Origin of the sequence: Caballeronia hypogeia (genome assembly GCF_001544875.2) — a bacterium.
In the GTDB taxonomy this organism is placed as follows: Bacteria; Pseudomonadota; Gammaproteobacteria; order Burkholderiales; family Burkholderiaceae; genus Caballeronia; species Caballeronia hypogeia.
Window position 1 is genome coordinate 1 of the sequence record NZ_FCOA02000038.1, and the last position, 56833, is coordinate 56833.

General features: G+C 63.7%; 55 protein-coding genes and 2 pseudogenes (1 of these 57 cut by a window edge). 26 read left to right on the forward strand and 31 right to left on the reverse strand.

The window, feature by feature from the left end; all coding sequences use genetic code 11:
* Positions 1-9: 9 nt before the first annotated feature.
* The 6 genes from AWB79_RS40250 (at position 10) to AWB79_RS33280 (ending at position 3805) form a co-directional block, all read left to right on the forward strand.
* Entirely contained in the window at positions 10-267 is a 258-nt protein-coding gene (locus tag AWB79_RS40250) for a PAAR domain-containing protein (protein ID WP_232471098.1), read from the forward strand.
* Between the two features lie 192 nt (positions 268-459).
* Positions 460-792: a cupin domain-containing protein gene (locus AWB79_RS33260; protein WP_061171756.1), complete on the forward strand. Its 333-nt coding sequence runs from the start codon at positions 460-462 to the stop codon at positions 790-792.
* Between the two features lie 138 nt (positions 793-930).
* The gene (locus AWB79_RS33265; protein ID WP_061171706.1) at positions 931-1701 is read left to right on the forward strand and encodes an NAD(P)-binding domain-containing protein; all 771 of its coding nucleotides are present in this window, start codon (positions 931-933) and stop codon (positions 1699-1701) included.
* 229 nt (positions 1702-1930) lie between these two features.
* The gene (locus AWB79_RS33270; RefSeq protein ID WP_061171707.1) at positions 1931-2971 is read left to right on the forward strand and encodes a zinc-dependent alcohol dehydrogenase family protein; all 1041 of its coding nucleotides are present in this window, start codon (positions 1931-1933) and stop codon (positions 2969-2971) included.
* 33 nt (positions 2972-3004) lie between these two features.
* On the forward strand, positions 3005-3445 hold the full coding sequence (locus AWB79_RS33275) for a universal stress protein (RefSeq protein WP_061171708.1): 441 nt from the start codon (positions 3005-3007) through the stop codon (positions 3443-3445).
* A 60-nt stretch (positions 3446-3505) separates the two neighbouring features.
* Positions 3506-3805, forward strand: a complete 300-nt coding sequence (locus tag AWB79_RS33280) for a Rossmann-fold NAD(P)-binding domain-containing protein (protein ID WP_061171709.1) — start codon at positions 3506-3508, stop codon at positions 3803-3805.
* A 33-nt stretch (positions 3806-3838) separates the two neighbouring features.
* Here the strand turns inward: AWB79_RS33280 and fnr are convergent, their stop codons facing one another.
* The 4 genes from fnr to AWB79_RS33300 all read right to left on the reverse strand — a co-directional run bounded on the left by fnr (position 3839) and on the right by AWB79_RS33300 (position 7382).
* The gene (fnr, locus tag AWB79_RS33285; protein ID WP_061171710.1) at positions 3839-4627 is read right to left on the reverse strand and encodes a fumarate/nitrate reduction transcriptional regulator Fnr; all 789 of its coding nucleotides are present in this window, start codon (positions 4625-4627) and stop codon (positions 3839-3841) included.
* A gap of 191 nt (positions 4628-4818) precedes the next feature.
* On the reverse strand, positions 4819-5472 hold the full coding sequence (locus AWB79_RS33290) for a response regulator (protein WP_061171711.1): 654 nt from the start codon (positions 5470-5472) through the stop codon (positions 4819-4821).
* Positions 5469-6806: a PAS domain-containing sensor histidine kinase gene (locus tag AWB79_RS33295; protein ID WP_082862546.1), complete on the reverse strand. Its 1338-nt coding sequence runs from the start codon at positions 6804-6806 to the stop codon at positions 5469-5471. The genes AWB79_RS33290 and AWB79_RS33295 overlap by 4 nt, the downstream gene beginning before the upstream one ends.
* 78 nt (positions 6807-6884) lie before the next feature.
* Complete coding sequence (locus AWB79_RS33300; protein ID WP_061171712.1) at positions 6885-7382, reverse strand: universal stress protein; 498 nt, start codon at positions 7380-7382, stop codon at positions 6885-6887.
* A gap of 236 nt (positions 7383-7618) precedes the next feature.
* Here AWB79_RS33300 and AWB79_RS33305 point away from each other — a divergent pair, with 236 nt between their 5' ends.
* Positions 7619-7858 (forward strand): hypothetical protein, encoded by a 240-nt coding sequence (locus tag AWB79_RS33305; RefSeq protein WP_061171713.1) that lies wholly within the window; start codon positions 7619-7621, stop codon positions 7856-7858.
* Between the two features lie 31 nt (positions 7859-7889).
* On the opposite strand, the gene AWB79_RS33310 is transcribed toward AWB79_RS33305, so the two are convergent.
* Positions 7890-8999, reverse strand: a complete 1110-nt coding sequence (locus tag AWB79_RS33310; protein WP_061171714.1) for a PAS domain-containing sensor histidine kinase — start codon at positions 8997-8999, stop codon at positions 7890-7892.
* A gap of 291 nt (positions 9000-9290) precedes the next feature.
* Between AWB79_RS33310 and AWB79_RS33315 the strand changes: the two genes are divergently transcribed.
* The gene (locus tag AWB79_RS33315) at positions 9291-9989 is read left to right on the forward strand and encodes a CBS domain-containing protein (protein WP_061171758.1); all 699 of its coding nucleotides are present in this window, start codon (positions 9291-9293) and stop codon (positions 9987-9989) included.
* Between the two features lie 25 nt (positions 9990-10014).
* Here the strand turns inward: AWB79_RS33315 and AWB79_RS33320 are convergent, their stop codons facing one another.
* The 4 genes from AWB79_RS33320 to AWB79_RS33325 all read right to left on the reverse strand — a co-directional run bounded on the left by AWB79_RS33320 (position 10015) and on the right by AWB79_RS33325 (position 12283).
* Positions 10015-10608: a hemerythrin domain-containing protein gene (locus AWB79_RS33320; RefSeq protein ID WP_061171759.1), complete on the reverse strand. Its 594-nt coding sequence runs from the start codon at positions 10606-10608 to the stop codon at positions 10015-10017.
* A gap of 226 nt (positions 10609-10834) precedes the next feature.
* The gene (locus tag AWB79_RS39830; protein WP_157695901.1) at positions 10835-11080 is read right to left on the reverse strand and encodes a hypothetical protein; all 246 of its coding nucleotides are present in this window, start codon (positions 11078-11080) and stop codon (positions 10835-10837) included.
* A 21-nt stretch (positions 11081-11101) separates the two neighbouring features.
* Positions 11102-11308, reverse strand: a complete 207-nt coding sequence (locus AWB79_RS38630) for a hypothetical protein (RefSeq protein WP_074169467.1) — start codon at positions 11306-11308, stop codon at positions 11102-11104.
* Positions 11309-11320: 12 nt separating this feature from the next.
* Positions 11321-12283 (reverse strand): Vgb family protein, encoded by a 963-nt coding sequence (locus AWB79_RS33325; protein ID WP_374728582.1) that lies wholly within the window; start codon positions 12281-12283, stop codon positions 11321-11323.
* A 405-nt stretch (positions 12284-12688) separates the two neighbouring features.
* Here AWB79_RS33325 and AWB79_RS33330 point away from each other — a divergent pair, with 405 nt between their 5' ends.
* Positions 12689-12949 carry an SDR family oxidoreductase gene (locus tag AWB79_RS33330; RefSeq protein WP_061171715.1) on the forward strand — a complete coding sequence of 87 codons (261 nt, stop codon included), beginning with the start codon at positions 12689-12691 and terminating at the stop codon, positions 12947-12949.
* A gap of 41 nt (positions 12950-12990) precedes the next feature.
* Here AWB79_RS33330 and AWB79_RS33335 read toward each other — a convergent pair whose 3' ends face one another.
* Positions 12991-13251, reverse strand: a complete 261-nt coding sequence (locus tag AWB79_RS33335; protein ID WP_157695902.1) for a hypothetical protein — start codon at positions 13249-13251, stop codon at positions 12991-12993.
* A 263-nt stretch (positions 13252-13514) separates the two neighbouring features.
* Here AWB79_RS33335 and AWB79_RS33340 point away from each other — a divergent pair, with 263 nt between their 5' ends.
* Both AWB79_RS33340 and AWB79_RS33345 read left to right on the forward strand, forming a co-directional pair.
* Positions 13515-17678, forward strand: coding sequence for a CheR family methyltransferase (locus AWB79_RS33340; RefSeq protein WP_061171717.1), 4164 nt, complete (start codon positions 13515-13517; stop codon positions 17676-17678).
* Between the two features lie 324 nt (positions 17679-18002).
* A complete protein-coding gene (locus AWB79_RS33345; RefSeq protein ID WP_061171718.1) occupies positions 18003-18296 on the forward strand; it encodes a GYD domain-containing protein in 294 nt (97 codons plus the stop codon).
* Between the two features lie 10 nt (positions 18297-18306).
* On the opposite strand, the gene AWB79_RS33350 is transcribed toward AWB79_RS33345, so the two are convergent.
* The 3 genes from AWB79_RS33350 to AWB79_RS33360 form a co-directional block, all read right to left on the reverse strand.
* On the reverse strand, positions 18307-18885 hold the full coding sequence (locus tag AWB79_RS33350; RefSeq protein WP_061171719.1) for a hypothetical protein: 579 nt from the start codon (positions 18883-18885) through the stop codon (positions 18307-18309).
* A 39-nt stretch (positions 18886-18924) separates the two neighbouring features.
* Complete coding sequence (locus tag AWB79_RS33355) at positions 18925-20091, reverse strand: glycosyltransferase family 4 protein (RefSeq protein ID WP_232471096.1); 1167 nt, start codon at positions 20089-20091, stop codon at positions 18925-18927.
* Between the two features lie 346 nt (positions 20092-20437).
* The gene (locus tag AWB79_RS33360) at positions 20438-21646 is read right to left on the reverse strand and encodes a hypothetical protein (protein ID WP_198399153.1); all 1209 of its coding nucleotides are present in this window, start codon (positions 21644-21646) and stop codon (positions 20438-20440) included.
* Positions 21647-22392: 746 nt separating this feature from the next.
* On the opposite strand from AWB79_RS33360, the gene AWB79_RS33365 reads away from it, so the two are divergent.
* A complete protein-coding gene (locus AWB79_RS33365; RefSeq protein WP_061171721.1) occupies positions 22393-23253 on the forward strand; it encodes an ATP-grasp fold amidoligase family protein in 861 nt (286 codons plus the stop codon).
* Between the two features lie 40 nt (positions 23254-23293).
* Here the strand turns inward: AWB79_RS33365 and AWB79_RS33370 are convergent, their stop codons facing one another.
* The 3 genes from AWB79_RS33370 to AWB79_RS33380 form a co-directional block, all read right to left on the reverse strand.
* Positions 23294-24778: an aldehyde dehydrogenase family protein gene (locus AWB79_RS33370; RefSeq protein ID WP_061171722.1), complete on the reverse strand. Its 1485-nt coding sequence runs from the start codon at positions 24776-24778 to the stop codon at positions 23294-23296.
* A gap of 18 nt (positions 24779-24796) precedes the next feature.
* The gene (speB, locus tag AWB79_RS33375) at positions 24797-25747 is read right to left on the reverse strand and encodes an agmatinase (RefSeq protein ID WP_061171723.1); all 951 of its coding nucleotides are present in this window, start codon (positions 25745-25747) and stop codon (positions 24797-24799) included.
* Between the two features lie 113 nt (positions 25748-25860).
* Positions 25861-26706 carry a helix-turn-helix transcriptional regulator gene (locus AWB79_RS33380; RefSeq protein ID WP_061171724.1) on the reverse strand — a complete coding sequence of 282 codons (846 nt, stop codon included), beginning with the start codon at positions 26704-26706 and terminating at the stop codon, positions 25861-25863.
* Between the two features lie 201 nt (positions 26707-26907).
* Here AWB79_RS33380 and AWB79_RS33385 point away from each other — a divergent pair, with 201 nt between their 5' ends.
* The 6 genes from AWB79_RS33385 (at position 26908) to AWB79_RS33410 (ending at position 33591) form a co-directional block, all read left to right on the forward strand.
* Positions 26908-27255, forward strand: a complete 348-nt coding sequence (locus tag AWB79_RS33385; RefSeq protein WP_061171725.1) for a cupin domain-containing protein — start codon at positions 26908-26910, stop codon at positions 27253-27255.
* Between the two features lie 34 nt (positions 27256-27289).
* On the forward strand, positions 27290-28762 hold the full coding sequence (locus AWB79_RS33390) for an NAD(P)/FAD-dependent oxidoreductase (RefSeq protein ID WP_061171726.1): 1473 nt from the start codon (positions 27290-27292) through the stop codon (positions 28760-28762).
* 10 nt (positions 28763-28772) lie between these two features.
* Positions 28773-29726: a LysR family transcriptional regulator gene (locus AWB79_RS33395; protein ID WP_061171727.1), complete on the forward strand. Its 954-nt coding sequence runs from the start codon at positions 28773-28775 to the stop codon at positions 29724-29726.
* Between the two features lie 51 nt (positions 29727-29777).
* A complete protein-coding gene (locus AWB79_RS33400) occupies positions 29778-31340 on the forward strand; it encodes a purine-cytosine permease family protein (protein ID WP_061171728.1) in 1563 nt (520 codons plus the stop codon).
* A gap of 17 nt (positions 31341-31357) precedes the next feature.
* Positions 31358-32494 (forward strand): porin, encoded by a 1137-nt coding sequence (locus tag AWB79_RS33405; RefSeq protein WP_061171729.1) that lies wholly within the window; start codon positions 31358-31360, stop codon positions 32492-32494.
* Positions 32495-32562: 68 nt separating this feature from the next.
* Positions 32563-33591: a sensor domain-containing diguanylate cyclase gene (locus AWB79_RS33410; RefSeq protein WP_061171762.1), complete on the forward strand. Its 1029-nt coding sequence runs from the start codon at positions 32563-32565 to the stop codon at positions 33589-33591.
* A gap of 190 nt (positions 33592-33781) precedes the next feature.
* On the opposite strand, the gene AWB79_RS33415 is transcribed toward AWB79_RS33410, so the two are convergent.
* The 11 genes from AWB79_RS33415 to AWB79_RS33465 form a co-directional block, all read right to left on the reverse strand.
* Positions 33782-34924 (reverse strand): BamA/TamA family outer membrane protein, encoded by a 1143-nt coding sequence (locus AWB79_RS33415; RefSeq protein ID WP_061171730.1) that lies wholly within the window; start codon positions 34922-34924, stop codon positions 33782-33784.
* 261 nt (positions 34925-35185) lie between these two features.
* Positions 35186-36631, reverse strand: coding sequence for a DUF1254 domain-containing protein (locus AWB79_RS33420; RefSeq protein WP_061171731.1), 1446 nt, complete (start codon positions 36629-36631; stop codon positions 35186-35188).
* A 526-nt stretch (positions 36632-37157) separates the two neighbouring features.
* A complete protein-coding gene (locus AWB79_RS33425; RefSeq protein ID WP_061171732.1) occupies positions 37158-38192 on the reverse strand; it encodes a LacI family DNA-binding transcriptional regulator in 1035 nt (344 codons plus the stop codon).
* The gene (locus AWB79_RS33430; protein WP_061171733.1) at positions 38189-39301 is read right to left on the reverse strand and encodes a glycerol dehydrogenase; all 1113 of its coding nucleotides are present in this window, start codon (positions 39299-39301) and stop codon (positions 38189-38191) included. Before AWB79_RS33430 ends, AWB79_RS33425 begins: the two co-directional genes overlap by 4 nt.
* A complete protein-coding gene (locus tag AWB79_RS33435) occupies positions 39298-40059 on the reverse strand; it encodes an SDR family oxidoreductase (RefSeq protein WP_061171734.1) in 762 nt (253 codons plus the stop codon). Before AWB79_RS33435 ends, AWB79_RS33430 begins: the two co-directional genes overlap by 4 nt.
* A gap of 1 nt (position 40060) precedes the next feature.
* The gene (locus AWB79_RS33440; protein WP_269768028.1) at positions 40061-41071 is read right to left on the reverse strand and encodes an NAD(P)H-quinone oxidoreductase; all 1011 of its coding nucleotides are present in this window, start codon (positions 41069-41071) and stop codon (positions 40061-40063) included.
* A gap of 5 nt (positions 41072-41076) precedes the next feature.
* The gene (locus tag AWB79_RS33445) at positions 41077-41625 is read right to left on the reverse strand and encodes a 2,4'-dihydroxyacetophenone dioxygenase family protein (protein ID WP_198399151.1); all 549 of its coding nucleotides are present in this window, start codon (positions 41623-41625) and stop codon (positions 41077-41079) included.
* Between the two features lie 43 nt (positions 41626-41668).
* Entirely contained in the window at positions 41669-42373 is a 705-nt protein-coding gene (locus AWB79_RS33450; RefSeq protein WP_061171736.1) for an ABC transporter ATP-binding protein, read from the reverse strand.
* Positions 42357-44141: a branched-chain amino acid ABC transporter ATP-binding protein/permease gene (locus AWB79_RS33455; RefSeq protein WP_061171737.1), complete on the reverse strand. Its 1785-nt coding sequence runs from the start codon at positions 44139-44141 to the stop codon at positions 42357-42359. The genes AWB79_RS33450 and AWB79_RS33455 overlap by 17 nt, the downstream gene beginning before the upstream one ends.
* 18 nt (positions 44142-44159) lie before the next feature.
* Positions 44160-45032, reverse strand: coding sequence for a branched-chain amino acid ABC transporter permease (locus AWB79_RS33460; protein WP_061171738.1), 873 nt, complete (start codon positions 45030-45032; stop codon positions 44160-44162).
* 100 nt (positions 45033-45132) lie between these two features.
* Entirely contained in the window at positions 45133-46350 is a 1218-nt protein-coding gene (locus tag AWB79_RS33465; protein ID WP_061171739.1) for an ABC transporter substrate-binding protein, read from the reverse strand.
* A 316-nt stretch (positions 46351-46666) separates the two neighbouring features.
* On the opposite strand from AWB79_RS33465, the pseudogene AWB79_RS33470 reads away from it, so the two are divergent.
* A pseudogene (locus AWB79_RS33470) lies at positions 46667-47263 on the forward strand (aldehyde dehydrogenase family protein); the annotation flags it as partial.
* 225 nt (positions 47264-47488) lie between these two features.
* Here AWB79_RS33470 and AWB79_RS33475 read toward each other — a convergent pair.
* Both AWB79_RS33475 and AWB79_RS39840 read right to left on the reverse strand, forming a co-directional pair.
* Positions 47489-49378: a serine hydrolase domain-containing protein gene (locus tag AWB79_RS33475; RefSeq protein ID WP_061171740.1), complete on the reverse strand. Its 1890-nt coding sequence runs from the start codon at positions 49376-49378 to the stop codon at positions 47489-47491.
* Between the two features lie 216 nt (positions 49379-49594).
* The gene (locus AWB79_RS39840; protein ID WP_157695903.1) at positions 49595-49924 is read right to left on the reverse strand and encodes a hypothetical protein; all 330 of its coding nucleotides are present in this window, start codon (positions 49922-49924) and stop codon (positions 49595-49597) included.
* A 243-nt stretch (positions 49925-50167) separates the two neighbouring features.
* Between AWB79_RS39840 and AWB79_RS40865 the strand changes: the two genes are divergently transcribed.
* The 7 genes and pseudogenes from AWB79_RS40865 to AWB79_RS33505 form a co-directional block, all read left to right on the forward strand.
* Complete coding sequence (locus AWB79_RS40865; protein ID WP_269768029.1) at positions 50168-50296, forward strand: hypothetical protein; 129 nt, start codon at positions 50168-50170, stop codon at positions 50294-50296.
* Between the two features lie 8 nt (positions 50297-50304).
* Positions 50305-50835 carry a YbaK/EbsC family protein gene (locus AWB79_RS33480; RefSeq protein WP_061171741.1) on the forward strand — a complete coding sequence of 177 codons (531 nt, stop codon included), beginning with the start codon at positions 50305-50307 and terminating at the stop codon, positions 50833-50835.
* 304 nt (positions 50836-51139) lie between these two features.
* Positions 51140-52207, forward strand: a complete 1068-nt coding sequence (locus AWB79_RS33485; RefSeq protein ID WP_061171742.1) for a TauD/TfdA family dioxygenase — start codon at positions 51140-51142, stop codon at positions 52205-52207.
* Positions 52208-52313: 106 nt separating this feature from the next.
* Positions 52314-53186: an ABC transporter substrate-binding protein gene (locus AWB79_RS33490; protein WP_061171743.1), complete on the forward strand. Its 873-nt coding sequence runs from the start codon at positions 52314-52316 to the stop codon at positions 53184-53186.
* 46 nt (positions 53187-53232) lie between these two features.
* Positions 53233-54339: an amino acid ABC transporter permease gene (locus tag AWB79_RS33495; protein WP_063963607.1), complete on the forward strand. Its 1107-nt coding sequence runs from the start codon at positions 53233-53235 to the stop codon at positions 54337-54339.
* A 12-nt stretch (positions 54340-54351) separates the two neighbouring features.
* Positions 54352-55095, forward strand: a complete 744-nt coding sequence (locus AWB79_RS33500) for an amino acid ABC transporter ATP-binding protein (protein ID WP_061171745.1) — start codon at positions 54352-54354, stop codon at positions 55093-55095.
* A gap of 159 nt (positions 55096-55254) precedes the next feature.
* Positions 55255-55410, forward strand: a pseudogene (locus AWB79_RS33505) (XdhC family protein); the annotation flags it as partial.
* A 411-nt stretch (positions 55411-55821) separates the two neighbouring features.
* Here AWB79_RS33505 and AWB79_RS33510 read toward each other — a convergent pair.
* Positions 55822-56196 (reverse strand): copper resistance CopC family protein, encoded by a 375-nt coding sequence (locus AWB79_RS33510; protein WP_061171747.1) that lies wholly within the window; start codon positions 56194-56196, stop codon positions 55822-55824.
* Between the two features lie 12 nt (positions 56197-56208).
* A protein-coding gene (locus AWB79_RS33515) for a hypothetical protein (RefSeq protein WP_061171748.1) crosses the window boundary here: on the reverse strand, positions 56209-56833 show its 3' portion. 275 nt of this gene lie beyond the right edge of the window; 625 of the gene's 900 nt are visible here — the last part of the coding sequence; its start codon lies beyond the right edge, outside the window; the stop codon is at positions 56209-56211.

Below are 56833 nucleotides of genomic sequence, written 5' to 3' on the forward strand. Positions count from 1 at the left end.
CCCGAGTCGATCCAACTGAACGACTACAACCATCGGCAGGCCGATGTGAAGCTGCTGGTGGACGCGAATGCGGCGCCGGCGGACAAGACCACTGATGGTGTCGATAACTCCTGGGGCGAGCATTACGAGACCTGCCTGAAGCACCCCGAGATCAAGCCCAATCTCATCATCGATGGCGACGAGGAGATGCTTGACGAAGGCGTGCCCATCGCTCGCCATGGCTATCGCGCCATGTGCGGCTGCCATCTTATTTCCGGCCTTCTCTGATTCGCGCGATGGCCGTCACGTTGTCTCCCGAGGGGTCAACCGAAGACTGTCCTGAGCCACCGAGTGTGATCGTGTGGCTGGTCTTGCAGGATTTGCCTGAGGAAAGCGTGTCGCCGGGCACGCGAAGACCTCATGACCGCATCGATGTCGCACTATCATCGACATCATCTGGGCGCGCACGGAGATCGAGCCATGCAACTTCAAACGGGTAACCTGTTCAGCGTCAATGAGAAGCGCGGTGACGACGAGCGCATCGACATGCTCGTCACGGGGCAGCGCGTGAACGTGGAGCGGATCGTGTCGATGGGACACGCGAGTCCCGAGGGCTTCTGGTATGACGACTCGCGCGCCGAATGGGTCGTGCTGCTGTCGGGCGCGGCCGGACTCGAATTCGAGGACGAACCGGAGCTTCATGACATGCGTCCCGGCGACTACGTGCTGATCGAGCCGCATTGCCGGCATCGCGTCGCATGGACACATGCCGACGAGCCGACGGTATGGCTCGCGATCTATCACGAGCGTTGAAACACGCGGCTTTCTCGACCGGCCATTTGCATGTCCGGATTCTCGCGCAACTAACCGTCCATTCCGCGCACATCGACAAAAGCTGCGCCATCAACCCGCCTTCATGCCACTCGACATACCACAGGAGACGATAAAGCGATGATCAAGCTCGGCGTGCTAGGCGTAGGCGATCTGACCGAAAAGATGATGCGCGGCCTGCACCGCGCCGGAAGCGGCGTTCGCGTGCTGCTATCGCCCAGAAACCAGGAAAGGGCCGAACGCCTTGCACGCGAATGCGGGTTCGAGATATTGCCGACGAACCAGGCCGTGGCCGACGCAGCGGATGTGGTGCTCATCGGCGTGCGTCCCGCACAACTCGATGAACTCGCGCGGCAAGTCACGCTGAAGTCCGGACAGGCGCTCATTTCAGTCGTGGCCGGCGTGCCGGTCAGCGAGATCGAGCGGCTGTTCGGCGCGCGGCCGTGCAGCCGTGCGATGCTCTCCGCCGCATCCGAAATCAATCGCTCGACGGTCGCGGTGTTTCCGCCCGAATCCATGGCCGCGCAGTTGCTCGCAGCGCTGGGCAATCTGGTGCGGCTCACGACCGAGCGCGAATTCGAACTCGCGATGGTCGCCGCCTGCGCGAACGGCTGGTTCTACTTTCTGATCGATGAATTGCAGCGCTGGTTCGTGCAAAAGGGCATGTCGGAAGAAAGCGCGAGGACCCTGACGTTGAGCAGTATCGAAGACTGCGTCGCGTATGCGCGGCACAAGTCCGCGTCGGATGCCGGCGACATCGGTGCGTCGATCGCGTCGCCGGGAACCTACACGGCGCTGGGCCTCGCCGTGCTGAACCGGCATGGCGCGATCGCGGCGTGGAGCGCGGCGAGCGACGCGGTGTTCGAAGCCTTGATGCCGCAAGGCGAGTAACGGCCTTTCCCTGCTGGTGCGACATGAGCACCGGCACGGTCATCGACGAGAGGAAGGTTCGCGTCGCGCCGCCGGGCACGAGTTCCTGCCAGACCGGTTGATGCAGGTCAATCGTCCGACCCGTCGCCGCGTAAGTCGTTTCGATTGACTCAGATCAACCGGCGCACGCGGCTCAGGCATACATTGGCTGCGTCGGACCGGCGTCAGGCCCATGCCAGGGAGCTCGGAGATGAAGGCGCTCGTTTATCACGGACCGTGGAACAAGTCGCTCGACGAGCGTCCCGCTCCGAAGCTCGTCGACGCGGGCGACGCGATCGTGCGGGTGACGCGCACCACCATCTGTGGCACCGACCTGCATATCCTCAAAGGCGACGTGCCGAGCTGCGAGCCCGGCCGCGTGCTCGGTCATGAAGGCGTGGGCGTGGTCGAGCAGGCCGGCGCGGCGGTCGCGGCGTTCAAACCGGGCGATCACGTGCTGATCTCGTGCATTTCCTCCTGCGGCAAATGCGAGGCCTGCCGGCGCGGCATGTATTCGCATTGCGCGACGGGCGGCTGGATACTCGGCAACAGGATCGACGGCACGCAGGCCGAGTACGTGCGCATTCCGCACGCGGACACGAGTCTTTATCGCGTGCCCGCGGGCGTCGAGGAAGAGGCGCTGGTGATGCTCTCCGACATTCTCCCCACCGGTTTCGAATGCGGCGTGCTCAACGGCCGGGTGCAACCCGGCAGCACGGTCGCCATAGTCGGCGCGGGGCCGATCGGTCTCGCGGCCTTGCTTACCGCGCAGTTCTATTCGCCGGCGCAGATCATCATGATCGATCGCGACGAGCACCGGCTCGAGGTGGCGCGCAGCTTCGGCGCGAGCGCATGCATCGATATCGCGCGCACGGAGCCCGTCGCCGAGGTGCTGCGCCTGACGGACGGCGCGGGCGTGGATTGCGCGATGGAAGCCGTCGGCGTGCCTTTGACCTTCGAGCTGTGCGAGTCGATCATCGCGGCGGGCGGCACGATCGCGAATATCGGCGTGCATGGCGTGAAGGCCGATCTGCACCTGGAAACGCTGTGGGACCGGAACATCACGATCACCACGCGTCTCGTCGATACGGTCAGCACGCCGATGCTGCTCAAGACGGTACGCGCGGGCCGCCTCGATCCGAAGCGGCTGATCACGCACCGGTTCACGCTGGACCACGTGCTCGACGCCTACGAAACCTTCGGCAATGCGGCGGATTCGCACGCGCTCAAGGTCGTCATCGAGGTCGCGTAGTTCGCTCGCGCAAATATCCTGAACGGAGCCGTCATGTACCGGAATATCGTGGTCGCTCTCGATGGGAGCGAGTCGTCGGAGCGCGTGCTGAACGAAGCGATCAGTGTCGGCAAGTGCGCGAACGCGCGAGTGTGCGCCGTGTTCGTCGCGGACGTGGCGGCGCTTTCGTCGTTTCCCGCGCGTTATCGTGCGGAGGTGTTCGGCGACGCGCGCAGCATGCTCGACGAAGCTCAGGAGCGTCTGCGTTCTTCTGGCCTGGAATGCGAAACCCGGCTGCTCGAAACGCGCAACATCACGGACACGGTCGCGCGCTGCCTCCAGCGCTGCGTCACGGCGATACCCGCCGATCTCGTGGTGATGGGCACTCACGGCCGTGGCGGTGTGCGCCGGCTCGTGCTGGGCAGCGTCGCCGAGGCGTTTCTGCGTCGATCGACGTGTCCGGTACATCTGATCCGTTCGCTTCAGGAGGCGTGAAGCACACTCCATGAACGTCTGGCACGCGCGGCGACTTCTGGCGGCAAGGAGATCACGGCCATGGGCCTCGGAATGCAGATCGCCTATCAGGGCTTCACCGGCACCGACGATGTCGAGCGCGAAGCCGGTGTCGAGCTCGTGCGGCTGGAACGCGTCGCGGTGGACATCGTCAACTGTCATCTGACGATCGAATCGTACCGGGACCCGTCGGGCGCGCGCCTTTACGATGCCCGGCTCGATCTGGTCACGCGCGCGTTCGATCTGATTCCAATCGAAAGGGGCTCGAACCCGGATGTGAGCACGGCCATTCATCAGGCGTTCGACAATGCGATGCGCCTGCTCGCGATCAAAGGTGGATAACGCCGGTGTGAGAACCGCGGCGTTACCCGGCGCTCATACGCTTTCCAGTTCTGCGTGATCGAGTATCCGTATTTCCTTGCCGTGCGCGTCGACCACGCCGGCCTTCTGCAGCTTGGAGAACATGCGGCTGACGGTTTCCAGCTTGAGGCCCAGATAGCTGCCGATCTCCTCGCGTGTCATGCGCAGCACGAACTGCGCGGGCGAATAGCCGCGTGCTTTCATGCGCGTGGAAATGTTGAGCAGGAATGCCGCGACGCGTTGCTCCGCCGACATGGTGCCGAGCAGCATCATCAGATTCGATTCGCGCACGATCTCGCTGCTCATCAGTCGATGCACATGATGTTGAATCGTCTTCACTTCGCGGCAGAGCAGTTCGAGCAGATCGAACGGAATGACGCAGACGACGCTGTCCTCCAGCGCGATCGCGTCGCAACCGTGATGGTCCGTGCTCACGCCGTCGAGGCCGAGCGTGTCGCCGGCGAGATGGAACCCCGTGACCTGCTCGTTGCCGTCGCGATGCGTGAGGACCGTCTTGAAGCATCCGCTGCGCACGGCGTAGATGCTCTGGAAAGCATCGCCGCACCGGTAGAGCGTCTCGCCGCGCCGCACGGTACGGGTCGAACCGATGAGCGCATCGAGCCGCTCGTATTCGTCCGGCGACAGGCCGCCCGGCATGCAGATGCGCTGCATCGAACAGGTCGAGCAGCGCACGCCGCGGTGCGGGTTCACCGGCCGGGAAGCATCCGCAATCTGAAAAGTCCGGCGCGGCGCGGGCGCTTCGCGCGGCGGGCCGATGGCGGTGTCAACGCTCGCGGGGAACATGTCGCGTCTCCAGTCGATGTTGAATTCACGCGCATGAAGCGAGGTATCGCGAGCACGCGGCGGATGAATCCACGCGTCGAATTATTGTCCTCGCGGTTTCGAAAGGAAATCGGCGGGCATGGAAACTGATGTAGGGATTTCGGCGGGCGTGTAGGGAAAGCCTGACAGGCCAGAGGTGAAAGCCGCAGCGATCAGACGTCGTCGCTCTCGTCGTCGAAGAGCTCGTGTTTGACCGCGTAGCGCACCAGCGCGGCTTCGTGCGGCATCTGCATCTTCTCCAGAACGCGCGCCTTGTAGGTGCTGACGGTTTTCGCGCTCACGCACAGCGACTCGGCGATCTGGTTGATGGATTCGCCCGCGCAAAGGCGGCGGAAGACGTCGAACTCGCGGTCCGAGAGCCGCTGATGCGGCAGCGTGTCGGCGGGCTCCGTGAGACTCTGTGCGAAGCGTTCGGCCATTGCAAGGCTCACGTATGCGCCGCCCGACGCGACCTTCGTCACGGCCGCAACGAGTTCCGCGCTGGCGCTTTCCTTAGTCAGATAGCCCGACGCGCCCGCCTTGAACGCGCGCGCGGCGTATTGCTGTTCCGCGTGCATGGTCAGCACAAGTATGCGCAATGCGGGCAGCTCTTCCTTGATCTGCCTGAGCAGTTCGAGCCCGCTGCGGCCGGGCATCGACAGATCGAGCACGAGCACATGAGCCTGAGTCGAGCGCACGAGCGCGAGGGTGCTCGGTGCATCGCTCGCCTCGCCGGCCACTTCGAAGCCGCTCGCGCTGGCGAGAATGTGGCGCAGCCCGTCGCGCACGAGTGCGTGGTCGTCCGCAATCAGCACTTTCGTCGTCATGGTTGCGATTCCTTTTCGCGGACGGTTTCGCGCGGCAGGATCACGGTCAGCACAAAGCCGTTCTCCGGCATCGAGTCGATGAAGACGCGTCCGCCCAGCGCGTTGACGCGTTCGCGCACGCCGATCAGGCCAAACGATTTTCCGTGCGCCGCCGGCAACGCCGACGCGCCGATGCCATTGTCGCCCACGCGCAGCACGCAGTTCTCGTCGGTGACGCGCAGCGACAGCTCGGCATGACTGGCATGCGCGTGCCGCGCGATATTGACGAGCGCTTCCTCGATGATACGGAAAACCGCCGTCGCCGCCTCGGCGTTGAACGCGAGATCGCCGGTATCGACATCGTGATTCACGTCGATGCCGTGGCGTTGCGTGAAGTCGCCGATGAGCCAGTCGATGGCGGCCGGCAAGCCCAGATCGTCGAGCATGACCGGCCGCTGACGGGCCGCGATGCGCCTGAGCGAAGCAATGTTTCGGTCGATGAGGCCGAGCATGCGCGCGAGTTGAGCGGCGACGCCTTCGTCGAGCGCGGCGCGCGCGGCGAGACGGGTTTCGAGTGCGGAAACGTCCATCTTGAGCGCGCTCAGCGTCTGCCCGAGATCGTCGTGCAATTCGCGTGCGATGCGGCTTTTCTCCACTTCGCGTATCTGCTGGAGATTGGCGGAGAGCGCGCGCAGATCCTCGCGCGACTGCCTCAAATCGGCTTCGGCCTTCACGCGGTCCGTCACGTCGCGCAGGACCACGGTGAAGAGCTTGGAGTCGTCGTCTCCCGTTTGCGATATCGACGCCTCGATGGGAAACTCGCAACCATCCGCGCGCAGCCCGTACAGCACGCGCGCCGGTCCCATCTGACGGTCCGACACGCCGGTCATGCCGAAATCCCTGACCTGAAGCTCATGCGCGCCGCGATAGCGCTCGGGAATGAAGCGCGACAGCGGCGTGCCCGTCGCATCGCTCGCGGGGCAACGGAAAACGCGTTCCGCCATCGGATTGAACATGACGATGCGCTGCGCCGCATCGATTGTGATGATGGCTTCCGTCGTGGACCGGATGATGCCGTCCAGTTGCTTCTGGCTCAGAACGGTCCGGTCGATCGATTTCCTGGCGGCGCGGCGCATACCGACGAGCAGGGCGCATGTCGCCGCGGCCGCCGCCAGCCACCCCGCCCAGAGCACGCCCGGCGCGCAGAGGGGAAACACGTATCGGACTCCGGCCCATGCCAGGCCGAGAACCGCCGCCGCCGTCAGCGCCGCTTGCGCGATCGCCCGGCGTGGCACGGCGCGCAGTCCGGAGCGATCGTTCGTGTGCGCGAGATTCCGGCCTTCGTGTTCGCTCATGTCGGCTTTCACAGGGAACGGATCGTCACGGACGCCGCGCCCGCGCGCCTGTGCCGTCGCGCGAGGCGAGCGGGGCGCTCAGACGACCGCTTGCGTGCTCTCCACGTCGAGCTTCGCGCGCGCTTCCGCTTCGCGTCCCGGCACGAGCAGGACGGGGCAGCGCGCGCGCCGCATGAAGTGCTCGGCGACGCTGCCCAGCACGAGACGCCGCCAGCCGCGTTTCCCGTGCGTGCCCATGACGACGAGATCGGCGCCGAAATCTTCCGCGCAAAGCTCGATCCGCTCGGCGACATCGTCGCCTGCCATCTCGACTTCGCTGATGCGCGGCTTGCCTTTCACGCCTTCGCGCGCCATGCGCTCGGCGGCCTCCGCCGTGAGACGCCGCCCCTCCTCAATGAGCGCGCTGCGCAAGTCCGGATAGAAGGCCGCGCCGGCGTCGAACGCGACCGGATGCAAATCGACGATGTAGAGCGGCTGAAGCATTGCGCCGTTCGCTCGCGCGAGCTTCACGGCTTCGTCGAACGCGTGGGCGGAAGTGACGCTGCCGTCGATCGGCGCGAGGATTCGGCTGTACATGGCGGCCTCGTCGATGCAATGAATATCGAAAGCAACACGGAGATGTTCTCGTAGCTCGACTCTACCGATGGCGCTCCGTACGGGCTTGACTCAAGTCAAGTGAATCCATGGCGGCGCGCACGGCCCGAATCATTGACCTGCCTCAAGGGCGTGCGCGGCGCCGCACGTAAAGTCGACGATGCCGGAAGGGGGGCGATGAACGGCCGCTTGCCGGTCCGATCAGAGGAGCCGCGCATATGCCGATCAAGGGACAAGTCGACAACGAGGAATGGAGCGTTACCTGCACGACCGAACTCACGGCGCAAGGGATCGTATGTTCGATCGGCGTCGAGCAGCGCAGTGTGGAAGGCGGGCGCTTCATGCACCGGTTCAGGCACGTCGGCACATTCGACAACGAACGCGAAGCCGTGCTCGCGGGCCTCAAGGAAGGCATGACGTGGATTCGTCTGCGCGCCGCGAAAACGATCAATTTGTAGATCGATTCCGCACGCGTCGCAAACGCCCACTCTAGCGCGGAGCGCTTTCGACGATTCCGGCGAGCGGAATCACGACGTCGATCCGAAAGCCATCGCCCGGCGCGCTCCTGAAAGAGACGATGCCGCCCAGTTGCCGCACGCGTTCGCCCATGCCGAGCAGGCCGAATGCGTCGGCGGCGCGCGGCGAGTCGAGTAGCGCGCCGCGCCCGTCGTCCTCGATCGACAGAGCGAAGCGGAGTTCATCGCAGACGATGCCGATGCGCACCTCGCTCGCATTCGCATGCCGCACGCTGTTCGTCAGCGCTTCCTGCACGATGCGAAAGATCGACGTGCTCGCCGAGATCTGGAAGTCGGCTTCCTGACCTTCGATGTCCAGATGAATGACGAGCCCGAAGCGGCGGCGCACGTCGTTGGCGAGCCACTCGATGGCGGCGAACAGACCGAGTTCGTCGAGCACGGGCGGACGCAGGCCGGCCGCGATCCTCCTGATCGACGCGATGATCGCATCGATCTGCGCCTGAAGCGGCGGCTTCTGCCGCGCCAGGGCGTCGCTGTCGGGGGCGAGCCTCGCGAGCTGCATCTTGAGCGCGGCGAGCTGCTGGCCGAGATCGTCGTGCAGCTCCCGCGCAATGGACGCGCGCTCGTTCTCGAGCGCCGCCTGCACGTGCGCGGACAGTTCGCGCGCATGCTGCAGCTCCGTGAGCCTCAGACGGTCCGTCATGTCGCGCGTGACCTTGGCGTAGCCGACCAGCCGGCCTTGCTTGTCGCGCAGCGCCGTGATCACGACATTGGCCCAGAAACGCGTCGCGTCGCGGCGAATGCGCCAGCCTTCGTCCTCGACGCGGCCGGTGCGCGCGGCCGTATCGAGTTCCTGCTGAGGCTTGCCGCTCGCGATGTCTTCGAGCGGATAAAACACGGAGAAGTGCCTGCCGACGATCTCATGTGCGTCATAACCCTTGATTCTGCGGGCGCCGTTGTTCCAGGTCGCGACATTGCCGTTCGGGTCCAGCAGGAAGATGGCGTAATCCTGTACGCTCTCGACGAGCAGGCGGAAGTGCGCGTCCGTCTGCAGGCTTTCGGCCAATGCGGTTGGCGCCGGCGCGCCGTTGGACTCGGTGGGGAAGCTGCTCGAATCGCGCATCTGGGATCACTCCGGTGGTGCGAAAACGAGGTTTCGGTACGCGGGCCGATGCCATGGCCACTCACATGACATCGGCGTGGGGATCTTCACGAGCACGTATCAGTTTAGACGCCGAAAAATGCGCGGTCAGGTTCACCGAGGAAAAAGTCGCGCCCATTGCGACATCGAGCGGCAGGCGCCGCGCCTACCGGCGATCGCGGGCGCTTGATGCACGTCAACGCGTCGCGCCGTGGCCGCCGTAACGTGGCTCATGCGCGGCAGCGCCCTGCCATGAAACTACCGGAGCCCATGATGCAAGCACGCGATGTAATGACCTCCACCGTCGTATCCGTCACGCCTGAAACGAGCGTGCACGAACTGGCCCGGCTGCTGGTGCAGCACCGCATCAGCGCCGCCCCCGTAGTCGATGAAGACCAGCGCGTCATCGGCATGATCAGCGAGGGCGATCTGCTCCATCGCGAGGAGATCGACACCGAGAAGGACCCGGCGCGCCGTTCGTGGTGGCTCGACATGCTGGGCACGGATCGCGGCGCGGGCGACTATATCCGCTCGCATGCGCGCACGGTCGGCGAGATCATGAGCCGCGCGCCGGTCTGCGTGCACGAGGGCACGTCGCTCGCCGAGATCGCATCCATACTCGAGAGCCGTCACATCAAGCGCGTGCCGGTGCTGCGCGATGGCCGGCTGGTCGGAATCGTGAGCCGGTCCAATCTCGTGCAGGCGCTCGCGCTGACGGACACGCCCGCGCTGGCGGCGGTCCGGCCGGAGGGCGACGCCGAAATCCGCGCCATGCTGATGGGCGAACTGGCGGGACGCGGCTGGGCGTTTCCGGGCCGCGACATCGTCGTGCGCGGTGGCGTGGTGCACCTGTGGGGCACAGTCTGGTCGAGCGATCAGACGGACGCCATGCGCGTCGCGGCGGAGGGCATTCCGGGCGTGAAGGGCGTGGAGGACCACACGATTCCCTATCCGGTCATTCCGGGCCTCTGAGCATGCCGGTGCATGACGCCTTCGCTTACAGCGTCGCGTCATGCACTTCCGGCGCTGCATTGACGATCAGCCGATACAGGCTTTCGAAACTTTCGCCTTCGGAGCTCGCCGCGCCGAAAGGATCGAGGTGATCCGAACATGCGGCATCCATCTGCGCCCAGTCGCTTTCGGAAAGCAGGCGCCCGGCGACGGGCAGGATCACGGTCTCTTCCACCCGCCTGTGATTCGCACAGAAGCCGACGTACTGATCCATCAGCGTGCGCAGGCCCGGCAACGCAGCTTCGCCCTTCAACTCGAAGCGCGTGAGCGACTGCTCGAGATTGCGCAGACGCGCGTCGCCTTCCATGTGCTCGCCATGCAGTTGATCGAGCACGTCGTCTAAGTGGTCGGTACGGCGACGCAGCGCGGCGAACAGGTAGCGATCTTCCAGCGGATGATGAAACTGTTCGGGATATTCGCGGATGTAGTAGAGCATCGCGCGCAGCACGATGGGACCGGGCGCGGGGCCGCCAACGCCCAGCGCGCGGACGAAGCCTTGCATTGTCGTCGTGACGGCGGCGAGACGCTGATGATCCAGCCCGATAATGCGTATTGCGACGTGTTCTGTCGTGGCGTTCATGGCAGCACCCGAAGTGAGCGATTCGTTCGACGGTTCGAAATCCGGCGGACGTGAAACCGATGCGTTCAGCACGAGCCGATTCTTTCACCGGCAGCGGTCGGCCGGTTGATCTGGATCAGCGGGCGTGGCCGTCGTGGCGCGGGCGCGATGCGCGGCCCCCGACGCGCGCAATACCGCGAGGCCAGCGCGAGTTCAGCCCTGCCAAGGAAGTCGTAAACCCGCGCTGTTACGATTTCGCCTCTTCCATCACCAAGAAAATGATCTGATGAAAAAGGCTGTTATCGCCGTATTTGCCGCTGGCATGGCATTTCTTTCCATCGCTCCGGCTTTGGCTAACCCGCATCATCATGAGCCGGTCTGCCACAAGGTCCACGTGCATCATCATTGGGAACGTCATTGCAAGTAAGTGGGTTCCGTTGCTGAAAGCCGGATGCCGAAAGCCCCGTCCTTGCTGTCGACGGGGTTTTTTCATGGCCTCGGCGGAAGCAAAAGCCTAGCGTCGGCCGCTACGGCCCCAGACGTATCGAACCCACCGCTGCCATCGGCCTTTCGGCGCGGGCGAGTTGTGCGCGGCCTGTGACTCGCGGTCTCGCTGAACCGACTTCTGCACCTGTTCGTGGATCTGCCGCAAGCTCATGCCGCCCGGGCCCTTGAGCTTGTCGGGATCGACGGAGGGATCGTGATCGGGCTCGTCTGTCATTGGAGTCGTCTCTCACTTGCTGTGCGTGTCCGCCGCGCCCGAGCGGTAGCGCAGCAGATGATCCGTGCCGGATTCGGACAGCCAGACTTCTCCCGGGCGGCCCATCATCTGACGCACGTTCGCATGTTGCCGCGGCAGCGCGAAAGTATCGAATCGTTCAGTTCGCGGGTCGAAACGCACCAGCGCATTGGCGCTCCATTCGCTGAGCCAGACGATGTCCTTGTCATCGACGAATATCGCGTACACATGCGGATTCGAGCCCGGCAGCAGCCATTCGCGCCATTGATGCGTCGCCGGGTCGAACATGCCGACCTTGCCCGCGTTCCACTCGCTGATCCAGACGCGTCCCTTCGAGTCAGACCATACGCGGCGTGCTCCCTGATCGCGTGTCGGCGGGTCGATGACCTGAGCCTTGCCGCTCGCCGGATCAATGCGGCCGAGGTAGCTGCCAGCCAGCGAAGCAAAGTACACGCTGCCGTCCGGGGTCACGCAGATGCCGTAGGCGCCGGGCCCGCGCGGCGCATCGAATACGCGCATGTTGCCGGTTGCCGGGACCAGTTCGCCGTAGATTCCGCTCTGTCCGGTAAACCAGAGATGACCTCGTTTGTCGACGACGGCCGTGTTCAGGTTGGCGTTCTGCCGGTCGCGGGGCAACGGAAAGCGCGTGACGGCGAGCGACGCGGGATCGATTCGCACGATCGCATTCAGGCCGCCATCGGTGACCCATGCCGCGTGATCCGGACCGACGATCACGCCGTGCGGCGCCGATCCGCTGCCGAGCGGCACGCGCTCGATCTTGCCGCTTTGCGGGTCCAGCCGCCCAACCGCGCCTTGCGCCTGCGCGGTGTACCAGACGCGTCCGTCCGGCGCGGGCGCCACGTCGTGGGGCGCGCTGCCGGAGGGCACGGCGAACGAATCGAACGGCGGAGACTCGGCGTGCGCCGCGCTCGTTGCGATAACGGCGCCGAGCAGAATCCGCGCGAGATACCGGGAGACGCCAAACGCGCGAATTCCGTCCGCCGTCGCTGCGACCACTGCATGTGCGATGTGATTCACGTCCGGCTCCGTGATCGGGATTGACTTGCGCCCGGTTGGCTGCCGATTGCGAGCGCGTGACCTGGATCAATATTCTGATCCATTTCGACTTTCGACGTTTCCACCGATACATATCTCGCTTTTGAACGCGATAGATTCTTTCGCGCCGCCCTTTTTCCCACGCGATGTGTGGCACGTGCCATGCGTGCAAATCTGGGGCAGACTGACCCCTGCGAACCTGTTGCGAGACGCTCCCTGAATTGCGCGCGCCTGATGCAGGGAACCGGACTGTGAAAAGCGACAACGGATGCGGCTGACTTCCGTAGTCGGAGACGGGAGGGCGAAATGATTGTCGAAGATGAAGTTCAGAAACTGCGCCAGGCTGACACAGACATCGAGATGGCAAACCGGCGCATCGAACGCCAAAAAGAGCTGATCCTGGAGCTCAAAAGGGACGGTCACGACGTCCGGCTGGCAGTAGAGTTACTCGTGACCATGCAAGGAACGCTTGGAGCCCTGGTCGAGCACAGGAGAGTGTTGCTGGAGAATGTCGAACGTACGATTGGAGCGCGGAGCAATAAGGAAGGCAGACCCGATCGGAAGTGAACGTCGGCCGCGAAGGTCAGCGAGTGTCAACTGCCGCGATCCTACGAATCGCGAACAGAATAGCGCCGCTGCTCGCGCTGACCCTCCCTTACCTCTTGCGACACAAGTTTGCGAAGCTGCTGCAACGCAAAGAGACTATTGGCCAGGTTCGACAGCAACTGCTCGGAGTCCTCGACGTTCTGGCCGCGCGTTTTCATTTGCGCGACGCGCTCCGTCTGCTCGGTGATATGCCGTTCGCATTCGCTGATACGCAGATCCAGAACGGCAAGCTCCTCTATCGGCTCTGCCATGGCGTCATCCACCGAAGAAAACCATAAACAACTCAAGCAAGATGCGCTCCGCCCCTGATCGGGGACATTCTTTTCGTCTCACAGTCCTTCCGCCCGGCCGAAACCGCGACCCCTCGCGGCGCATGCATTGCGTACACTAAGATCATACGCGGTGAGAATGGCGCGCGCGGCTTTCGACACCAGCCGCAGCGGACCGGCGGAGTGAAGGCGCACTCGCCCGGGCGAAACCAGAGACCGCCGATCATACAGGCGATGAACCTCGAAGGTTTGGGATCATGGACAGCAACCAGTCGAGGATGGGAAGTGTGCACGAGTCAGAGGCCTTGCGTTTCGCTGTAGTCGGAATGGGCGCTTCGGCAGGGGGCATCGAAGCGCTGCTTCACTTTTTCGAAAACGCGCCCGCCGAAATGGACATGGCGTTCGTCGTGATCGTGCATCTGGCGACGGATCAGGCGAGTCGTGTCCACGAAGTGCTCCAGCGCGTGACGGCCATGCCGGTCATGCAGGTTCACGATACGGCGGCGATCGAGAAGAACCATATCTATATCAATGCGCCGGGCAAGCATCTCGAGTTGTCCGAGAATCGGTTGCAGGCGGTGAATCGCGTCGATAACGGCGGCAAGCCTTCGACGATCGATCACTTCTTCGCCACGCTCGCCACCGCGCACGGCACGCGCACGATGGGCATCGTGCTCTCGGGCTCGGGTTCCGACGGCGCGGCAGGCCTCTCGCGCATCAAGGAGAAGGGCGGCATCACGGTCGCGCAGAAGCCCGAGGACGCACAGTTCCCCGAAATGCCGCAGCATGCGATCAGCACGCGGCAGGTCGACTTCATTCTGCCCGTGGCCGAGATGCCGGAGAAGCTGCTGGAGCTCTGGAACAATGCGAAGCGGATTCAGATCCTCATCGCCGAGCCCAGCGAGGCCGCGGAATCCGGAAGTTCGCCGCCCACGGCCGACACCGCGCGCGCGCTCGCCGATGTGCTCCTGCAATTGCGCGTGCGCACCGGGCACGACTTCCACCACTACAAGCGCGCCACCATCCTGCGGCGCATCGAGCGGCGCATGCAGGTGAACAGCTTGCGTGACATCGGCGCATACCGCGATTTTCTGCGCGCGGTTCCGGACGAGACGCCCTTGCTGCTCGCCGACATGCTGATCGGCGTGACGCAGTTCTTTCGCGACCGCGACGCATTCGAGGCGCTGCGGCGCGATGTCGTGCCCCAGTTGATTAACGAGGCGGATGACGAGTTGCAGATTCGCGTCTGGGTTCCCGGTTGCTCGACGGGCGAAGAAGCCTATTCGCTCGCCATGATGTTCGCGCAGGCGCGCGACTCCACGGCGCACGACGGCAGCTATCAGGTCTTCGCCTCCGATATCGACGAGCCCGCGCTCGCGCAGGCGCGCGAGGGCTCCTACCTCAGCTCGATCGTAAACGACGTTCCCGCCGATCTCCTGCGCCGTTATTTCGTCGATCAGGGGGGCCGCCATCAGATCGTGAAATCGGTCCGCGAGTGCATCCTCTTTGCGACGCACAACCTGCTGCGCGATCCGCCGTTCTCGCATCTGGACCTGGTTTCGTGCCGCAACGTGATGATCTACCTCGATCGCGCGGTGCAGCGGCAGGTGTTCGAGCTGTTCCAATTCGCGCTGCGGGGGGGCGGCTACCTGTTCCTCGGCTCGGCCGAGTCTGCGGACCTCGCCGACGATCTCTTCACCGTCGCCGACAAGAAAAGCCGGATCTACCGCGCACGCACGGTGCTCAACCGCACGAAGCCGCCAGCCGCGTTCGGGTCGCTCGTGGGCGTCGGCGCGCACGAAGACTCGTCCGCCGCGGCGGCCGCGCCGCCGAACCTACCGGCGGGACCGGAAACGCCCGAGCGCCGCAGCTTCTCCTTTGCCGCGCTGCATCAACGCGTGCTCGAGGAATATGCGCCGCCGAGCATCGTCGTCGACCGGGACTCGAACATCGTGCATCTTTCGCCGACGGCCGGGCGCTATCTGCACCACGGCGGCGGAGAACTTTCATCGAGCATCATGGCGCTCGTGCTGCCCGAGCTGAGACTCGATCTGCGCACCACGCTGTTTCGCGCGCATCAGACGGCCGGCAGCGTCGAGGCGCGGCGCGTGAAACTTGCTCGTGACGGCCGCACGAGCTGGGTCAACATGACCGTTCGGCCGTTCCATGACACAAGCGCGAGCGCCGACTATTTCCTCGTGCTGTTCGGCGAAGTGCAGGAGCACATGGCCGCCGAAGGAATGCCCGAGGACCGCGGCGGCCAGGACCCGCTGCTCGTGCAGCTCGAGGGCGAACTGCATCTGACGCGTGAGCAGCTCGCGACCACGATCGAGCAGCACGAGACGACCGTCGAGGAGCTCAAGTCGTCGAACGAAGAGTTGCAGGCGATCAACGAAGAATTGCGCTCCGCCACCGAGGAGCTCGAAAGCAGCAAGGAAGAGCTGCAGTCGATGAACGAGGAACTGACCACGGTCAACACCGAACTGCAGGCGCGCGTCGAAGACACGGCGAAGGCGAACGACGATCTGAAGAACATCATCGCTTCCACCGACATCGCCACGGTGTTCGTCGACAAGGAAATGCGCGTGAAGCGCTTCACGCCGAGCGCGACGCGCGTGTTCAAGCTGATCGACGTCGATATCGGCCGCTCGCTGTTCGACATCACCCATTCGCTGCGCTATTCGAGCCTCGCCGACGATGTGAAGCAGGCCTTCGCCACGCTCAAGCTGATCGAGCGCGAAGTCGAGAGCTCGGACGGCAGGTGGTATCTGATGCGCCTGCTGCCGTACCGCACGGCCGATGATCGCATCGACGGCGCGGTGCTCACGCTCGTCGACATCACCGCGCGTCATCAGGCCGAGGAGCTGGCGCGCATCGGCGAGCAGCGCCTGCGGCTGGTCGCGCAATCCACCAACGACTACGCGATCATCGTGCAGGACCCGGACGGCGTGATCGTCACGTGGAACGCGGGAGCGGGGCGCATTTTCGGCTTCAGCGAGAAAGATGTCGTGGGCAGGAACATCGCGCTGATCTACAGCCGCGAAGACCGCGAGGCGCGCGTGCCGGCGCGCGAGCGCGAGACCGCGGCGCGCGAAGGCCGCGCCGACGACGACCGCTGGCACATCACGCGCGACGAACGCCGCGTGTATTGCAGCGGCGTCGTCACGCCGATCTCGGACCCGTCGTTCACGGGCTTCGCGAAGATCGTGCGCGATCTGACCGAGCGCAAGTTGCGCGAGGACGCGAGCCGCGAGGCGCTCGCGCACGAACACGCGGAGCGCGAGAAGGCGTCGCTGTCGAACCAGTTGAAGGACGACTTCATCGCGATGCTGTCGCACGAGCTCAAGCATCCGCTCAATCTCATCGGCATGAAGGCGGAAATCCTGCCGCGCCTGCCGCAGACGCGCGGCGTGGAGGCGGTGCGCGAGACCGCGGACTCGATCCGCCGCGCCGTGCGCGCCCAGGCGCGCATCATCGACGATCTGCTCGACCTCTCGCGCGTGCGCACGGGCAAGCTCGCGTTGTCCATCGCGCCCATGGATGTCGCGGCGGTGCTCGCGCGTATCGCCGATGTCAGCGAGAGCGAAGCCGCGCAGCGCGAGATCGCAGTGCGCGCGAGCGTCCCGGACGAGCCGGTCTACGCGTTCGCCGACGCGGTGCGCTGCGAGCAGATCCTGTGGAATCTCATGTCCAATGCGCTCAAGTTCACGCATCGCGGCGGCTCGGTCGCGCTGCGCATTGCGCGCGAGGGCGGCATGGTGCGGATCGATGTCGCCGATACGGGGCAGGGCATCGACGCGTCCACGCTGCCGCATATCTTCGACATGTATCGCCAGGGCGGCCGCAATCCGTCGTCCGGCGGGCTCGGCATCGGGCTCGCGCTGACGAAGCAGCTCGTCGAGATGCATGGCGGGCGCATCGAGGCGCGCTCCGATGGCCTCGGCCACGGCACGACCGTGTCGGTCTGGCTGCCCGGCGCCGCCATGCAAGAGGACGCGCCTGCGACGACGACGGGACGCGCGCGGCCCGTTGCGGGCGCACGCGTGCTGCTGGTCGACAACGACACGGAGGCGACGGCTTCGTTCGCCGCGCTACTCGGACTGGAACAGGCTTCCGTGCAGGTTGCGGCGAGCGCGGAGCGGGCGCTCGAAGTGCTCGGGGAGGCGCAAGTGGATGCGCTGATCTCCGACATCCACTTGCCCGGCATGGACGGCTACGAACTCATCCGACGCGTGCGAGCCGATGCCGCGCTCGAGCGCGTGAAGGCGATCGCCCTGACCGCGCTCGCTCGCGACGAAGACCGGCGCGCCGCGCGCGAAGCGGGTTTCGACGCTCATCTGACGAAGCCCGTCGATCTTCCGGAACTGCTCCATGCACTCGATGTGCTGCTCGGTTCGCCGCCAGGATCGGGCAGGGACTGAGCAAAGGCCGAAGGCCTTCATGGCTTCGGCCTGATTCCTCTTTTCCGGCGCGTACTGTTGCCTATACTTTTTCTGGCAGTCAGCCCGGCCGTGCGCGCGACGTGTTCACCCATTGATCCGGCAGCGCGAAAGCCGGCGATATCGATCCGCGGCCTTCGTTCTCTCAGGCGCCCGTCCTTCTGCGCGATCGCCGCCCTGTCTTCCTTTCTCTTTGCCTCTTTATGCACGCATAGAAAACGGCGCGCGCAGCGCCGCCGGTGCTGCATCGCGCACGCCGGTGCGGCAAGCGCGCGGCTCACTCACTTTTTGCTCGTGGAGGACAACATGGCTACTTACATCATGCTGGTCAACTGGACCGATCAGGGCGTACGCGCCGCGAAGGACACGATCAACCGCGCGCGCGCATTCCGGGAAACCGCCAAGGCGATGGGCGTCACCGTCAGCTCGTTGCACTGGACGCTCGGTGGCTACGACCTGGTCATCTCGGTCGATTCTCCCGACGACGAAACCACGACTCGCCTGGGCCTCACGGTCGCCGCGTTCGGCAATGTCCGCTCGACGACCATGCGTGCGTTCGGCGAAGAAGAGATGGAACGGATAGTCGGCGGATTGAAATAGAACTGACGTATTAAGGATGCCGGAGCATTGAAGGATCGGCTTCGTTGCTCGCAACCGATGTCGCGGCCGTTGCGGCGGCTGCGTCGGAATGCGAGCGTCGGGCGTCGAGGTTCTTGATGGCCGGAAAGACCTCGTCGTCCCACGCAGCGAGGCCATACGAGCGCAGCACCAGATTCCGCGCGACGAACACCTCGAACGCGGGCGTTCCCGGACGCACGCGGCCGTCCCTCCTGTAACGCTCGGACAGCCACGCGAGTTCCGGCGGATAGTCCGCCGGAGTCTCGTTGCTGGCTATCGACGCGCGCTCGACGATGAAAAGCCGTGTGCCCGGATGCCTCCGGGCCCAGGCTTCGAAATTCCCCTGCCCGGCGAAATGACCCTTCCAGCGCACGCAATACTTGCAGTCGCGGGCCGAGTGCATGACCAGCGTGATCGTCTCGCCTTCGGCGACCGCGATCTGCTTCGGTTCTCCTGCCTGCGCCGCATTGGTGAGCTCGCCGGGGGGCCGGGCATCGACGATGACCACGGCCAGCACGACCAGCAGTGTGGCCGTCACCAGCTTCCGGGCCACCTTCGTGAAGATGCGCATAGTGACCTCGCCATGCAGGCGCCGGGAAGCATCCGATGCTTATTGAAATACGACGGGCTGCATCGTGGGTTGAACGAGCACGCTTTCAAAAAGATCGAGATAGGAATTGACCATCGTATCGACGTTGAAGCGCTTGGCGAAATCGCGCAGACGTTCGTGCGTGCCGGGGTCTTCGAGCAGCGCGACCGCCTCGTGCAATTTGCCGATGACGGACTGAGGACGATTCACGTCGAATACGAGATTCGTGCGCGGCTCGATGATCTCCGGCGTTCCGCCCGTGTTCGCGCCCACCACGGGCACGCCATGCGAATACGCCTCCACCGTCACGCGCCCGAACGGTTCGTTCCAGATGGATGGCACGACGAGAATATCGATCTCGTCGAGGAACTCGCTCGAATTCACCTGACCGAGGTATTCGACGCGCGGATCGTCGTACTTCTTTTTGATCGACTGAAGATAATCGGAGTCGCCGCTGCCGCCGACCCCGAGCGTCCACTGCAGCGTATCGTCGGCCAGGAGCTGTTCGAGCAGCAATTCCAGCCCTTTCTCTTTTGATACGCGTCCGAGAAACCCGAGCCGCACGGGGCCGCCTTCATATCGGCGTTTGCGTTGCGTCGGCGTCGAATTCTCGAACGGCTCCCACGAATTGTGGATGACCGCCGTGCGCGCGGCGCGCGAAAAGTAGCCGCGATCCAGATGCTTCTGCAACACGAAGCGGCTCACCCCGACAGCGGCGGCGACGCGCCCCGACGCGGCGCGCTTGGGCTCCGCGTACAGCACGCAGACGCCGCACTGGCGCGTGCAGGTCTTGCCCTGCGTGCACATGATCGAGGTGGGACACATCAGATAATAGTCGCGCAGCGTGTGTACGATCGGCACGCCTGCATTGCGCGCGAGACGCCAGATATCGATGGACAGGCAGGAGAGGTTGTTGGTGCTGATGACGTCCGGCTTTTCCCGCGCGATGATGCCGTTCAGCTTGCGCGACATCATGACATTGTGCACGTCGATGGCGTGCCAGAGGAGCTTGGCGACCCGACCATGCTTCTGCCGCTGGTGCGGCCAGTAGAGATTCACCGAGCGCAGGCGATACACCCGCACCCCGTTTATCTCTTCCACGCGGTCGACACCGCCACCGGTCGCGCAGACCACGCAGACGTCGATACCCGCTCTGACCAGTCCTTCGGCGAGGAGTCGCGTGGACACTTCGGCCCCTCCGGCTTCATCCGGATAATAGAGTGTGTTCGCGATCAATACCTTCACGACGTCGAAGTCCCCTTGAAAATGCCTGTGCGTCTGTGCGGCGGAGAAGCAACGCAGAAAGCGAATTAACCATACCTGGCGTCAAAGCTACCGTCGTACTTAAAACATCAGAGATGTCGCTGATTGCTCCTTGTAATACTTTCCACATCGCCGGTAACGAAGGAGTGAAAAGTCCGACGGTCAGATTTGCTGATTGACGCTTGGGGCACCTATTGAATGTAGCAGTTTCGCGGCAAGTCGAAAGATGCCGGAGAACGCCGCCGCGCAAGCGGCGGCGTTCGTCTTTCCGTTACTGCGGTTCGTACCACGAATAGGTCGGAAGCGTCGTCAGCGGCGTGCCGATCTGGAACGTGATATCGCGCAACGAAGTCAGCGGGATATTGCGCGGGTCGCCCGTGTAACGCCGCACGTCGCCGTTATCGTTGATGTAGACCACGATGTTGCCCGTGATACCCGCCACATTCGTACTGGACAACGGCTGACCCCAGATATCGAACACCTGACCAAGCGTGAAGTTCTTCACATTCGGCGTTTCGATGTGGATGATGCCGGTGTTGTCGTGCGTATGCGTCTCGTAGTTACATTGCGGCAGGATCCCCACGTTCTTCGGAAACGCGAGCCATTGGCCGTCCTTGAAGATCGCGACATGCGAGTGGACGTGGAAGGTCTCGGCCATGCCCGCCGCGCAGATCAGACCGTCCACTGTCGCGCCCGTGCCGCCCGTCGACGTATTGCCGTCGGGCCAGTACAAGCTGCCCAGCACACCACCGTAGGTGAGCGTGGAGACGGTCGACGTGAAGGGCGGCGGGTCGGTCCACGTGTAGGTTGCGATCTGCGCCGGCGGTGTATCGACGACGAGCGTCACTTCGCCGTGCTGCGGCAGCACGAGGCCCGCGAGATCGCCGGTATATTTCGCGAGCGTTCCGCCGGTATTCACCCACGCGGTCACGTTGCCGGTGAGGCCCGCGAGATTCGTCGTGCTGAGCGGCTGACCCCAGACCGAGAAGAACTGACCCAGCGTATAGGATGCGTTCGAGGTCACATCCATGCGGATCTTGCCCGAAGCATCGACCGTGTGGACCGGATAAACGCAGCCCGTCTGCCGCGCCATGGTCGGCACCACGGTTCCGATATTCGCCGGCAATGCAAGCTGCTTGCCGTTCTGATAGATCGACACGTGCGCATAGCTGTACTTGGCGCCCGCCACGGTGCAGTTGAGATTGCTCACCGCCTGGCCTGCGCCGCCGGTGGAGGTCGATCCGTCGTTCCATTGCGTGGCGCCGATCGCGGTTCCGTCCAGGACAGGCGTCGCCGCTGCGAGCGTAGGCGTCGTGGACGTCGCGGGCGTGCTCGCGCCGGTGTCGCCCGGGCTCGTCGGCGCCGTGCCCGATGCGGGCGTCGAGCTTGCCACAGGCGAGCTCGAGTTGCCCGAACTACCGCCACCACCACCGCAAGCGGCAAGTGTTGCGAGTGCAATCGCCGAGACCGCAGCGTGCATCCAGCGAGGGCTTATGTATTTCTCTTTGCGCATTGTGTCGACTCTCCTGATCGTCTGAACGAAACTGAACGCGGTGCGGGCTGCCTGCGGGCGCATGCACGATACATGCCGGGAACGCTCCCGGCATCGGAAGCATTGCTCGCCGCTGTCGAGGCAAGCAAACGCTTGCGCTCGCGAAGGCGATACCGGCACGATTGAAGCAAGTGTTGACGCCGGAAATTGCGACGCCGATTGAATGACCGAATACTTCCGGTCGGGCGCACGCCGATGGACTTCAGCGAGTCATCGATAGAGAGAAACTGGCCGGGCGTTTGTGACCGCCGGCACAGGAAATGTAGCGTCGATGGTTCGCTGTCGCAAGCACAACCATCGTCTTCCCTTTGTTTCAATGCCTGCGTCTGCGATGTGTGCGATCACGCACATACGTCCAGATGAACATTCAGTTGAAAATTCGGTCTGGATCGCGTCGCTTCGTACGACAAACATCATATCGATCCGGCATAAGTGCGTTATCGAACCGACATTGCCGCCAGATCGATTAGCGTGTACTTCGATCGCGATTCAATGGTCTGACCTAACGCGATGATTCCTTGCCGCGAGCATTCTGGGCGACAATGGGTCCGGTCGCGAAAGCTATCCGCACGGGCGCGAACCCATGCGCGTCAATGAGCATACGAGTACTGCCGGACAGTGACGAACTCGCTACATGCGGTTCGTACTGGTCCGTCGAAAATGGAGGAAAGCGAATGGCTCTCTCGAGAACGCTGTTTCACAGCGTAAGGGATATGTTGCCCGATAACCTGTTCCTGAGTTTTCGTCATCGCCGCAAGATCGGGCGATTTCCGAAGATGCGGAATCCGGAGACATTCAACGAAAAGATCCTGCTTCGCTGTCTCCATCCCGATCCTCGCTATGGCGATCTCAGCGACAAGCTGAAGGTGCGCGACTACGTGGCGAAGAAGATTGGCGAGAAGTACCTCATTCCGCTGATCGCCGATCCGCCGGCCTTCACGCGAAGTGTTTTCGATGCGTTGCCGCGTGCCTTCGTCATGAAGGCGAATCACGGCAGCGGGTTCGTTCACGTCGTGAGAGACAAGAGCAAAACATCGTTCGAGGAACTCGATGCGATGGCGCAACGCTGGCTATCGACCGACTTCTATACGATCGGACGCGAGCGGCACTACCGCACGATCGAACGGCGCGTGTTCTTCGAGGCGCTGCTCACTATGGAAGACGGCAAGGTTCCGCCCGATCTGAAGATGCACGTCTTCAACAAGCCGTCGGGCGAATCCGCGATCTTCATCCTCGTCATCTCCGACCGGTTCGGAGAACATACGCGCGGCGACATCTACGACGAGAACTGGAATCTGCTCGACGTTTCGATGGGCCACTACGCGCGCAGCACGACGCCCGATCCGCGCCCGGCGAATCTCGACGAGCTGTTGTCGGTTGCGCGCAAGCTATCGAGCGATTTCGGATTCGTGCGCGTCGATCTCTACGATTCGAAAGGCGCGATCCACTTCGGGGAACTGACGTTCACACCAGGCGCGGGAATGTTTCCGCTGAAACCGGACCGTGTGGATTACGAGTGGGGACAACTCATGTGACGATTTGGCGCTCGCCGTGCCGGCGAGCGCCAGCGCGAGTTCACGCGCGCGCCACGACTGCGTGCCGCAGCTCCTGATAGCTGCGCAATCCGGCAACACCGAGTTCACGGCCTATTCCGCTCAGGCCAAGGCCACCCCAGCACACCTGCGGGAAGATCAATTGCGGCGTGTTGATCCACACGAGCCCCGCACGCAACGCCTGACGATATCGGCGCGCCGCTTCGTCATCACGCGTCACGACTGTCGCCACGAGGCCATAGCGCGTATCGTTGGCGAGTGCGATGGCTTCGTCGTCGGTGCGGAACGACTTCACGCACGCGAGCGGCCCGAAGACTTCGTCGGTCCACAACACGTTCGCCGCATCCGGCTCCGCGATGACCACGGGCGCCATGAAAAAGCCTTCCGCACAGGCACTTTCGAGCGTTCCGCTGAATGCGACGGTCGCGCCGTGGGCCACGCCCTGGTCGAGCAATGCTTTCACGCGCGCGCACTGTGCGCGTGAAACGAGCGGGCCCATCGAGACGTTTTCCGTCCATGGCGGCGCGACCACGAGCGCGCGCACCGCCACTTCGAAAGCAGCCATGAACTTGCGATACACATCGTCGTGCACGAGGATGCGCGAGGTGGCCGAACACATCTGCCCGGCGTTCGTGAATGCGCCGCCCATCGCGAGCGCTATCGCTTGTTCGATATCGGCGTCGGCGCGCACGATCAGCGCGGACTTGCCGCCGAGTTCGAGCGTCACGCGCTTCATGTCCTGCGCCGCGACCTGCATGACCTTGCGGCCCACGGCGGTGCTTCCCGTAAAGGAAATCTTGTCGGTGAGCGGATGCGCCGCGAGCAGAGCGCCCACTTCGCCGCCGCCGTTCACGAGATTGACGACGCCTTCCGGTACGCCTGCCGCCGTCATGATCGCGGCGAGCATGTGCTCGACCGGCGACGTGAACTCGGAAGGCTTCAACACCGCCGTGCAACCCGCCGCGAGCGCGGGCGCGATCTTCCACGCGGTCGTGACCATCGGGAAGTTCCACGGCACGATCAGCGCGGTCACGCCAACCGCTTCGTAATGGCGCTCGGCAATCACGGTGTCGTCGGGGACGGTGAGCGCATCGGCGCCGAAGAGCGCGGCGTTCGCGCACAGGTCCGCGTAGTAAGCGAAGGTGGCGATGGCGTCGCTGACATCGGTGTCGGCTTCGAGCGGCGGCTTGCCGCTCACCCGTTGCTGCATCGCGGAGAGTTGCGCGCGCTCCGCTTCGAGCAGTTCCGCGATCTTGCGCAACACCTTGCCGCGTGACGCGGGAGTGCGGCTGCGCCATGCGTCGAGCGCAGCGTGGGCCGCACGCACGGCGGCGTCGACTTGCGCGGCATCGGCATGTTCCTGCCAGCCGATGACGTCGCCGGTCGAAGCGTCATGGATCGCGTTGCCCGCTTCCAGTATCGATGCGCCATAGCGCGTGCCCGCGATCGTCGCGGCGGGCAGCAGGATCGAGTCGTCGTCGGGACGTCGTTCGAATTGAGTGGCCATGATCGTCCTCTTGCGGCGTTAGCGATAAGTGACGCCCGGCATCACGCAGAGCATCTCGAAGGCGAGATTGGCGCCCACGAGCGCGGTCGTCCCGGCCTGGTCGTAAGGTGGCGAGACTTCGACGAGATCCGCGCCGACCACGTTGAGTCCTTTCATGCCGCGCACGATTTCGAGGCCTTGCTGCACTGTCAGGCCGCCCACTTCGGGCGTGCCGGTGCCGGGCGCGAACGCCGGATCGAGCCCGTCGATATCGAAGCTCAGATACACCGGCGCATCGCCCACGCGCGCGCGCACTTCCTCCATCAGCGGCGCGAGCGAGCGATTCCAGCACGCTTCCGCCTGCACGACGGTGAAGCCCTGCGCGCGGCACCAGTCGAAGTCGTCGGCGTGATAGCCCGTGCCGCGCAAGCCGATCTGCGTGACCTTGTCGCATTGAAGCAGCCCGTCTTCCACCGCGCGGCGAAAAGGCGTGCCGTGCGCGATCTTCTCGCCGAACATCGTGTCGTTGACGTCGGCGTGCGCGTCCACGTGCACCACGGCGACCTTGCCGTACTTCCTGTGCAACGCGCGCAGGATCGGCCACGCGATCGTGTGATCGCCGCCGAGCGTGATCGGGCGGCAGCCGTTCGCGACGATCTCGTCATAAGCCGCTTCGATCAGGCGCATCGAGTCCTTCAGATCAAAGGGATTGGTGGCCACGTCGCCGATATCGGCGACTTGCAGCGAATCGAAGGGCGCGGCGCGCGTCGCCATGTTGTACGGGCGCAGCAGCACCGATTCCGAGCGGATCTGGCGCGGCCCGAAGCGCGCGCCCGAACGGTTCGAGGTGCCGATATCGAGCGGCACGCCGACGAAGCACGCGTCGAGCCCTTCGGTGCTGCTCGCCTGCGGCAGCCGCATCATGGTCGCGATGCCGCCGAAGCGCGGCATGTCGTTGCCGCCGAGCGGCTGGTTGAGTTCGCGCTGCATGGGACCATCTCCCGTCATCGTTGTATGGACGGGGCGATGTTAGGCGACGCGCATGCCGCGCGAATCACGAAGTGGCGATGTTTACATCGAGACCAATCTATGTGAACGCGCCTTCAGATGGCGTGCACATGAGGGCAAGTCTGACCCCACGCGATCAGATCGCGTTTGGTGCGCACGCCGAGCTTCGCGAAGGCGCGCTTCACATACGATTCCGCCGTGCCGATGCGAACGCCGATGATCTCCGCGGCCTCGGGCACCGTGCGGCCCGTGATGAGGTGCGTGCAGATCTCGTATTCGCGCTTGGACAGACGCACCTTGTCGGCGGCGATGCGCGCATCGAATTGCGCGAGCGGATGCAGAAACGAAGTGGGATGCGCGACGCGTCTCGCGGCGCTCGTCGATGCATGCAATTCCAGCAGCGGAAACAGAAACTCGCTCACGTTGCGAAAGCGGTTCATCTCGGCGAGCGTGAAGGGCGGCGCATCCAGCGCGCGTTCGAGCGCGATGGAATCCTGCGCGTAAGGCGTGCCGCGCGCGAGCACGCATTCATGCGCGATCGATGCTTCGTCGAACAGACGCTGACGGAACTCGCCGGGCGGTATCGCGCCGATGTCGCGCACCACGAGCATCGTGCCGATCTTGCCGCGAATGCCGGCGAAGAGCGGGTCGCTGTCGTAGAAGCGATCGTAGTAGAGCGTCATGACTTCGGAGATGACGCCCGAGTCCATGCCCACGCCGCCGCTGCCGATCCACTCGCAGCGAAATCCCGTGGGCTTGCTGCGATCGACACGCGAACGCTCGACATGCACGACGTTGAGCGGCACGACTTCATTGAGAAGCAGCGTGAGACGCGGCACGAAATCCGGCGTGCCGACCGCTTCGATAACTTTGCCGAGCGTCTTGAAGGACAGCGGAAACGCGGCCTGATCCGGGTTGGGCGGGGGTACGTTGAGCAGCATGGCGCGCCCCAGAGAAAGGTCTGCCCGATTGTAGAACATGCGTCATAGCCCTTGCCAGAAGGGGTTTTTCGTCGATCTAGGTATTTACCCGCCCATTGCTGAATCGTGGCTTGTCCCCCCTGCGGGGGGGCATACCGGGGCGTCACGACTCGGTAACTTTGGCGCACCGATTCACTGAAAACCCCGCAGACAAGGAAGCACATGAGCAAGCTGATTCAGGACATCGCGCCGCTGGGCGCAGGCATCGGACAGTTCACGAAACTCGACTACGGCATGGACGAAAGCGACTGGCGCGCGGCCGCAGGCGCGAGCGGCAATTACGTGATCGGCTGGTGGGAGGGCAAGGCCGGCGCCGTCGACTTCCCCGCGACGACCGCCGACGAAGCGGTGTGGCTCGTCGAAGGAAAGATCGCGCTCACCGACGTCAACGGCGGCCGGCGCGAATTCGGGGCGGGCGAGGGCTATCTCTTGCCGGCGGGCTTCGCGGGCCGCTGGGAAACCATCGAGGACGCGAAGAAGTTCTACGTCGTGCTCGAACCGCAGCAATAACCAGCGAAAGCCGCGTTTGACGAGGAGACGCAGCATGAATGAAAGCGCCCAATTTTTCGAAGCGGACCTTGCCGCACCCGCATCCGTCAAGGTGCGCAAGGTGAGCCGCGCACCGGTGGAGCTGGGTGTGGAAGAAGCGCTCGCCCGCACCAGGCTGTCTCCCTACTGGCTCGACAATCCCGCCGAACCGCCCGCCGAACCCGCACTCGCGAGCGACACATGCGCCGATCTGCTGATCGTCGGCGGCGGCTTCACCGGTTTGTGGGCCGCCGTGCAGGCGAAGGAGCAGATGCCCGAACTCGATGTCGTGCTGATCGAAGCAGGGCGGGTCGCGCATGGCGCTTCGGGTCGAGCGGGCGGCATCATCTCGACTTCCGTGATGCATGGCCTGCCCAACGCCGTGCGCGTGTTCCCCAACGATATCGCGGAGCTCGAAGAATTCGGCCAGCGCAATCTCGATGGCTTCGAGGCGACGCTCGCGCGCTACGGCATCGACGCCGATATCGAGTGGAACGGCGAGATGACGGTGGCGGTCGATCCGGATCACATCGAGCATCTGCGTGCCGATCACGATCTGCACAAGTCATATGGTCACGATGTCGTATTGCTCGACGCGGCGGCCACGCGTGCGCAACTCGATTCGCCGTTGTTCGCGGGCGCGCTCTGGTCGCGCAATCGCAGCGGCATCGTGCATCCGGCGAAACTCGCGTGGGGTCTGAAGCGCGCGGCGCTCACGCTCGGCGTGCGGCTCTACGAGCATAGCCCGCTGATCGACGTGACCGACGAAGGCGCGAGCGTGTTCGTGACGACGCCCGAAGGCAGCGTGCGCGCGCCGCGGGTTTTATTCGGCAGCGGCACCGCGAAAGTGGGCATTCCCGATATCAACCGTCGCGTGTTGCAGGTTCGCGATCACGTTCTCGCGACCGAGCCGCTCACCGACGAGCAACTGTCGCGTATCGGCTGGAAGCAGCGTCAGGGCATTTACGACACGCGCACGCAGCTCAATTACTTCCGCCTCACGAAGAGCAACAACATCATCTTCGGCGGCCTCGTCAGCTATCACTTCGATGGCGATCCCAATCCGCCGCGCGACCAGCAGCGCGACACCTACTATCGTCTCGCGGAAGCTTTCTACAAGACCTTTCCGCAACTGAGCGACGTGCGCTTTTCGCACGCGTGGGGCGGTCCGATCGACTATTGCTCGCGCGGATCGGTGTTCGCCAAGCGCTATCTCGGCGACAAGGCCGTGTTCGTCGCGGGGTACACGGGCTTCGGCGTGGCCGCGAGCCGCTTCGGCGCGTTCATGGGCCTGAACATTCTGTTCGATCGCGCGAGTCCCGAGCGTGCACTCGACATCGCCAATCAAAGCCCCACGTATATTCCGCCCGAGCCGGTCCGATGGCTCGCCGCGAAGGTGACCTTCCACGCGTTCGACGGCGCCGATGCCGAAGGCGGCTGGAAGCGCGCGTGGATCAAGGGCATCAAGGCGATGGGCTTTCCCATGTGAGCGCGGCGACATGTTCTCCAATACGTCCGATCTCGATGTGCGCCTCGTGCGCGTGTTCCTTGCAGTCGTCGACGCGCGCGGCATCACGGCCGCCGAAGCGACGCTCGGCGTGCGCCAGTCCACCATCAGCTCGCAACTTTCCGCGCTCGAGGCGCGCATGGGTTTCAGGCTCTGCGAACGCGGGCGCGGCGGTTTCCGCCTCACGTCGAAGGGCGAACGTTTCGTGACGTCGGCGCGCGCGTTGATCGCCGCGACTTCGCAATTCGTCGCTCAGGTGCGCGACATCGATCGCAAGCTCGTGGGCACGTTGTCGATCGGTCTGATCGGGCAGGCGTCGCACGTCGAGAACGCGCGGCTCGCCGAAGCCATCGGCGCGTTTCGCAAGCGCGATCAGGCCGTGCGCTTCGCAATGCGCGTCGCGCCGCCGCAGGAACTCGAAGAATGCCTCGTCAATCATGAGCTCGATCTCGCGATCGGTTACTTCTGGCATCGCGTCGCGGGGCTTTCGTACAGCAAGCTGTTCAGCGAGCGGCAGGTGATCTGTTGCGGGCGCGGCCATCCGCTCTTTCACGCCGACCCGAACGTGACGCTCGACGCGCTGCGCGAGCACGACTGGATCTGGCGCAGCTATCCCGTGCCGGAAGAACTTGCGAGTATCGGCGAGCGGCGGGTGACGGCGATTGCGGACAACATCGACGCGGCCACCGTGCTGATTCTGTCGGGCAGTCATATCGGCTATCTGCCGACGCATCACGCCGAGCCTTTCGAGCAGCGCGGGCTGATTCGCGTGCTCGGGCGCAGCGCCTTCGGTTTCGACGTGCCGCTGCATCTCGCGATGAAGCGCGGCATGGCCGACAAGCCGATCGTGCGCGCCTTCTGTGAAGACCTTTTCGGTGTGTATGGCACGCAAGCGAATGAGCGCGACATGCGCATGCATCAGCAGAAAACACATTCAATCCGATAAAGACCGTGCGTCACGGCAAGCGCCGGACGACACCTCATGGAGCGAGACAACATGGCAGACAACACCAGCGATAACAGCAGCATCACGCAGATCGAAACATTCGGTTTCGAGCGCATTCCGGATGCTTCGCGGTATGCGCGGCCCATCGACCTTTTTCGCCTGCTATTTGGCGGCTGCAACACGTTTTCGACTTCGGTGCTCGGCAGCTTTCCGATTCTGGTGGGGCTTTCGTTCGAGGCCAGCCTGTGGGCCGTTGTGCTCGGCGTGCTCGCGGGCACCTGCATTCTCGCGCCGATGAGCCTGTTCGGGCCGCGCAACGGCACCAGCGATCCGGTTTCGTCCGGCGCGCACTTCGGCATTCACGGCCGGATCGTCGGCTCGTTTCTCGCGGTGCTCACCTCGGTCGCGTTCTTCTCGCTCGCGGTGTGGAGTTCGGGCGACGCGCTCGTGGGCGGCGCGCACGACATGGTGGGACTGCCGGTCAATCCGTGGACGCTCGGCACGGCTTACATGGTGTTCGCCGTGCTCGTGCTGATCGTGTGCATCTACGGCTTTCGCTTCATGCTGTGGGTGAACAAGATCGCCGTGTGGGCGGCGAGCCTCATGTTCCTGCTCGGCGCGTTCGCGTTCGCGAAGTCATTCGATGTCCATTACGCGGGCACGCTGCATCATGGCAGCGCGGGCTTCTGGGCCGCGTTCATCGGCGCGATGCTGGTGGCGCTCTCCAACCCCGTCTCGTTTGCTTCGACGCTCGGCGACTGGGCGCGCTACATTCCTCAGTCGACGCCCCGTCATCGCGTGATGGGCGCCGTGTTCGCCGCGCAGATCGCGACCTTCGTGCCGTTCTTCTTCGGCCTCGTGACCGCGACCATCATCGCGACTCAGGCGCCGAACTACATTGCTTCGAACGACTACGTGGGCGGTCTGCTCGCGGTGTCGCCGCGCTGGTTCCTGTTGCCGATGTGCCTCATCGCGATCATCGGCGGAATGTCGACGGGCACGACCGCGCTCTACGGCACGGGCCTCGACATGTCGAGCATGTTCCCGAAGTTCCTCAACCGCGTGGGCGCGACGACGCTGATCGGCACGCTCGCCATCGGCTTCATCTTTCTTGGCCGCTTCGCGTTCAATCTCGTGGAAAGCGTGGCGACGTTCTCGACGCTCATTTGCACTTTCAGTTGCCCGTGGATGGCGATCATGGTGATCGGCTTCGTGCAGCGCGGCGGCTTCTATCTTGCCGACGATCTGCAAGTGTTCAACCGCGGCGGGCGCGGCGGTCACTACTGGTTCAGCAACGGCTGGAACTGGCGCGCGATGGGCGCGTGGCTCCCGGCGGCGTTGGTCGGCCTCGCGTTCGTGAACCTGCCGGGGCAGTTCGTCGGGCCGCTCGGCGCGCTCGCGGGCGGCTGCGATCTCAGCGTGCCGGTGTCGTTCGCCGTCGGCGGCGTGCTGTATCTGGCGATGCTGTGGCGCTTTCCCGAACCCGACGCCGTGCACGGCCCGCTCGGGCGCCGTCTCGTGGGGGCATCGCGCAAACGCTCCCACGCCGCTGCGCATGCGCCCATGACGTCGCGCGTGCGCGACTTCGCGGGCAATCGCGAACAAGCCGAATGACGCGGGGGAGACACAGCATGAGATCGAAGATCATCGCGGCGGTGGCGCTGCTGATTACGGCGGCCGCGTCGGATGCGCAGAGCACGGTGACGTTGTTCGGCGTGCTGGACGAGGGCGTCAACATGACGAGCAATGCTGGCGGACAGAAGGCGTGGCAGATGTCCAGCGTCGACCGCGTGACGAGCCGCTGGGGTTTGAAAGGCAATGAGGATCTGGGCGACGGGCTGCATGCGATCTTCGACCTGGAAAGCGGCTTCATGCTCGACAACGGCGCCGCCTACTACAACGGGCGGCTGTTCGGTTATCAGTCGTACGCGGGGCTGCAATCCGATACGCTCGGGACGCTCACGTTCGGACGCCAGTTCGATTCGATGACCGACGTCATCGGGCTGATGACGGCGAATGGTTACTGGGGCGGCTATCTGTTTTCCCATCCGCTCGACAACGACAATACCGACGCGACCTTTCACGCGAACAACTCGGTGAAGTTCACGAGCAACGAGTACGGCGGATTCTCGGGCACCGCGCTGTACGGATTCAGCAATCAGGCGGGCGCGTTCGCGGGCAATCGCATCTTCAGCGCCGGCCTGAAGTACAGCTACGAGAGCTTCGCGATCGGCGCCGTTTATGAAGACCTGTCGAATCCTGGCGTGACATCGGCGGGCTCGGTTGCATCGGATGAAGCGGGTTTCGTCGCGGCGAATCAGAAGATCTACGGCATCGGCGCGAGCTATGGCGCGGGGCCGGCGACGCTGGGTCTCGTCTATACGCACGTGAACGTGCAACAGCCGGTGTCGTCGGTTTATCTCGGCGATCTCGGGGTGAACAACGACAGCTTGCGATTCGATAACATTGAATTCAACGCGAAGTACGACCTTCAGCCGGATGTTTCCGTTGGCGGCATGTACACGTACACCATCGCCCATCTGAAGCAAGGCGGCGTCGATCATTCCATGCACTGGAACGAGGTCGGATTGATGGCCGAATATGTATTGTCGAAGCGCACTGGCGTTTATACGCAACTGGTTTATCAGAAGCTGAGCGGAGGCAATACCGGTACGCCGCTCGATACGGCCTTCATTCCCGGCGCGGCGAGCCCCTCGTCGAATTCGCATCAGATGGTGGCGCGGATCGGCATGACGCATTCGTTTTGATGTTTTCCTCGGTTGGCCTGAAGCTGAAGACCGTTACAATCCAGCATCTCAGGTCAAACGAGGTCTTCATGGAATTGATGCTCGAGCGGCTTTCGGAGACGGTTGCTTCAGCGGAAAGTCTGGAGCAGCTCACGAGGCCGCTGCTCGAAATGCTTGAAATAGTCACGGGACTGGAGTCCGTCTATCTGACGTCCATCGATGAAGCCGCCGGAATCCAGTTCGTCGATTTCGCGCGCAACACGGGCGAGCTTCGCATCGACGAAGGTCTGAAGGTGCCCTGGTCCGACACGCTCTGCAAGCGCTGCATCGACGAGGGACGCCGCTTCACGTCGCACGTCAGCGAAGTGTGGGGCGACTCGGAGGCCGCCCGCGCGCTCGGCATCGAGACTTATGCGAGCGCGCCGATTTGCGCGAGCAATGGGCTCGTCATCGGCACGCTCTGCGCCGCGAGCAAGAGAAGCAAGGCTATCGGGCCGCGCGCGCGCAGTGCGCTCAATCTGTTCTCGAAGATCATTGCCCAGCATATCGAGCGCGAACGACTGCTCGAGGAAGTGCGTCGCGCCAACGAATACCTGACGAAGTTTGCTCTCACCGACACGCTGACCGGGCTGCCGAACCGGCGCGCCTTGCAGGACGAGCTGGGCCGGCTGCTGGCGAGGGCGGCGCGAGACGGGTCGTATGTGATCGTCGGCATGATCGATCTCGACGACTTCAAAAAGATCAACGACGAGTTCGGGCACGCGGCCGGCGACAGTCATCTGCGAAACTGCGCGGAACGCATTGCCGGCGTCACGCGAGACACGGACATGCTCGCGCGCATCGGTGGCGACGAGTTCGCGTTCGTGGGTCCGGGCTCCGCCGATCTCGACGAGGCCAACCACACGGCGGCGGAGATCCGGAAGCGCATTGGCCGCGCAGGAACTGGCGCGAGCTTGCCGGGCCATGACGCGGTCGGTGCTTTCGGCTTGAGCGTCGGCGCCGTTGCGGTGCGGTTCGTGAGCGGGGATCAGGCCATCGCGCTTGCGGATAGTGCGATGTACGAGGACAAGCGGGAAAGGAAGCGCAGGCGGATCGAGGCTGAGGCGGCGGGGGAGTGAAGTCGGTCGCACTGGGTGAGCCTGCTGGCGAGACGATCGTCGCTCACATGCCTGCGGGAATGAAGCTTGGGCGCAAACGCTGGAATTGATATTTTGCTGCGGGATCAGTGGGAATTCCCGCCAAAAGAACTGCCACAGCCGTGCGCTTTAACATGATCAGACTCCGATCTTCGAGATTCGGCGTGTGCTATTACCGCCATGCGCTCCCGACCTGGACGTAAAAGGCGTTCTGACCGGGTCCGTGCGCGACGTCGATGCCCATCGAAACCCCCAGCTTGCGTGCGATCAGATAACGGAATCCTGTGCCGAAGGCGAATGCGGTCGGAGCGTCAGAAAAAGAGTGAAGGTTGCCGTACGCCTTGCCGACGCCGCCGAACCCCAAAACCGACCAGCGTGGCGTGATGTTGTAGCGCAGCTCGAGTTCCCCTGTGAGCTGGTTGCGATCCTGATACTTCGCCTGCGAGATGCCGCGCAGGTTCACATAGGGTTGAGCGAAAAAAGGAATGTCGCCTTGAGAGAAGCCCGTATCCGCGCGCAGACCCAGCACCCACTTTTGCGACAGCGGAATCCAGTGATAGCCTCGCGCGGTCTGCATCTCGAAGTTGTCGTCGCTGCCGAAGCCGCCACGCGCGAATTCAGCCTCGAATTCGGCGTACGTGCCCCGGGTTGGATAGAAGATGTTGTCGCGCGTGTCGTAGTCGACGACGATGCCACCCTTGCCGACCTTGACATCTCGCTCGTAGTGATTGATGCCTTGCGGGATGATGGGTCCGAACCGCGTGGTCGAATTGAAGAACGTATATCGGGGGCCGATGAACCAGGGCGAATCACCGAGCCTGAATAACACCTGCTGGACCAGTGCGACGCCGCTCAACTGGTAGGCGTTGGCGCTTCCTTGCACTCCATACCAGTTCAAATGCAGGTTGACCTTGCCGATAACACCCAGATACCGGATGCGATCGTCGTCCCACGTATGAAAGTGCGCGGCAGCCGCGCCCCAGCTGTGCGTGCCTGTGCCGAATCCGCCGATGCCCGTGATGTTGGGCGGGCTCATCTTGCCGCTTTCGTCGGCTGTCTCGGACTTGGCGTCGTCTTGTCGGGGCCTGGAAAAATACAGTAGCCCCAAGCCAAGTCCGTAGCCGATCGCCGGCTCCGTAATGATGGTCGGAACGGGCAATACGCCTCGATGCGACAGGAGCATATCGCTCATGTCGAACTGTCCGTCTTCGGGATCCCTCCATTTCGACGGCGCCTCGTCCGCCCGGGCAGGCAAAGTCAGCGCGACCGACAGGAGAAGAGCGAAAGGCAGGCTGCGCGCCTTTGGATCGGCCACGTTTGTTCCCGGAGGTTGGTTGCCGCCGATTGGACGGTCACCGTTCTAATGAGGGGCCGCAGTAAGATGTACTGCCCCCCGTCTCAATGCTCACTGCCTATACGAGAATTGGCTTCCAAGGCTGGAACCTCGAGCCCATAAGCGGCGGTGGTCCAGATATTGAGACCAGGATTCGCAAGTGCATTCGCGTAGCGCCTCCGAAGTGGCCATGCAGAACGTGCCTATCGCCATGACGAGATGCCGTTTCATGCGGTCCCCCGGTTACTTCACCTGTTCGAAGTCGCCCGGCTTCCAGCTCTTGTCGAAAGCAGCCGCCTCCGGACCATAGATGCGGATATAGGCGAACCATCCCTTTCCCGGGGTCGTCTTGATCCAGCGGCCTTCGGCGCCAGCCGGCGTCGAAGGCCCGACGTAGAGATCCAATGGTGCGTTGGTCGGCACATCCTTGAGCTCGAACAGGGAGCGCAGGGCGGCCTTGTCCTGGTCGGTCTGCACTTGCGAGCGGGTCTCGGCGTCGTAGATGGTCACGGACCAGAACAGCTTGCCGGGCACCGGTTGCGGGATGGTCAGCTTGTAGTTCTTGCCGCCGTCGAGAAAAGCGCCGCCACTATCGCGTACAGCCATCCAGTACAGCGAGCCTGCTCCCGCGCTGCGTCGGAACATGGCCGGCGAGGTCACGATGGCCTGGGCGAACCAGCGGTCGCGCGACTCCAGGTCCATGCCAGCCGGCGTTTCGAACTGGGCGCTGCCGGGCGTCAAGCCAACCCATTCCCACTTGCGGTCCGGCCAGTTCACCCGGTCGGAGCGTGCGCTGTCGAACGCGGACACCAGCATCTGATCGCGCCCGGACTTCGCCGCGCGTTCCAGAATGTCCTTCATGCGGGCATCGGGATTGAAAGGCTTGCCTTTCTCGATGCCCAACTCGGCGAGCAAGCCGTACATCGGCAGGAATTGCGGCACGATTCTTTCTTCATCGATGATCTTGTGCAGCACCTCCCAAAACTGGAGATTGTTTTCCCACCGCAGCGACGAGCTGTCCATCGGTTTATCGCTCGTATCGACGAGCTTGAGCGGGCGGGGATTGGCGGCGGAGGAGAGCGGATAGATTTTGATGGCGCGTAACGCATCGAGTGCGCGAGGCACATTGCCCTCGAGCGGTAGCGCCCGCACGGCGAACAGATTCATCAGGGAGGGCGACGTGCCGACGTGGTAGCCCTTGGGAAGCTCTCCCTTGTAGCCGGCGGGCACCACGAGGTACTTGCCACCCTTGCCGGCATCCGGACCGGGAATGCCGAGGTCCTGCACCCAGCCCTGATTGTGATCATCCACCAGCCCGATATAGGGGCCAGGCGGGAGTTCGATCACGACCGGGCCCTGGCTCAGATCGATGACCGCCGAGGCATACGGTGTGTCCGAGTTGAGCGTAAAGCCGACTTGCCGCGGCCCGGCAGCGGCCATGCCCCAGGACTCTCTGTCCTTGATGCCCAGTTGGCGGTTGCCGTTGAAGATGCCTTCCACCGAGACTGTCGGATACCAGAAACGATATGCCGTCACGGCCCGCTGGAAGTCCGCGTCATTTCGCGCGGCCTGCGTCGTTTGCGGAGTCGGATAACCCTGCTCGAAGGTATAGCCGGTGGCGACCTGGGCAATAGGAGATGTGGATGCGGCAAGTAGCAGCGTGGACAGCATCAGTTTGAAACGTATCATTCGAATCCTCCGCGTGGGCGGCATCCGAAACCGAGTCATTTTCCGGATATCTTGAAAGGCCAACAAAGCCTGTCTGCCAAGAAGTCGCCGGCGACCACAGGCGGGCGATCGATCGGCTTACTCAAAATCTAATAATGGTTTCGCGTGTATATCGCAAGGCGCGTTGAAGATGGGCTTAGTCGCGTTTAATGTTCCGATCGCTTTTGACTGTTTAGGATATTGAAACGGACTTGGGAAAGAAGTCCTTTCGTCGGGGACGTTCATTTTTCCAGTGGGCCGCTACGCAAGCAGACTCCCGGCTCACCTTGCCATCGAGTTTTTCGATCACCGGAGCGCCAGGCGCATTGAGAAGCGCTCGCCATGTTCGACGTGTCCGACGGCCACCGCTCACGGCGATCACGGCGTCGGCACGATTACCCCGAACAGCGATCTCACTTTCGAAGTCGAACCGCCCGGCACAGGAAAGAGAGTCAAGCCGCCGAATCTTGCCGGGTGTAGCCCTCGAGGCCACGCTCATCCGATTCCATCAGGCCCGGACGATTGGCTCCGGCCGCGGTCCGGCAAGCGTCCCGCGTTGCACGACAGGTGCATCGAGCACGATCTCGTCGTCGCCGTCCTTGCCGTCGATCAGCGCCATCAGATGCCGCGCCGCGCGCGTGCCGATCTCCAGCGATGGAACCCGCACCGTCGTAAGCGGCGGCTGGGTGAGCCGGGCCTGTTCGATATCGTCGAACCCGGTCACCGAGAGATCCTCGGGCACCCGAATGCCCTTCGCGCGGCATTCGTCCAGCAGGCCGATGGCCTGCAAATCCGTGCCGCATATCACGACGCTCGGGCGCAGCTTGCCGTCCCAGAGTTCACGCAGCGCCTGCCTTCCGCCTTCGAACGTGAACGGCGCTTCGACGATCCACTCCGGTCTCAGATCGAGGCCCACTTCGCGCAGCGCGGCGCGCGTGCCGGCCTGCCGCGCGCGCACGCGCTCATTGCCGAACGTCGAGCCGCCGCACAGGGCGACACGCCGATGCCCGAATTCGACGATGCGCCGCGCCAGCCCATAGGCGGCCTCGAAGTTCGAGAAGCCGACACAATGCGGATACTGCGTTTCATCGACCGACCAGGTAAGAACGTAGGGCAGGTCATATTGACGCGTGAGTTCGAAGACTTCGGGAGGGTGATCGGTGCCGACGAGCACGAGGCCGTCGACACCGCGTTCGAGAATCGCGCGCAACACTTCGAGCTCGCGCGCCGGCTTGTATTCGTGACTCGCGATCAGCAACTGATATCCATAGCCCCAGAGCGTCTGCTGCAGCGCTTGAATCGAGTCGGCGTAAATGGGATTGTTGAGCGTCGGATAGATCGCCGCGACCGTGCGCGTCTTGCGTGAGGCGAGCGCCTGCGCCGCGCCGTTTCGCACATAGCCGAGCTGCTCGACCGCGCGCTGGACGTTGGCGAGCGTCTGCGGCTTGACCTGGTCCGGCACCGACAAGGCCCGCGACGCGCTGCCGAGCGATACGCCCGCCAGGCGCGCGACATCGGCGAGCGTCGCACGGGTCGGCTTCATGGCGCGCGGCGCATGCGCCCATAGGCATCGGCGCGCGCGATGCCTTCGATCAGCCGTTGCGCCGTCAAAGGCGGCGTCATGTGCCGGCTGTAACGCGTGGCGAGCGTGGCCTCGGCGATGAGCGACTGCTCCACGGGCGTGAGCGGGGCGTGCTGCCCCAGTTGCGCGAGCGTGAGCGGCAATCCGACTGCGGTCATGAGGGTGGCCAACGGTTCGATGTCCTCGGGCGATGAATCTTCGGCGAACAATTGTACAAGCGTGCCGAACGCGACCAGTTCGCCGTGCATCATCGAGGCCATCGCGGGAACCGCCGTGAGACCGCGAATCAACGCGTGGGCGAGCGACAGCCCGCCGCTTTCGAAGCCGACGCCGCTCAGCAGCACCGTCGCTTCGACCACGCGTTCCACGGCATCGGTGAGTGCGCCGCGCGCGACATCGGCATAGGCGCGCGCGCCGTCCTCGAGCAGGGTCGCGAGCGTCGCGCGCGTGAGCAGCAACGCGCTCGGCAACGGCGGCGTGCCGTACGAATTGAGCCCGTTCGCGCGCTGACACTGCCCGGCTTCGTACTTCTTGCTCAGCGCATCGCCGATGCCGGCCGCGAACAGGCGCGCGGGGGCGGCGGCGATCAGCGCGGTGTCGACGATCACGGCGTCCGGATTGCGCGCCAGCATCTCGACGCCGGCAACGCGATGCGACTCGTCATACAGAATGATGAGCCGGCTCGTCGGCGCATCGCTCGACGCGGCCGACGGCGCGACGACGATCGGCGCGTTCAGCGCGCGCGAGACGCCCTTCGCCGTATCGATGGTCTTGCCGCCGCCGATCGCCACGACGGCATCGGCGCCGGTTTCGCGCGCATCGCCGGACAGCTTCGCGATGACCGCCGCCGTGCATTCGCCCGGAAACGCCGCGATGTGCGGCGCGACGCGCGCTTCATCGAGCGAGTGCGCGACCTGTGCCGATACGCGCATGGCGACCGCGCCATCGACGAGCACGAACGCACGGCGCGCGCCGAGTTCCGCGAGCGTCGATCCGAGCGCGGCGAGCGCGCCCGGGCCTTGCGTGTAGCGCCCCGGAAAGCCGATGGTCCGCAATGATGCGTCGGTCATGTCATCAGCCATCCGCCGGCCACGTCGATGACTTGTCCGGTGACGAAGGCGGCTTCGTCGGACGTGAGGAACAGGCACGTCGACGCCACTTCGTCGGGCGCGCCCAGGCGCCGCAACGGGGTTTCCTGCGCGACCTTGTCGTTGGCTTCGCGCGCGACGCCGCGCACGAGCGGCGTGTCGATGCGCCCCGGCGCGATCGCATTCACCGTTATGCCGTGCGGCCCGAGCTCGCCCGCGAGATGCCGCGTCATGCCGATCAGCGCGGCTTTGGTCGTGCTGTAGTGCGCGGCGACGATGTCGAGATAGGCCTTGCCCGCCACCGAGGACATCGACACGATGCGCCCGAAGCGGCGCTCCACCATGCCCGGCGCGAGGAGGCGGCAGAAGTTGAAGACGCTGTTCACGTTCACGTCCATCACGCGGCGCCATTCGTCGGGCGACATCTCCCAGATCGGCATGGGCTTGCCCGCATGCTTCGGCGAAATGCCCGCGTTGTTGACGAGCGTATCGACCGGGCCGAGCGCCGTCTCGATCGCGCGGCATGCGGCCGCGCACGCGGCGTAGTCGCCGACATCGGCTTGCGCGAAATGCACGCGCAGGCCTGCATCGAAAAGACGCCTTGCGAGCGCCGCGCCCGCTGCCTCATTGACATCGACGATGCCGACCGCCGCGCCATCGCGCGCATAACGCTCGACGAGCGCCTCTCCGATACCACCGCCGCCGCCCGTCACCAGAACCACACGCTTGTCGTGCCGCACGTTATTGGCCTCCCACCTTCAGCATGATCTTGCCGATATGTCTGCTCGATTCCATCAGTTCATGCGCATCCTTCACGTCCGCGAAGGGCAGCACGCGATGAATCACCGGCAGCGCGCGGCCCGCTTCGAGCAGCGGCCACACGTGCGCGTGCAGCGCGTGGGCGATCTCCGCCTTCTGTTCGACGCTGCGCGCGCGCAAGGTCGAGCCCGTGAAAGTGAGGCGGCGCAGCATGATCGGCATGGCGTCCAGTTCGATGCGGCTGCCTTCGAGAAAGGCGATCTGCACGAGCCGGCCTTCCAGCGCGAGCGCGCGGATGTTGCGCGGAATGTAGTCGCCGCCGACCATGTCGAGGATGATGTCGACGCCTTTGCCATCGGTGAGCTTCGCGACGGCGTCGACAAAATCCTCGTCGCGATAGTTGATCGCGTGATCCGCGCCCGCGTCACGACATGCCCGCGCTTTCTCGGCATTGCCGACCGTGGTGATGACGCGTGCGCCGAACGCGTGCGCGAGCTGGATCGCCGTGAGTCCGATGCCGCTCGATCCGCCGTGCACGAGGAACGTTTCGCCCGCCTGCAGGCGGCCGCGCTCGAACACGTTGGTCCACACGGTGAAGTAGGTTTCGGGCAAGGCCGCGGCCTGCAACAGCGTGAGGCCCTTCGGCACCGGCAGGCAATGCGACGCATCCGTGACGCAGTATTGCGCGTAACCGCCGCCGGGCACGAGCGCGCAGACTTCATCGCCCCCGCGCCATCGGGTGACGTTCGGGCCCGTTGCGACGATGCGCCCCGACACCTCCAGCCCCAGATGCGGCGACGCGCCCGGCGGCGGCGGATAGGAGCCCGAGCGCTGCAAGACGTCCGGCCGGTTCACGCCCGCGTAAGCGACTTCGATCAGCACGTCGTTCGGGCCGGGCGAGGGCAGCGGTCCCTGGGCGAGCCGCATGCAGCCGGGCGCGCCGCCCGCGCCGTGATCGACGTAATCCATCGATGCAGGAAGAATGGGTGTCATGGCGTTCAACGGATGATCGATTCGATGTAATCGGCCGGCAGACCGATCGACGCATAGTGTCTGCGCGCCGTCTCGATCTTCGTGAAGACGTCCTCGTAACCTTGCGCGACGCCTTGCGGATCGACATACGTGTAGCCGCCCGTCACGTGGAACCAGGTGATCATCTCGGGCACGTCCTCGGGCACGAAGAGCGTGTGCGTTTCGCCTGCCGGCTCGAACGCATAGCCGCCTTGCTCGGCGACCCAGTCGTGTTCGAGGTAGTACCAGCGGCCTTTGAGCACCATCGCGTGAACGGCACCGCTATGGCGATGGCGCGAGATCACGCCGCTGCGGCGCACGCGCAGCAGATTCACGTAATAGCCCTGGCTCGCGTTAAGAATGAGCGGCTTGAACGACACGGTGTCGGTCGCGGGCACCCACAGCTTGTCGTCTTCGAGCCAGTCGGTCATCACGCCGCCGTGCACGAGATCCTTTGACATGTAAGGCGCTTGCGGCAATTGATACGCGACGACTTGTTCATCGGGCTTCACTTGCGACTTCACTTCGGTCTGCATGAGTTTTTCTCCGTGGTTTCTGGCGCAGCGCCGGTCGATCCGGTCAATGACCGAGATAGGCGCGCCGCACGTGGGGACTGTCGAGCAATTCTGCGCCCGTTCCGGAAAGCGCGATGGCGCCGTTTTCCAGCACATATCCGCGATCCGCGAGCTTGAGCGTATGGAACACGTTCTGTTCGACGAGCAGCACCGTCACGCCGCGCGCCGCGACCGTGCCGACCACCTCGAACATCTGTTCGACGAGCAGCGGCGAAAGGCCGAGCGACGGCTCGTCGAAGATCAGGAGCCTGGGCGCGGACATCATGCCGCGCGCAATGGCGACCATCTGCTGCTCGCCGCCCGACAGCGAGCCGGCCAGCTGCGTGAGACGCTCGCGCACCCGCGGAAAGAGTTCGAGCACCTCTTCCATGCGTTCGCGCCGCGCGCCGCGCGCCGCATGACGGAAGGCGCCCATCAGCAGGTTCTCCTCGACGCTCAGGAACGGAAAGAGCTGCCGGCCTTCCGGAATCATCGTGACGCCCATCGCGACGATGTCGTGCGACGTTCGTCCAACCAGTTCCTGTCCCTGAAACGTGATGCTGCCGCCGCGCGCCGCGACGATGCCGCACAGCGTCTTCAGCGTCGTGGTCTTGCCCGCGCCGTTCGCGCCGACGAGCGTGACGATCTCGCCTTCCTGCACATCGAGCGAGACGCCGCGCAGAACTTCGCTCTTGCCGTAGCCGGCCGAGACGTTATGCAGCTTGAGCATCGAGATACCCCTTGCCGAGATAGGCCTGGATCACCTGCGGATCGTTGACGACATCGGACGGCTTGCCTTCCTTCAGCATGCGCCCGGCATTGATGACGATGATGCGGTCCGACAGCGCCATGGTCGCCTGCATCATGTGCTCGATCATCAGCACCGCGACGCCCGAATCGCGGATGCGCCGCACCATGTTGATGGCGCGCGAAATATCGGCGGGATTGAGCCCGGCCATCACTTCGTCGAGCAGCAGCGCGCGCGGGCGCGTGGCGAGCGCGCGCGCCACTTCGAGGCGCTTCATGCCGCCCACGGTCAGGCTGCGGGCTTCGGCGTCGAGCAAGGAAGTGAGGTCGGTGATCTCCGCGACTTCGCGCGCGATCGATTCCGCTTCCGCGCGCACCCGTGTATGCATGAACGCGCCGAGCATGATGTTCTCCAGCACCGAAAGACCCGCGAACGGCTGCGCGATCTGGAACGTTCGGCCGATGCCGTCCTTGGCGAAGGCATCGGGCGTGCGCGGTTCGGCCCAGCCGCCATCGGCGAGCCGGATTTTGACGGTGCCTTCGTTCGGCCGGATGAAGCCCGAGAGCTGATTGAAGACCGTGGTCTTGCCCGCGCCGTTCGGGCCGATCACGCCGAGAATCTCGCCGGCGTGCAGCGTGAGGGACACGTCGTCGGTGGCGACCAGTCCGCCGAAGCGCTTCTTCAGATGCTCCGCGACCAGCAAGGGCGTGCCGAGCGGCAAGGCATCGGCGGGCGCGATCGACTTCGCCGGTTTGGGAGCGGGCGCGCGCGCGCCGGGCAGGCGGTCGATAAAGCGCAGCACATAGGCGCCGAGATGCCCGACGAGCCCGCGCGGAATGAACAGCACGACGAGCACCAGCACCACGCCATACACGAAACCATGCGTGCCGCTGCCGAACGAACTGAGCCAGCCGCGCGCGAGCTCGGCGATCGGCAGCACGAGCACGGTGCCCGCGAGCGGCCCGGCCACGCTGCCGAGTCCGCCGATGAGCGCGAACATCGCAATCTGGATCGACAGTTCGAGCGAGAACGCGGCGGACGGATCGATGAAGGTGAGATACATCGCGTGAAACGAGCCGATCAGGCTCGTCAGCATGGCCGAGATCACCGCCGCGCCGATCTTCACCTTCACCGCGTTCACGCCGACGGCGCGCGCCGCATCCTCGCGCTCGCGCACGGCGATCAGATAGAAGCCGAAGCGCGAACGGCGGATGAGCCACGCGGCCCACAGCGTCACCAGCAGAAAGCCGAACGCGATCAGCAGATACGCCCACTTTTCGCGCAGCACCATCCATTGCAGGCCGATATTGAGCGGCACGTTCAGGCCCGCCGAGCCGCCCGTCCAGCTTTCCTCGTGCACCGTGAGCAGGCGGCACACTTCCAGAAACGCGATGGTGGCGAGCGCGAAGAACGGCCCGCGCAGCCGCAGCGTCGGATACGCGATGACGACCGCCGCCGCCGCCGAGATCGCCGCGCCCGCGAACATGCCGAGCCACGGCGTGATGCCGAAGTGGACGACGAGCAGCGTCGCCGCGTACGAGCCGATTCCGTAGAACACGGCGTGCCCGAGCGAGAGCTGCCCGGCGAATCCGCCGACGATGTTCCACGCGGTGGCGAGCGCGCCGAAGATGCACACGAGCACGGCCAGGTGGAATGCGAACGGCGATTGCAGCGCGAACGGCACGGCGAGCAGCGCGAAGAGCGCCAGCGCGCCTGTGTAGCCGCGCGGATGCAGGAGATTGGGAAACATCGGATGCCTCGCTGAACGTTATTCGGAGCCGCGTCCGAGACCGAAGAGGCCGGTCGGGCGCACCACGAGAATGACGAGGAAGATGGCGAAATAGACGACTTCCTTCATGTCGGGCGAGATGTAGTAGCCCGCGAGACTGTCGATGAGCCCGATCACGATCGACCCGACGAGCGCGCCTGGCAAGCTGCCGAGACCGCCCAGCACGACGATCACGAACGCGGTCAGCACGAAGTACTGGCCGACGGTCGGGAACACCGGATACTGCGCGACCAGGAGGCCCGACGCGAGTCCGACCAGCGCCGCGCCGAGGCCGAACGCGAGCACATACGTCGTCTTTACGTTGACGCCCATGAGCGACGCCGCGTAACGATGCTGGGCCACCGCGCGAAACGCGCGCCCGGTGTACGTGCGCTGAAGAAACAGATGCAGACCGCCCGCGACCGCCAGCGCCGCGACGAAGGTGATCAGTTGCCCGCTCACGACGTTGATGCCGCCGAACTGCAGCGGCTCCGTGCCGAAGCTCACGTCGACGGGATGAACGTCCGCGCCGAAGATCATCAGCGCGAGATTGACGAGCGCGGTCGACACGCCGACGGTCGCGAAGATCTGAATGTGGGCATCGGCGGAAAGCAGCGGCTGGATGATGAAGCGCTGGATCAGCACGCCGAGCGCGAACAGCAGCAGCGCGACCGGAACCGCCGACAAGTACGGATGCCAGCCGAGCTTGGCGGCCAGCAGCCAGACGGCATACATGCCGACCATCAGCAGCTCGCCGTGCGCGAAGTTGACCACGCGCACGACGCCGAAGATGAGCGTCAGGCCGATGCTGATGATCGCGTACGCGCCGCCGAGCAACAGGCCGTTGACGAGAAGTTGCAAGAAAATGGACATGCTCGTTTCCTGGAGACCGCGCAGCGCGTGCGCGCCGCGCGGTTCGAGTGAAAGAGGAAGGCGGACTTGCGGGAGCTTGATTACCGGGTTGGTTACGCCGTCATTGCGCCGTGACCGGCTTGGCGATCGCGACCGCCTCCGGATACACGGTCACGAGCTTGCCGCCTTGCCACTGCATGACGTTGGTGGTCGCGAGCTGGTTCTGGCCGTTTTCTCCGAACTGGAAGCCCCAGCCGGCCGCAGTCGTACCGGTCGCCTTCTTGTAGCCGAGCACGGCGGCGCGGATCTTGTCCTTGTCGGTGGATTTCGCGCTGGCGAGCGCGTCGAGGAAGGCCTTGGCGCCGACGTAGTTCACGAGGCTGTGACCCGAGCGAGGTGCCATGCCGAAGCGCTTTTGATACTCGGCATTGAATTGGTCCAGGCCGGGCGCGCCTTTCTCGTTCATCGCGACCTGCGGGAAGTCGATGTCGTACACGCCGTTCATCTGCGCGCCGACGGCCTTCGCCGTATCCGCAAGCGAGTAGCCGCCGCCCGCGCCGATCACCGCCTTCGGCCTGAAGCCTGCCTGCGCGGCCTGGCGGAAGAACAGGATCGAGTCGTTCTGATACGAGGTCTGCAGCACGACGTCGACATCCGCGCCCTTCAGACGAAGAATCAGCGACGAAAGGTCGACGCTCTTCGCCGAATACGGCAGCACCTGCACGACGTTCAGCCCGAGCTTCTTCGCGCCTTCCTTCTGGAAGCCGGAAACGAGGGTGCCGTACGGCCCGTCTTCCGCGATGATCGCGATCTTCAGCGCCTTCGGGTCCACTTTCAGTTGCGGCGCGACGACCTTGGTGAGCGCTTCGAGCGTGCTGTCCGCGAAGTTCTTGCCCGTCGCGTTGCTGCGATACAGATACTTGAAGCCGCGTCCGGTGATGGTGTCGGCGGTCGCGCCGAGTTCGAAGTAGGGCACGCCGGCGAGTTCGGTTACCTGCGTCGCCGCCGACGACACCGCCGACGAGTAACTGCCGAACACGGCCGACACGTTTTCCACCGACGTCAGGCGACGCGCTTCGCCGACGGCCTGGTTGGCGTCGACGGCATCGGCTTTCACGAGCACCACCTTCTCGCCGTTGATGCCGCCCGCGGCGTTGCGCTCGTCGACCGCGAGCTGCACGCCGCGATAGCTTTCGTCGCCGAGCAGCGCGAGTCCGCCGCTGAACGGGAACAGCGCGCCAATCTTAATGCCGGCGGCATGCGCGGCGGTGAAGGTCGATGTGACGAGGCATGCGGCGACGAGCGCGCGCAAGGCGGTGCGGGGGAAAGTCGAGGACATGCGTTGTCTCCTTGTGTTGTTCGGGCCTGCTGCAGTCTTCCAAATTTGAAGCGCTTCAGAAATATGGCGTGTGGCGAGCGACATGGCTGCGGTTGTCACCTCTTGGCGGTCTGTGCCAAATGGAGCGGCGCAGTATCGGACCGATCGACAACAACATGTTCCGTCAAAAACGCAAAATTGAAGCGCTTCAATTTTGCGTTTTATCAAGCCGATTCGTCAACCAAGGGTTTGCACGTAAGAGGCGTCCGATGCGCGACGGACCGCGACTCGCTGGCTCGACGTGATCCGTGTCAGGTTGCGCGAGAGGCACCGGGTAAATCTATTCGCCGCCGTCGAAGGCTCGATGGCATCGAAGTATCGGAACAACGGGCAGACTTGCGTGTGCACGAATCGCTTCTATGTGCACGAACGCGTGTACGACGCCTTCGCGCTGAAACTCGCCGAGGCCGTCGGCAAGCTGAAGGTCGGTCATGGCGTCGAGGCGGCTGTGGCGCTCAGGCCGCGCATCGATGACGCGGAGGTCAAGAAAGTCGAAGCGCATATCGCCGATGCGCTGGGCAAGGGCGCGTCGGTCGTCGCGGGCGGCAAGCGTCATGCGGTGGGTCACGGCCTTTTCGAGCCGACCGAGCTCACGAACCCGACCGTCGACATGTGCGTCGCGAAGGAAGAGACCTTCGGGCCGCTTGCGCCGCTGTTCCGCTTTTCGAGCGACGAGGAAGTCGTGCGCCTCGCCAACGACACCGAGTTCGGCCTCGCCGCGTATTTCTACAGCCGCGACATCGGACGCATCTGGCGCGTGGCCGGGCAACTGGAGTACGGCATGGTCGGCATCAACACCGGGGCCATCTCGAACGAGGTCGCGCCGTTCGGCGGCGTCAAGCAGCCGGGGCTGGGGCGCGAAGGTTCGCGCTAAGGCATCGACGATTATCTGGTCGTCGAGTATTTGTGTAGGGCTGTTTGAGTGTGTGAGCGGATTCAGTCGTTGCCGCGGCGCGAGTCGTGTCGCTCAACGCGGCCGCGCCATCGCCACGCGAATCGTCGAGTACGTTCGGCTGGGCGCCGGGCCTCGGCGCCGTTCGAGAGCATGGTCGCGCGAGCGGCGCGACATAAAGCGCCGCACACCCGACTCACGCCACCTTCAAAGCTTCGCGTATATCGAACTCCCCAGCGTCAACGTCGTTCCGCTCCCCGCCGATGCAAAACGAATCTCATAGAGATCGCGGCCGAAGTTGCCGGGTATCTTCACCGACATTCCGCCACGGTCGTCCGCCAGCGGCACGAAGAGCTGATAGTTGAGATCGGTGTTGCCGTACAGGACATAACCCGGCAACTCGGACAACGTCGTGAGATAAGCCGGTTCATTGCCGAGGATGACGATAGGCACGGCCGTGGGCGAATCGTTCGTCAGGGTCCACTGCGTGCCCAGACGTTGCTGCCACGCATTGTCGAGCGGCGCGAGCGGAGCCAGTTGCTGACCGATCGGCAGCGTCAGATACGCATAACCCGCGCCCGGCACGACGCGCTTCATCAGATAGCGATAGCTATACGCCTGTCCGCTTTCATCCGTTCCCGTTGCGACCGCGAAACGATACGACGCGGCGTCCGTGCTGTTCCAATACCAGCCGTCGCTGCGATATTGGTAAGCCCCTACCTGCTTCCACGCCCGCGCTTTGCCGTCCCATTTGTTTATTTGCAGACTGCCGTCCGGATTGGCGATCGTCTGGTACGGCGTCTCCGAACTCCCATAGATGCCGGCCGCAGTGGCAATGCCCGGACCGGACGCGGCGGGCGGCGCGCTCACGCTGACCTTGGCGGGCAGCGACGCGATGGTGCCGTCCTCCTTCAACGCGGACAGCACGAGACTTTCCGCGATCTCGCGCGCGTCGTAGCCTGAATTGCCGGTCACCATCAACGCGAGTTGCGCTTGCGGCACGACGAAGAATTCGCTCGTGTAGAACGCGGTGCCGCCATCCTTTTCCCATCCGAGGACGCCCGCCGCCGCGAGCGCGGGCTGCTGGACCGAATCCCATCCGAGACCCCAGCGCCATTCGGGCGACGGGTTGATCAGAAGGCCCGTCGACTGATCCGTGCCCATCTGCGCGATGCCTTCCGCCGACACCACACGCTGCCCCTGAAACACGCCGCCGCCCAGAAACATTTGCGCGAGATTCATCATGTCGGCGGGTGTCGAGCTCAGGCCGCCGGTCGCGTAGGCATTCACGAATTCCTGATACTGCGTGCCTTTCGCAAAGGGATACGAGAAGGAACCGCCGGTGGGCACGGCCGTCAGATAACTCGAATTCGTCATCTTGAGCGGCGCGAGGATGTTCGCCTGAACGAAGTTCGCAAAGCTCTGCCCCGTCACCGCGAAAACGAGCTGCTCGACCATCGTGAAGCCGTCGTTGCAATACACGGCGAGCTCGCCGGGATAATGCTTCAGATGCGTGTTCGCGAGTTCGGCTTGCGTGTCGGCGGCATAGCCGGGAACCGGCGCGAACGTGAAGAGATTGCGCGAATTGGTGCCGGGCAATCCCGACGAATGCGACAGCAGATGACGCGTCGTGATCTTCGCGAACTCGGGCGAAAGCATCGTGAACGTCGGCAGATATTTGACGATTGGCGTATCGAGCGTGATGAGTCCGCGGTCCTGCAGAATCGCCGCGGCGAGCGCCGGAAACAGCTTGCTGACCGAGCCGATATTGAAACGCGTCTGGGTGGTCGCCTGCGTCTGGTTCGGCACCGACGATACGCCGAACGCCTGCTGCCAGAAGACGTTATTGCCCTTGAGCATGGCGATGGATATCGCCGCGACGGGCTCAGTCGGATCGTTTATCGCTTGCTGGATGGCCTGCTGCCCCATCGCGACGGTTTGCGGATACGACTGCGAACCGGAGTCGTCGCTGCCGCATCCCGGCAACAGTGTCGCAAGCATTCCGGCGCCGGTAAGACCGAGAAAATGTCGGCGGCCTGCGCTGGCCAGGTCCGGATTGAAGGGCAATACCTCGCTGGCACGGTCGGATTGGGGCACGACGTCTCTCCTTATTGTTTTTCGCGGGGCGTACTCTGTGCGGCTCGAACCTTTTGCGCTGGATTATAGGCATGAAAACCATGTCGACGCATACATTAGATTAAATCGATTCGCTCGGCGGAAAAGGCACTGCCCGGCGGATTGCGGTTGCGTGGCGCGTGGCCTTTTCCTGTTTCTATACTGCTCGCTGAGCAATCGAGTTCCAAATGCGCGAAATTATTTATTTAATTTCATAATTTCGCGCTGGCAGGCATACCACTCCTTTCGAGGCCGCACGAGATGATCGATCAGGCAGCGTCCTCGTGGCCTTATATCGTCGGATTCGGGGTGGTGATGCGCGCATTGGGCCGCGCGTTGAAGTGGATTCATTCCATCAAGAGCGGGCGGGCGGTGGCAGACGCCAGGCGCGCCTGATTGGATCATCTCCAGACCCGCTGCGATGTCGAAGAAGCCATCAAGCAGTTCAATCGATACGAACGACTTCGCGCGGAGCACTTGCGACGCATTCAGTCGCGTGGCGGCGATCTCGGGCGGCTGACCGAACAAGACGAGCAGAGGCCGACAGATTCGCCCGGGACAACGTGGATCTGTCTTCCACGGCGGCAGCCATGGTTTCGGACTCAATGTTTGTCGCCGGTGCGCGGCGGGGTACGCGCATCTGCGCGGTGTGACGGGCGTCGATTATCAGGCGCTGGCGTATCCGTTCGACGCGATGCAGAACATGGCGCATCGAACGGCATCTGCTGGAATCGATGGCCGTCGCCACAGCGCTCGTGCCGAAGACTGGCTATGCTCGCGCGGCAATCGGTGGCCGACGGCCGTTCGCTGGTGACGATTCTCGATGAGTCCGGCTTGCTTTCGCGCGACGACACCATCGCGGCGATTCGCCAGGCGTCGTGTCCGGTATTCGACGCCTGAACTTTTGAATGACGAACGCGAACGACAGCATGCTGGGAAAAGACGAAGTTCTGAGCCTTCTCGAAGAAATCGATGTTCCGTTCTCATGCGAGGAACACGAGTCGGTGCTCAACATGTCCGCGTCCGACATGTTGACGCTGTCGTTGACGGGCGCGCGCTGCAAGAAACTGCTGTTGCAGGACAAGAATGGACACTACTTTCTCGTCGTGACGACGGCCACGAAGTCGCTCGACCTTGCAGCGCTCGCTGCGGCGTTAGGAAGCAAGCGTCTGTCGTTCGCATCGGCGGATACGCTTTTCGACCGCACGGGTTCGTTGAGCCCGCTCGCGCCAATCAATGACGATGCAGAACGCGTGCGCCTCGTCATCGATACCGAACTGAGCGGCGAAGATAACTTTCTGTTTCATCCGCTTGAAAACGATGCGAGCGTTTCGCTTTCCAGAAGGGGCCTCGACACGCGTTCTTGTGCCATATCGACCATCCGGCGCACTGGACGCTCGTCCCTGCGCGATAAACGTCCGCGATTCGTGGGCGCTTGAATCTGTCTAGACAACAGCGCTGCAATACGGTGCAAGCGAGGCCGGAGCGTCTTTTAAGCGTGACGCGTCACATCATCGACATCACCCGCGCCTTGTCCCGAATGACGAGCTAGGTGTTTGCCCGCATGGCTGCGACATCTTCTTGATGCAACAGTCTTCGCAGGTTTATTTTATGTCTCTTGTATATACAAGCACGCAATGCGGCGGATGCACACGTCCATCAACGGTCCGAATCGAGCGTGATTGCGGATATGTTCTGTCGAAATTGCAGTACGGCCACCGTCTCAATCACTCTGGAGCGCAAATGTCTTCCGCCGAATATCTGCAGGGCGCGTGTGTATGGCACGGCGCCGACATGCAGACGAGTCCCCGATGGGTCAAGCACTTTCCCGCCGCCGTGCTGGACGAGATCGATACCGCAGTCCACAAGGCGAGCGATATCGATTGGCAGGACGTCAATCGCGATAACTTTCCGCTGCCGAGCGCCGCGCCGTTTTTCGATGACGTGCGCGCCGAACTGGAGAACGGCTCTGGGATGGTGAAGATCGTCGGGCTCGATGTCGGTCGTTACGACGCGGAACAGTTGCGCCGCATCTGGTACGCATTGGGTCGGCATCTCGGCACGCCGATGTTCCAGAACCGTCGCGGCGAATTGATGCGCGAAATCAAGGACGAAGGCGCGGGCGTGGGCGCGAAACTTTACGGCGCGACGGTGGATGCATCGGGCAAGGAGTTTCTTTCGTCGGGCGCGCGTACGTTGTCGCCCGGAGAACTGCGCTTTCATACGGACCGCTGCGACGTCGTGGGCCTGCTGTGCGTGCGTCAGGCGTCGGAAGGCGGCGTCAGCAAGCTCGCCAGCAGCGCGACCGTGTACAACGAAATGCTCAAGCGCCGCCCGGACCTGCACTCGCTGCTGTGCAGGCCGATTCCGCGCAGCCGCTTCGGCGAGGAAGCCGGCGGCCAATACGTGAGCTACGATCTGCCGGTCTTCGGCGTGCGCGAGGGCAAGCTCACGAGTCACTTCTCGCTGACCTACATCGAGAACGCGCAACTGCTTCCCGGTGTGCGCAGACTGAGCGATGCCGAACACGAAGCGCTGCGCCTGCTGCTGCAACTCGCACAGGAACATTGCTTCGAGATGCGCTTCGCGCCCGGCGATATCCAGTTGCTCAACAATCACATCGTCTATCACGGGCGCACGGCCTTCAAGGACGACGCAAGCACGGGCCAGGATCGCATGCTGATGAGACTGTGGCTGTCGGTGCCCAATTCGCGCGCGCTGCCCGAAGATCACGCGATTCTCTGGGGCGACGTCGCGAGCGGCATGCCGCACGGCGGCATCGCGCAACCGGCCACGCCGTGCACGGTCTGAGCGCGAGACTTTTTGTTTTATAGCGCGGCTGTGGCATGGTGTAGTCCGCAGGAATCAGTAGTCGGTCGTCGAACGCTCGCTTCATTCCACAAAAGGGGAGACTAACGTGACGCAAAGCAGTGTGCCTCCGGCAAAGCATGCAAATCGGCTTCATCGGGTAATCGTTTCCATCGCGTTGAGTGCCTTCGCGGTCACGGCATCCGCTGCGGCGGACTATGGAAAATGCGAAGTCACGGGACAGAAAGGCTCGGTCAAGCTGACGACCGTCGTGCCGGGCGCGCTTTCGGTGCGGCCAGTGCTCGGCGTGCCGGGCTGGTGGAACGGCGATTCGCTCGACACCATCAAGGATGGCTTCGAGTACTGCATGGCCGCGAACATGGCTTATCGCGCCGGGCTCGACCGCGTGATTCTCGTGAGCCGATCCTTCCAGCAAATCCTGACGGGACAATCGCAAGGTTTCGATATCGCATTGAGCGAGATCACGATCACCGACGCGCGCAAGAAAGTGGTGAACTTCACCGAGCCGTATTTCGATTCCGATCAGGGCGTGCTCGTGAAGGCGGGCACCAAGGTCGACAAGAAGAACCTGAGCAGCCTGCGCTATGCGGTCGAGCGCGGAACGACGGCCTACGATTACATCAACGACAAGATCAAGCCGACGGAGCAGCCCAAGGTATTCAACGATCCGCCTTCCATGTACACCGCGCTCGCGGCCGGACAAGTGGACGCCGTGATCTACGACACGCCGAACGTGCTCCTGCGCGCGAAGAATTCGAACGGCGCGCTCGAAGTGGTCGGCCGTTTCGACACGGGCGAGAAATGGGGCGGACTGGTCAACAAGGATTCCCCGAATCTGGCGGCGTTCAATCAGTTGATCGAGGGTCTCAAGAAGGACGGCACGCTCGATCGGCTGAGCGCCAAGTATCTGACGCCGGAACTCGGTGTCGATCCTTCCAAAGTGCCGGTGCTGAATCCCTGAACGAGCGGAAAACATGCGCAACGCAACGCGACAGACGAGCGACGTCATGCCCGGTCCCGTAAGTAACGGACGACGCCTCAAAACAGGTGGCATGCCGGGCGTGCCCACGTCTCTGATGCTGGCGTCGGCCGTTGCGGTGGCTGTCGTCGTTGCTGGAAGCGGGTACACGATCGCAGTGATGCGCGCGTCGCTTCTGGCCGCGCAGATTGATCACGCGGCCGTCAATGCTTTCGCGGTGTTTCTGGCCTTGCTCTCCGTGTTGATCGTGTTGCCGCTCGTGCGGGGACTTCGCGCGTGCAACGCCATCCGCGACGCCGCCGCGCGCCGCGATCTGGCGAAGGCGCGCGGCGCGCGCACATCGGCGAGAGATCAGTGCTTCATCGCGTTGGGATACGCGCTCGCGCAGCTCGTTCTGGTGCTCGTGCTCCAGTTCTTTCTCGTCAACCATCAGGCGGTGGCGAAGACGTTTTTCGCCCTGCCGCTGATGATCAAGACGTTTCCGCTGGTGCTCGCCGCCTTCTGGATGAACGTCAAGATCGCCGTCATCACGGAGATTCTGGTCCTCGTCTGGGGATTGATCGTGGCCATCGCGATGTTCGCGCCGGGCGCGGCGGGCAAGCCGGTGCGTCTCATCGCGACGGCTTATGTCGATATCTTTCGCGCGGTGCCCGCCGTGCTCGTGATTTATCTCGTCGGCTTCGGCATTCCGTTGACCGGCATACCGGTGCTCAAGGATCTTTCGCTGACCATCTTCGTCATCGTCGCGCTGACGTTGACGGTCGGCGCATACGTCGCGGAGATTTACCGCGCCGGCATTCTGAGCATCCACTGGAGCCAGACCGCCGCGGCGCGCTCGCTCGGCTTGTCGCACTTTCAGACGCTGCGCTTCGTGATCATTCCGCAGGGCGTCCGGCAGATCATTCCGCCGATGCTCAACTCGTTCATCTCGCTGCAGAAAGATACCGCGCTGGTTTCCGTCGTCGGCGTGATCGATTCGTTCAACCAGTCCATGCTGATCGCGTCGAACTACTACAACCTGTCGGCGGTGAGCACGGTGGCGCTGCTTTTCATCGTCATATCGATTCCGCAGACGCGCTTCGTTGAACGGATGATGCGGCGCGACCGGGCGCGCATGCGTGCCGGCGAAGCCTGAGGGAGCGAGCTTATGTCTTTCATCGACATTCGCAATATCTCGAAGTCGTACGGTCAGGTGTCGGTCATCAAGCAACTGGCGATGACCGTCGACGAGCACGATGTCGTGTGCCTGATCGGGCCGTCGGGCTCGGGAAAATCGACGCTGCTGCGCTGTATCAACGGGCTGGAGGTGATCGACGACGGCGAGATTCTCGTTCACGGCGACCCGATCACCGGACCGGGCGTCGATGTGGACGCGTTGCGCCGCGACATCGGCATCGTGTTTCAGGGCTATAACCTGTTTCCGCACATGAGCGTTCTGGAGAACGTGACGCTTGCGCCGATCCGCGTGCTGAAGCAGCCGAAGGACGAGGCCGAAGCGCGCGCCATGACGCTGCTCGAGCGCGTCGGGCTCGCGCACAAGGCGAAGGAATATCCGGATCGATTGTCGGGCGGACAGCAGCAGCGCGTGGCGATCGTGCGCGCATTGGCGATGGACCCGATGGTGCTGCTGCTCGATGAAATCACATCGGCGCTGGACCCCGAACTGGTGTCGGAGGTGTTGAATATCGTGCGCGATCTCGCGAGCGAAGGCATGACGATGCTGCTCGCCACGCATGAAATGGGCTTCGCGCGCGAGGTTTCGTCGAAGGTGTGTTTTCTGTGCGATGGCGCGGTGTATGAGGAAGGCCCGCCCGAGCAGATTTTCGGCGACCCGACGCGCGACAGGACGCGCGCGTTTCTTAGAAGTATTCGGGACGCGAAGCGGATTTAGGGCTGGCGCGAATTGATCGCTATCGCCAATCAACCGATAAAAAATCGCTGATTCACGCCGCAGGCGCGCCTGATTACACTTCTCGCTCAAGCCGGACGCGGCGTCCGGCAGCGCCCACGCATCGCGTGATGCGGCGCAGGCGATAGCGAGAAGGCGATCATGGATAGCGTGAATCTCGAAGTGCTCAAGGCCAGCGAAAGCTGGATCGATGCGGGACATCGCGTGCTGCTCGTGACCGTCGTGAAGACCTGGGGTTCGTCGCCGCGCCCGGAGGGTTCGATGCTCGCCGTGCGCGACGATGACGTCGGTATCGGGCGGCTGCGCATGGCTTCTCGCGCCGAAAGGTCGCCAACAGGGCACCGCTGAAGCCGACTGACCATGCGATTCCGTAATGCGACTGTGTAAGCACCGTGGCGATTGCGGGGCCGCGTCGCCAAGCGGTGCGCCGCTCATCACGGCAGCTTGCAGCCAGGGGTACGCGACGGCGGTAAGCATCAGTGCGGTCGATTACCCGTCTGCCAACGGGGTAGCGAAGCTGGCGTACCCTTGTCGCTTCCTCTCCGCATCACGGCGCACGCGAGCGAGCCAGCCGCCGTTGCGAATAGCACGTCCTGTACTGCGGCGAGGGCGATCTGAGCAGCGACGAGTGGCATCACGGGTAACTCACCTCGGAAGTGAGGTGCCCGTGCATGCAACGTCGGCCCCCGGCAATGTCAAGCGGCCGATTCACTTTATATCGAAGCCATAGTCGCCGTGCGTCCTGTGTCCATCGGATGCGACGGCAACCCAGTGCACCGTGTAGTGCCCCGACTGCAAGGGCGGTAACGCGACCGCCATTGTTTCCTGATGTTGCGCATCGACCGCGGCCTTGGCGACATTGACCTGCTTGCCGCTCGCATCGGTGACAGTGAGGGAGGAAAAAGCGGGCTCGAGCGGACCATCGAAGTTAATGCGTACCTCGCTGGGCGGAGAGACGCTGGCGCCGGCCGCGGGAACCTGGGTGCGTGGAAAAACGTGCGCCGAAGCCGCCACGGCCCACATGAGCCCGAGCGCGCATGCGCCCCCGGCGTCGACCTTGCGCAGAATGTGTCGAAAGTTCATCTCATGCTCCCATCACCAGTTGAACAGCGGCTTGCCAATGGTCGTTGGCGCGACGTCGTCGAAGAATATATGCGCCTGCACCAGCACTCCGACGTGCGAGCCGCTCGCCCGGTTGATCGGGATCTGTGCCTCGATGCCGAACTGTCCGTAGCGGTTGATCCAGATGAAGCCGGGATTGACTGTGCCGGTCGTCTGCCCCTGGGCGCGCGAAATCGGAATCTCGATCAGGGGAATGATGCTGGCGAGCGGCTGCGGTAAGCCGAGCGAGTGCACGTGCTGTTCCAGATAAGGCAGGCTGTACTGCACCGTGAAGCCGTAATTGAATGCGTTCGGCTGGCCTGCGCCCGTGGTGAGCGCCGGGCCGGCCTCGCCAGTGATCGCGACCGGGCGCAGCCACGAAAGCGAATCGGGCAGATCGCCCATGCCCTTGCCGACGAAGACAGTCGGCGAGATCGTCGAGAAATTGTCCGCAATTGCGCGGCTACCCGTTCCACCGAGCTCCGCGTTGACACCGACCGAAGTCATGAACTCATGGGCTTCGTTGACGTACAACAGATACTTTAGGCCCACCTCGAAGTTATCGAAGCCGTGCGCGGTCGGATTGTTCTGCATTGCGTAAGTGCCGCCGACCGAAAGC

Coding starts and splice junctions, on each gene's coding strand:
- speB (WP_061171723.1), bottom strand. CDS start 25,747: ATGCAGCGCGAACTCAACCAGCCGCTCGGCGGCAACGACATGCCGCGC.
- AWB79_RS33465 (WP_061171739.1), bottom strand. CDS start 46,350: ATGTCCTCGACTTTCCCCCGCACCGCCTTGCGCGCGCTCGTCGCCGCA.
- AWB79_RS33410 (WP_061171762.1), top strand. CDS start 32,563: ATGGAATTGATGCTCGAGCGGCTTTCGGAGACGGTTGCTTCAGCGGAA.
- AWB79_RS33270 (WP_061171707.1), top strand. CDS start 1,931: ATGAAGGCGCTCGTTTATCACGGACCGTGGAACAAGTCGCTCGACGAG.
- AWB79_RS33450 (WP_061171736.1), bottom strand. CDS start 42,373: ATGCTCAAGCTGCATAACGTCTCGGCCGGCTACGGCAAGAGCGAAGTT.
- AWB79_RS33310 (WP_061171714.1), bottom strand. CDS start 8,999: ATGCGCGATTCGAGCAGCTTCCCCACCGAGTCCAACGGCGCGCCGGCG.
- AWB79_RS33500 (WP_061171745.1), top strand. CDS start 54,352: ATGTCTTTCATCGACATTCGCAATATCTCGAAGTCGTACGGTCAGGTG.
- AWB79_RS33485 (WP_061171742.1), top strand. CDS start 51,140: ATGTCTTCCGCCGAATATCTGCAGGGCGCGTGTGTATGGCACGGCGCC.
- AWB79_RS33305 (WP_061171713.1), top strand. CDS start 7,619: ATGCCGATCAAGGGACAAGTCGACAACGAGGAATGGAGCGTTACCTGC.
- fnr (WP_061171710.1), bottom strand. CDS start 4,627: ATGTTCCCCGCGAGCGTTGACACCGCCATCGGCCCGCCGCGCGAAGCG.
- AWB79_RS33430 (WP_061171733.1), bottom strand. CDS start 39,301: ATGACCGACGCATCATTGCGGACCATCGGCTTTCCGGGGCGCTACACG.
- AWB79_RS33275 (WP_061171708.1), top strand. CDS start 3,005: ATGTACCGGAATATCGTGGTCGCTCTCGATGGGAGCGAGTCGTCGGAG.
- AWB79_RS39830 (WP_157695901.1), bottom strand. CDS start 11,080: ATGAAAAAACCCCGTCGACAGCAAGGACGGGGCTTTCGGCATCCGGCT.
- AWB79_RS33390 (WP_061171726.1), top strand. CDS start 27,290: ATGAATGAAAGCGCCCAATTTTTCGAAGCGGACCTTGCCGCACCCGCA.
- AWB79_RS33445 (WP_198399151.1), bottom strand. CDS start 41,625: ATGCAGACCGAAGTGAAGTCGCAAGTGAAGCCCGATGAACAAGTCGTC.
- AWB79_RS33300 (WP_061171712.1), bottom strand. CDS start 7,382: ATGTACAGCCGAATCCTCGCGCCGATCGACGGCAGCGTCACTTCCGCC.
- AWB79_RS33345 (WP_061171718.1), top strand. CDS start 18,003: ATGGCTACTTACATCATGCTGGTCAACTGGACCGATCAGGGCGTACGC.
- AWB79_RS33340 (WP_061171717.1), top strand. CDS start 13,515: ATGGACAGCAACCAGTCGAGGATGGGAAGTGTGCACGAGTCAGAGGCC.
- AWB79_RS33265 (WP_061171706.1), top strand. CDS start 931: ATGATCAAGCTCGGCGTGCTAGGCGTAGGCGATCTGACCGAAAAGATG.
- AWB79_RS33360 (WP_198399153.1), bottom strand. CDS start 21,646: ATGCACGCTGCGGTCTCGGCGATTGCACTCGCAACACTTGCCGCTTGC.
- AWB79_RS33315 (WP_061171758.1), top strand. CDS start 9,291: ATGCAAGCACGCGATGTAATGACCTCCACCGTCGTATCCGTCACGCCT.
- AWB79_RS33330 (WP_061171715.1), top strand. CDS start 12,689: ATGATTGTCGAAGATGAAGTTCAGAAACTGCGCCAGGCTGACACAGAC.
- AWB79_RS33480 (WP_061171741.1), top strand. CDS start 50,305: ATGACGAACGCGAACGACAGCATGCTGGGAAAAGACGAAGTTCTGAGC.
- AWB79_RS33510 (WP_061171747.1), bottom strand. CDS start 56,196: ATGAACTTTCGACACATTCTGCGCAAGGTCGACGCCGGGGGCGCATGC.
- AWB79_RS33420 (WP_061171731.1), bottom strand. CDS start 36,631: ATGATACGTTTCAAACTGATGCTGTCCACGCTGCTACTTGCCGCATCC.
- AWB79_RS33400 (WP_061171728.1), top strand. CDS start 29,778: ATGGCAGACAACACCAGCGATAACAGCAGCATCACGCAGATCGAAACA.
- AWB79_RS33295 (WP_082862546.1), bottom strand. CDS start 6,806: ATGAGCGAACACGAAGGCCGGAATCTCGCGCACACGAACGATCGCTCC.
- AWB79_RS33425 (WP_061171732.1), bottom strand. CDS start 38,192: ATGAAGCCGACCCGTGCGACGCTCGCCGATGTCGCGCGCCTGGCGGGC.
- AWB79_RS33495 (WP_063963607.1), top strand. CDS start 53,233: ATGCCCGGTCCCGTAAGTAACGGACGACGCCTCAAAACAGGTGGCATG.
- AWB79_RS33350 (WP_061171719.1), bottom strand. CDS start 18,885: ATGCGCATCTTCACGAAGGTGGCCCGGAAGCTGGTGACGGCCACACTG.
- AWB79_RS33460 (WP_061171738.1), bottom strand. CDS start 45,032: ATGTCCATTTTCTTGCAACTTCTCGTCAACGGCCTGTTGCTCGGCGGC.
- AWB79_RS33385 (WP_061171725.1), top strand. CDS start 26,908: ATGAGCAAGCTGATTCAGGACATCGCGCCGCTGGGCGCAGGCATCGGA.
- AWB79_RS33380 (WP_061171724.1), bottom strand. CDS start 26,706: ATGCTGCTCAACGTACCCCCGCCCAACCCGGATCAGGCCGCGTTTCCG.
- AWB79_RS33290 (WP_061171711.1), bottom strand. CDS start 5,472: ATGACGACGAAAGTGCTGATTGCGGACGACCACGCACTCGTGCGCGAC.
- AWB79_RS40865 (WP_269768029.1), top strand. CDS start 50,168: ATGCTCGCGCGGCAATCGGTGGCCGACGGCCGTTCGCTGGTGACGATT.
- AWB79_RS33320 (WP_061171759.1), bottom strand. CDS start 10,608: ATGAACGCCACGACAGAACACGTCGCAATACGCATTATCGGGCTGGAT.
- AWB79_RS33455 (WP_061171737.1), bottom strand. CDS start 44,141: ATGTTTCCCAATCTCCTGCATCCGCGCGGCTACACAGGCGCGCTGGCG.
- AWB79_RS33280 (WP_061171709.1), top strand. CDS start 3,506: ATGGGCCTCGGAATGCAGATCGCCTATCAGGGCTTCACCGGCACCGAC.
- AWB79_RS33370 (WP_061171722.1), bottom strand. CDS start 24,778: ATGGCCACTCAATTCGAACGACGTCCCGACGACGACTCGATCCTGCTG.
- AWB79_RS33365 (WP_061171721.1), top strand. CDS start 22,393: ATGGCTCTCTCGAGAACGCTGTTTCACAGCGTAAGGGATATGTTGCCC.
- AWB79_RS33405 (WP_061171729.1), top strand. CDS start 31,358: ATGAGATCGAAGATCATCGCGGCGGTGGCGCTGCTGATTACGGCGGCC.
- AWB79_RS33395 (WP_061171727.1), top strand. CDS start 28,773: ATGTTCTCCAATACGTCCGATCTCGATGTGCGCCTCGTGCGCGTGTTC.
- AWB79_RS38630 (WP_074169467.1), bottom strand. CDS start 11,308: ATGACAGACGAGCCCGATCACGATCCCTCCGTCGATCCCGACAAGCTC.
- AWB79_RS33260 (WP_061171756.1), top strand. CDS start 460: ATGCAACTTCAAACGGGTAACCTGTTCAGCGTCAATGAGAAGCGCGGT.
- AWB79_RS33440 (WP_269768028.1), bottom strand. CDS start 41,071: ATGACACCCATTCTTCCTGCATCGATGGATTACGTCGATCACGGCGCG.